General features: G+C 64.9%; 43 protein-coding genes and 2 pseudogenes (1 of these 45 running past the window's edge). 12 read left to right on the forward strand and 33 right to left on the reverse strand.

Annotated features, from left to right (window positions below):
* Window positions 1–304: 304 nt before the first annotated feature.
* Window positions 305–784, reverse strand: a pseudogene (locus tag HDG39_RS28770) (VOC family protein).
* Between the two features lie 251 nt (window positions 785–1,035).
* Window positions 1,036–1,410, reverse strand: coding sequence for a DUF1428 domain-containing protein (locus HDG39_RS28775; RefSeq protein ID WP_184010821.1), 375 nt, complete (start codon window positions 1,408–1,410; stop codon window positions 1,036–1,038).
* Between the two features lie 441 nt (window positions 1,411–1,851).
* Between HDG39_RS28775 and HDG39_RS28780 the strand changes: the two genes are divergently transcribed.
* Window positions 1,852–2,793: a cation diffusion facilitator family transporter gene (locus HDG39_RS28780; protein WP_184010823.1), complete on the forward strand. Its 942-nt coding sequence runs from the start codon at window positions 1,852–1,854 to the stop codon at window positions 2,791–2,793.
* Window positions 2,794–3,041: 248 nt separating this feature from the next.
* Window positions 3,042–3,320: a hypothetical protein gene (locus HDG39_RS28785; protein ID WP_239499198.1), complete on the forward strand. Its 279-nt coding sequence runs from the start codon at window positions 3,042–3,044 to the stop codon at window positions 3,318–3,320.
* A 6-nt stretch (window positions 3,321–3,326) separates the two neighbouring features.
* Here the strand turns inward: HDG39_RS28785 and HDG39_RS28790 are convergent, their stop codons facing one another.
* From HDG39_RS28790 to HDG39_RS28805, 4 genes and pseudogenes are all read right to left on the reverse strand, one after another.
* Window positions 3,327–4,220, reverse strand: coding sequence for a class I SAM-dependent methyltransferase (locus tag HDG39_RS28790; protein WP_221305898.1), 894 nt, complete (start codon window positions 4,218–4,220; stop codon window positions 3,327–3,329).
* Window positions 4,221–4,356: 136 nt separating this feature from the next.
* The gene (locus tag HDG39_RS28795) at window positions 4,357–4,599 is read right to left on the reverse strand and encodes a hypothetical protein (protein ID WP_184010825.1); all 243 of its coding nucleotides are present in this window, start codon (window positions 4,597–4,599) and stop codon (window positions 4,357–4,359) included.
* Between the two features lie 18 nt (window positions 4,600–4,617).
* Entirely contained in the window at window positions 4,618–5,289 is a 672-nt protein-coding gene (locus HDG39_RS28800; RefSeq protein WP_184010827.1) for a SagB/ThcOx family dehydrogenase, read from the reverse strand.
* 79 nt (window positions 5,290–5,368) lie between these two features.
* A pseudogene (locus HDG39_RS28805) lies at window positions 5,369–5,674 on the reverse strand (molybdopterin-dependent oxidoreductase); the annotation flags it as partial.
* Between the two features lie 181 nt (window positions 5,675–5,855).
* On the opposite strand from HDG39_RS28805, the gene HDG39_RS28810 reads away from it, so the two are divergent.
* The 4 genes from HDG39_RS28810 to HDG39_RS28825 all read left to right on the forward strand — a co-directional run bounded on the left by HDG39_RS28810 (window position 5,856) and on the right by HDG39_RS28825 (window position 12,408).
* Window positions 5,856–6,689 (forward strand): class II glutamine amidotransferase, encoded by an 834-nt coding sequence (locus tag HDG39_RS28810; protein ID WP_018422973.1) that lies wholly within the window; start codon window positions 5,856–5,858, stop codon window positions 6,687–6,689.
* A 308-nt stretch (window positions 6,690–6,997) separates the two neighbouring features.
* On the forward strand, window positions 6,998–8,290 hold the full coding sequence (locus tag HDG39_RS28815) for an NRAMP family divalent metal transporter (protein WP_184010831.1): 1,293 nt from the start codon (window positions 6,998–7,000) through the stop codon (window positions 8,288–8,290).
* 212 nt (window positions 8,291–8,502) lie between these two features.
* Complete coding sequence (locus HDG39_RS28820; RefSeq protein ID WP_184010833.1) at window positions 8,503–9,864, forward strand: metallophosphoesterase family protein; 1,362 nt, start codon at window positions 8,503–8,505, stop codon at window positions 9,862–9,864.
* 189 nt (window positions 9,865–10,053) lie between these two features.
* Window positions 10,054–12,408 carry a sensor domain-containing protein gene (locus HDG39_RS28825; RefSeq protein WP_409259216.1) on the forward strand — a complete coding sequence of 785 codons (2,355 nt, stop codon included), beginning with the start codon at window positions 10,054–10,056 and terminating at the stop codon, window positions 12,406–12,408.
* An 89-nt stretch (window positions 12,409–12,497) separates the two neighbouring features.
* Here HDG39_RS28825 and HDG39_RS28830 read toward each other — a convergent pair whose 3' ends face one another.
* The 22 genes from HDG39_RS28830 to tssA all read right to left on the reverse strand — a co-directional run bounded on the left by HDG39_RS28830 (window position 12,498) and on the right by tssA (window position 40,411).
* Entirely contained in the window at window positions 12,498–13,973 is a 1,476-nt protein-coding gene (locus tag HDG39_RS28830; RefSeq protein ID WP_184010837.1) for a serine/threonine-protein kinase, read from the reverse strand.
* A 40-nt stretch (window positions 13,974–14,013) separates the two neighbouring features.
* Entirely contained in the window at window positions 14,014–14,892 is an 879-nt protein-coding gene (locus HDG39_RS28835; RefSeq protein ID WP_184010839.1) for a c-type heme family protein, read from the reverse strand.
* Window positions 14,893–14,947: 55 nt separating this feature from the next.
* Window positions 14,948–15,970, reverse strand: coding sequence for a FecR family protein (locus tag HDG39_RS28840; RefSeq protein ID WP_184010841.1), 1,023 nt, complete (start codon window positions 15,968–15,970; stop codon window positions 14,948–14,950).
* A gap of 105 nt (window positions 15,971–16,075) precedes the next feature.
* Entirely contained in the window at window positions 16,076–16,627 is a 552-nt protein-coding gene (locus tag HDG39_RS28845; RefSeq protein ID WP_184010843.1) for a DNA/RNA non-specific endonuclease, read from the reverse strand.
* Window positions 16,628–16,680: 53 nt separating this feature from the next.
* Entirely contained in the window at window positions 16,681–17,607 is a 927-nt protein-coding gene (locus tag HDG39_RS28850; RefSeq protein WP_184010845.1) for a hypothetical protein, read from the reverse strand.
* 21 nt (window positions 17,608–17,628) lie between these two features.
* Complete coding sequence (locus HDG39_RS28855) at window positions 17,629–18,234, reverse strand: OmpA family protein (RefSeq protein WP_184010847.1); 606 nt, start codon at window positions 18,232–18,234, stop codon at window positions 17,629–17,631.
* Between the two features lie 160 nt (window positions 18,235–18,394).
* Window positions 18,395–19,111, reverse strand: a complete 717-nt coding sequence (gene tagF, locus HDG39_RS28860) for a type VI secretion system-associated protein TagF (protein WP_184010849.1) — start codon at window positions 19,109–19,111, stop codon at window positions 18,395–18,397.
* On the reverse strand, window positions 19,108–22,653 hold the full coding sequence (tssM, locus tag HDG39_RS28865) for a type VI secretion system membrane subunit TssM (protein ID WP_184010851.1): 3,546 nt from the start codon (window positions 22,651–22,653) through the stop codon (window positions 19,108–19,110). Before tssM ends, tagF begins: the two co-directional genes overlap by 4 nt.
* Window positions 22,654–22,699: 46 nt before the next feature.
* Window positions 22,700–23,989: a DotU family type VI secretion system protein gene (locus HDG39_RS28870; RefSeq protein ID WP_184010853.1), complete on the reverse strand. Its 1,290-nt coding sequence runs from the start codon at window positions 23,987–23,989 to the stop codon at window positions 22,700–22,702.
* Window positions 23,990–24,012: 23 nt separating this feature from the next.
* Window positions 24,013–25,347 (reverse strand): type VI secretion system baseplate subunit TssK, encoded by a 1,335-nt coding sequence (tssK, locus tag HDG39_RS28875; protein WP_184010855.1) that lies wholly within the window; start codon window positions 25,345–25,347, stop codon window positions 24,013–24,015.
* A gap of 20 nt (window positions 25,348–25,367) precedes the next feature.
* Window positions 25,368–27,101 carry a type VI secretion system-associated FHA domain protein TagH gene (gene tagH, locus HDG39_RS28880; protein WP_184010857.1) on the reverse strand — a complete coding sequence of 578 codons (1,734 nt, stop codon included), beginning with the start codon at window positions 27,099–27,101 and terminating at the stop codon, window positions 25,368–25,370.
* Window positions 27,102–27,132: 31 nt separating this feature from the next.
* A complete protein-coding gene (locus HDG39_RS28885) occupies window positions 27,133–29,124 on the reverse strand; it encodes a type VI secretion system Vgr family protein (RefSeq protein ID WP_184010859.1) in 1,992 nt (663 codons plus the stop codon).
* Between the two features lies 1 nt (window position 29,125).
* A complete protein-coding gene (locus HDG39_RS28890; protein WP_018422989.1) occupies window positions 29,126–29,515 on the reverse strand; it encodes a DUF4280 domain-containing protein in 390 nt (129 codons plus the stop codon).
* Between the two features lie 23 nt (window positions 29,516–29,538).
* Window positions 29,539–32,325, reverse strand: a complete 2,787-nt coding sequence (tssH, locus tag HDG39_RS28895; protein ID WP_184010861.1) for a type VI secretion system ATPase TssH — start codon at window positions 32,323–32,325, stop codon at window positions 29,539–29,541.
* A gap of 4 nt (window positions 32,326–32,329) precedes the next feature.
* Window positions 32,330–33,409, reverse strand: a complete 1,080-nt coding sequence (gene tssG, locus HDG39_RS28900; RefSeq protein WP_184010863.1) for a type VI secretion system baseplate subunit TssG — start codon at window positions 33,407–33,409, stop codon at window positions 32,330–32,332.
* Window positions 33,394–35,289: a type VI secretion system baseplate subunit TssF gene (tssF, locus tag HDG39_RS28905; protein WP_184010865.1), complete on the reverse strand. Its 1,896-nt coding sequence runs from the start codon at window positions 35,287–35,289 to the stop codon at window positions 33,394–33,396. Before tssF ends, tssG (HDG39_RS28900) begins: the two co-directional genes overlap by 16 nt.
* Before the next feature lie 4 nt (window positions 35,290–35,293).
* On the reverse strand, window positions 35,294–35,806 hold the full coding sequence (tssE, locus tag HDG39_RS28910; RefSeq protein WP_018422993.1) for a type VI secretion system baseplate subunit TssE: 513 nt from the start codon (window positions 35,804–35,806) through the stop codon (window positions 35,294–35,296).
* Window positions 35,799–36,635, reverse strand: coding sequence for a type VI secretion system accessory protein TagJ (locus HDG39_RS28915; RefSeq protein WP_184010867.1), 837 nt, complete (start codon window positions 36,633–36,635; stop codon window positions 35,799–35,801). Before HDG39_RS28915 ends, tssE begins: the two co-directional genes overlap by 8 nt.
* Before the next feature lie 95 nt (window positions 36,636–36,730).
* Window positions 36,731–37,219 (reverse strand): Hcp family type VI secretion system effector, encoded by a 489-nt coding sequence (locus HDG39_RS28920; protein ID WP_184010869.1) that lies wholly within the window; start codon window positions 37,217–37,219, stop codon window positions 36,731–36,733.
* Between the two features lie 45 nt (window positions 37,220–37,264).
* A complete protein-coding gene (gene tssC / locus HDG39_RS28925; protein WP_184010871.1) occupies window positions 37,265–38,761 on the reverse strand; it encodes a type VI secretion system contractile sheath large subunit in 1,497 nt (498 codons plus the stop codon).
* Window positions 38,762–38,786: 25 nt separating this feature from the next.
* Window positions 38,787–39,293 (reverse strand): type VI secretion system contractile sheath small subunit, encoded by a 507-nt coding sequence (gene tssB / locus HDG39_RS28930; protein ID WP_018422997.1) that lies wholly within the window; start codon window positions 39,291–39,293, stop codon window positions 38,787–38,789.
* Between the two features lie 86 nt (window positions 39,294–39,379).
* Window positions 39,380–40,411 carry a type VI secretion system protein TssA gene (gene tssA, locus HDG39_RS28935; RefSeq protein ID WP_184010873.1) on the reverse strand — a complete coding sequence of 344 codons (1,032 nt, stop codon included), beginning with the start codon at window positions 40,409–40,411 and terminating at the stop codon, window positions 39,380–39,382.
* Between the two features lie 782 nt (window positions 40,412–41,193).
* Between tssA and HDG39_RS28940 the strand changes: the two genes are divergently transcribed.
* From HDG39_RS28940 to HDG39_RS28950, 3 genes are read left to right on the forward strand one after another with little or no spacing between them, the layout of a single operon-like run.
* Window positions 41,194–41,970, forward strand: coding sequence for a hypothetical protein (locus HDG39_RS28940; RefSeq protein ID WP_184010875.1), 777 nt, complete (start codon window positions 41,194–41,196; stop codon window positions 41,968–41,970).
* Between the two features lie 34 nt (window positions 41,971–42,004).
* Window positions 42,005–42,802: a PP2C family protein-serine/threonine phosphatase gene (locus tag HDG39_RS28945; RefSeq protein ID WP_184010877.1), complete on the forward strand. Its 798-nt coding sequence runs from the start codon at window positions 42,005–42,007 to the stop codon at window positions 42,800–42,802.
* Window positions 42,803–42,836: 34 nt separating this feature from the next.
* Window positions 42,837–43,637, forward strand: coding sequence for a glycosyltransferase family 2 protein (locus HDG39_RS28950; RefSeq protein ID WP_221305900.1), 801 nt, complete (start codon window positions 42,837–42,839; stop codon window positions 43,635–43,637).
* Here the strand turns inward: HDG39_RS28950 and HDG39_RS28955 are convergent.
* The 3 genes from HDG39_RS28955 to HDG39_RS28965 all read right to left on the reverse strand — a co-directional run bounded on the left by HDG39_RS28955 (window position 43,634) and on the right by HDG39_RS28965 (window position 52,185).
* The gene (locus HDG39_RS28955; RefSeq protein ID WP_184010879.1) at window positions 43,634–48,193 is read right to left on the reverse strand and encodes a beta strand repeat-containing protein; all 4,560 of its coding nucleotides are present in this window, start codon (window positions 48,191–48,193) and stop codon (window positions 43,634–43,636) included. The two genes, HDG39_RS28950 and HDG39_RS28955, sit on opposite strands and share 4 nt — an antisense overlap.
* Before the next feature lie 81 nt (window positions 48,194–48,274).
* Window positions 48,275–49,948: a ShlB/FhaC/HecB family hemolysin secretion/activation protein gene (locus tag HDG39_RS28960; protein ID WP_184010881.1), complete on the reverse strand. Its 1,674-nt coding sequence runs from the start codon at window positions 49,946–49,948 to the stop codon at window positions 48,275–48,277.
* A gap of 20 nt (window positions 49,949–49,968) precedes the next feature.
* Complete coding sequence (locus HDG39_RS28965) at window positions 49,969–52,185, reverse strand: CHAT domain-containing protein (RefSeq protein ID WP_311667626.1); 2,217 nt, start codon at window positions 52,183–52,185, stop codon at window positions 49,969–49,971.
* 277 nt (window positions 52,186–52,462) lie between these two features.
* Between HDG39_RS28965 and HDG39_RS28970 the strand changes: the two genes are divergently transcribed.
* The 3 genes from HDG39_RS28970 to HDG39_RS28980 all read left to right on the forward strand — a co-directional run bounded on the left by HDG39_RS28970 (window position 52,463) and on the right by HDG39_RS28980 (window position 56,833).
* Complete coding sequence (locus tag HDG39_RS28970; protein ID WP_184010883.1) at window positions 52,463–54,460, forward strand: serine/threonine-protein kinase; 1,998 nt, start codon at window positions 52,463–52,465, stop codon at window positions 54,458–54,460.
* A gap of 37 nt (window positions 54,461–54,497) precedes the next feature.
* A complete protein-coding gene (gene mltA / locus HDG39_RS28975; RefSeq protein WP_184010885.1) occupies window positions 54,498–56,153 on the forward strand; it encodes a murein transglycosylase A in 1,656 nt (551 codons plus the stop codon).
* A gap of 86 nt (window positions 56,154–56,239) precedes the next feature.
* On the forward strand, window positions 56,240–56,833 hold the full coding sequence (locus HDG39_RS28980; RefSeq protein ID WP_184010887.1) for a ParB-like protein: 594 nt from the start codon (window positions 56,240–56,242) through the stop codon (window positions 56,831–56,833).
* A 13-nt stretch (window positions 56,834–56,846) separates the two neighbouring features.
* Here the strand turns inward: HDG39_RS28980 and tssJ are convergent, their stop codons facing one another.
* Window positions 56,847–57,368 (reverse strand): type VI secretion system lipoprotein TssJ, encoded by a 522-nt coding sequence (gene tssJ / locus HDG39_RS28985; protein ID WP_260328332.1) that lies wholly within the window; start codon window positions 57,366–57,368, stop codon window positions 56,847–56,849.
* A 23-nt stretch (window positions 57,369–57,391) separates the two neighbouring features.
* Window positions 57,392–57,671: the end of a type VI secretion system baseplate subunit TssG gene (gene tssG / locus HDG39_RS28990; protein ID WP_184010891.1), read on the reverse strand. The gene runs 872 nt beyond the window's last position; the window shows 280 of its 1,152 coding nt (coding positions 873–1,152); its start codon lies beyond the right edge, outside the window; its stop codon occupies window positions 57,392–57,394.

Raw genomic sequence — 57,671 nt, forward strand, 5'->3', positions numbered from 1 at the left:
CTCGGCTACTGCATTCCGTCAGTGCAATCGGATTCGGCTGCTCGGGCAGTCGAGGGTATTGTTTGCTCACTTGACACCGGGCCCGCTAATGGGTGTCGACGATCGAGGCGCTGGTGTCCAACGTCCGTAGTTGGCCGGCTAGCGTCCGACGATCGAGCGCGACGATCGCATCCAGGTGCGCGCCTCATGCAAAAGGCATAACTCGACCCGTAGCGGACATTGCTGGGCGTCCATCCTGGCCGACGACAACGATCCAGGATCGACCTGCAACAGCGGCTCTCGGCCTGCGGCGATCAATGAAAAGTCAGCCGCGGCGAGCCGCTTCAATCGCAGCGATGTCGATCTTTCTCATCTGCATCATTGCGTCGAAGGCGCGCGTGGCCGCCACGCGGTCAGGATCGGCAATGGCGGCGGTAAGGGCGCGTGGTGTGATCTGCCACGACAGGCCCCACTTGTCCTTGCACCAGCCGCATGCGCTTTCTTGCCCGCCGTTCTTGACGATCGCATTCCACAAACGGTCAGTTTCGGCTTGGTCGTCGGTCGCAACCTGGAACGAGAAGGCCTCGTTGTGCTTAAACGCCGGACCGCCGTTCAATCCGAGGCAAGGGACACCAATCACGGTGAACTCGACCGTCAAAATATCGCCCTGTTTGCCGTCGGGATAGTCCCCAGGCGCGCGAAGGATCGTGCCCACTGCGCTGTCCGGGAACGTCTCGGCATAAAACCGCGCGGCCTCCTCGGCCGTACCGTCGTACTAAAGACAGATCGTGTTCTTGCTCACCATCCTCGTTCTCCAATAAATAGCGACCACGCTCGTACATGATCAAGGGCACGTACCGCGCGAATGAGTTCTCCTGTTGTCGAGGATTTTCTACGGGTGCAACGCTATCTACTGCAGCTGTTCGATCATCTCGATCCCTGAACGACAGCTTTCATTGGCAGCGAAGGACGAGGTCCGACACTTATGGAAAGCTTTCCATAAGTGTCGAAAAGGGATTCAAGGACCCCTTGCGTGCTGATCCTCCGTGGCCCCGATTATTGGCCGGCCGAGAGCCCGATGATAGTCTCGAAGCCGCCCCAGAACATGCGCTTGCCGTCGAAGGGCATCTTCGAGGGGTCCATCGACTCCTTGAGTTGCGGATCCTCCATGACCGCCTTACTGATGCGATCGCGCTCCTCTTTATTCCGATACACGACCCACGCCAATGCGATCACCTCGTCATCCTTGAGCTGCACGGCCTGTGGAAACGAGGTGATCTTACCGGGCTGAGCGTCGTCGCTGATCGAGTCGGAGTAGTAAAGAGCACCGTGGCGCAGGTGGGCATTGCCCCATTCTGCGGACATGCGCTTGTAGATGTCGAGGTTGGCACGGGGAACGGGAATGACGATGGCGTCGATGTAGTGCGACATGGGACCTCCGCTGGGGTAAATGCAAAGAATTAGACCAATCGCGCTCGGCGTCGTTCTGGTTTGCCCCACGGCGTCGGGTCACCGGCCCACTGTGCCGCAGAGCGGGTTCGGTATGCATATGGCCGGTTTTGGCCGATTGGGTGAGGTCGCCAACGGCCGCTTAGTGGCACTCCAGTTTGCGAAATTTGGATTTGGCCGACTGACCGGTTTGGAGAAAGTTGTCTGACCGGAGTGGGTCGAGATGGAATGGACACCGCCCTCCCTCCGGGGAGGAGGGCGTGAGTTCGCTGATGCAGGACGCTGCCGTCGGGTTTCTCGATGCCCGCCACGGTCAGCAATTCGCCACATCCGGCTGCGGTCGCGATTTGAGGTCTGCTTCTTGCTGCTCATTCTGCAAGGTCGGGAATCGCCCGGTTTCGAGGCGAACAGGGAGATAGGGTCATGAGGGCCGGGTCAGGGCGGCAAACATCATCTGCGCCACGCGCGGTCTACTACGCCCTGACTTCGAATGTCGCTGTAGCCGCATGCAAATTCGCCGTCGCGTTCTATACCAACTCGGGGTCCGCACTCGCCGAAGCCGTCCACTCCAGTGCGGACTGCCTGAACCAGCTTGCCCTGCTCGTCGGCCATCGCGCGGCGCGCGCCCAGCCCGACGAGCAACATCCACTCGGGTTCGGTCGCGAGACCTATGTCTATGCAATGCTGGTGGCGATGCAGCTTTTCATCTTCGGCGGTGTTGCGTCGATCGTGATAGGCGGTTTTCGAGCAATCCATCACTCTCAGCTTGAGAGCCCTCTGCTCGCGATTGGCGTATTGTGCGTGTCCGGCGTGATCGAGGCAGTCGCTCTCAGAGCCTCCATTCGCACGATCGAGCCCCGGCATCGCGCCAGGGGGTTGTTGAGCTGGTTCAGGGAAAGCGGTCGGCCTTCCGTGATGCTCGCGGTCAGCGAGGATGCCGCCGCGGTAACGGGAGTGCTCGTCTCCCTGATCGCAATCGGCGCTACCGTTCTCACCGGCAATCCGCTTTACGATGCGCTCGGCAGCGTCGGCGTCGGCATTGTGCTGATGGCCACGGCCCTGTTCTCGATGCGCGAGATCAAATCGCTCCTCGTCGGTGAATCGGCGCACCAGCGCGTACGCAATGAAATGCGCGCGTGGCTGAGCGAGCGCAACGAAGTTCGCCGCATCGTCAGTCTGATCGCATTGAAATGGTCGGAGGACCTGGTGATTGCGATTCAGGCTGAACTCGAACCACACGACAGTGCAAGCGATATGGTGCGCACGATCGACCGAATCGAGAACGACCTGAAGGCGCGTTTTCCAGCCGCACGATGGATATTCTTCGAGCCCGAACTGCGAGAACATGGCCGCGCCCCGCTCTAGCAATGATGCGAAGCGCCGGGCGACACGTGGCGCGCCGCTTGCTTCGTTCACAGACGCAGGCGAGATTCGGGGTGGTTTTCCCCAAATGGGGGCCGCGATGGACGATCGAGCTTCGGAGTCGTGTGATCTGCAAGATCGCGAACAGGCAATGAGACTGAGCTGGGAAGAGTCGGCATCCCGCTTGCGGCACCGAGCGGGATACGGCCGAGGTGACAATGAATAGCGTGCAGTGCGAGTACGACGATTGCATGGTGCTGATCCGCGCACTGCGCAACTGGATTGACCGCTACTGCCCCGCCGACTGCGCGCGGGTCAAGGCCGAGATCAGGCAGCTCATCGACATGGTGGAACGGGCCGGACCGCGCGACGCGATGTTTCACGGTCGTCTCGATGCGGCCCGCTCGCTGATCGTGCTCGGGCGACTGTCGGACGCGCTGGACTGTGTCGATACGCTACTGCGGGTCGTGCAACAAACTGAGCGCAGCCCAACGCGTCGGCCGATTACCGCTCGCGGCTGGCGCCCGTAGAACACGCTAAGGCTTGACGAATCTCAGCGTCATGCGATCCGATTCACCGATTGCGGCGTAGCGCGAGCGGTCGACGTCACCGCCCGCGTAGCCCGGCGGCAGCGACCATACGCCATGCGGATAATCCTTCGTGTCTCGCGCGTTCGCGTTGATTTCGCTGCGTTGCGCGAGCACGAAACCGGCCGCCTGTGCCCGGTCAATCACGAAAGCTTCAGTCACATATCCGGTATCGATCATCTGCTGTACCGTCGAGCCGGGCCGGGCGCGATGTTCTTCCACGCCAAGCTCGCCCCCGTGCTTCAGCGCGTCATGGAACGCACGCAGATTGGCATCGAGCTGCCCATCCTTGATCCAGTTGTGAATGTTGCGAAAAGTGAGCACGCGATCGAATCGCTCGTGTGCATCGAAGCCGAAAAACTGGCCCGCGTGCAATGTGCCGACCACGACGTTTCCGTAGATTGCGGGGGCGCCCGCGAGCTTACGCAAATATTCTGCATCGATTGACCGGTCTTCCGCGGCCAGGTCCGCAGACGTGCTCAGATATTGCGCTTCGTACAGGTGACCCGCGTCGTGCAGATAGGGCGCCAGAATGTCCGTGTACCACCCGCCGCCCGGCGCGATCTCCAGCACGGTTTGCGTCGGACTCAGATCGAAGAAGCGCAACGTCTGCGCCGGATGACGATAGACGTCGCGCGCCCGGGCGGTCTGACTGCGTTGTGGATTGGCGACCGCCTGGTCGAGCGCCTTCGCATCGGAAGCTTGCGAAGGCGTGACATGACCGGTCGGCTGTGAGGAGGAAACGCATCCGGCCATGATCGTCGCGATCACCGTCATCGCGAAACGGACGGCACGACGCTTCGAATATTCCGCCAGGGTCGAGCGCACGAGAATCGGCTTCATAGGCACCACGCGAAGTTGACATGGCACACACGATACCCGCTCCTTCGAAGTTCGTGTTTGCCGCACTGCTGGCCGGTGCATCGATGTTCGCGCAGGCCGTCGCGCGGGGAAGGACCGCAGTCCTCCAGCCCGCGTGTCAGACGACCGTGACGAGCGACGCTCTGAACGCATCGCGTACGGCCCGGAAATTCCTTATTTCATGCTCGGCCGCGTCGGCCTGCTCGTTCAATATCTCGTTCGGGTCATCGCCGCGATTGCGCAGGTTCTCCAGAAACTGGAAAACGGGACCCTCGGCCAGTCGCGCCCGCTGCTCGTATTTCTCGTCTTGCCCCAGATATCGCTGGATCGCCTCATGGAGGCCGACGTCGATCGAACTCATACCGCCTCACGCAATGACTTAGACCGGAAAACCTACCGGGATCAGATAGACGACGGTCTGGCCGTGAGGCAGGCCGAGCTTGCGCGCCGCCGGCGCTCCGTCGACGGCGCCCACGGTCACCGCGACGAGCCCAAGCGTAACGACCTGGAGCAGCATGTTCTGGGTCGCGTGCGCGACCTCGAGATCGGCATACAGATTCGCTCTCCCGCCATACCTCGCGGTCAGCCGACTGGGGTCGGCGGCCACCACGAGCAAGGCCGGGGCCGCCTCGACGGACGCCTGGTTGACCGCCAGTGCTCTCAGCTCGGGGCGCAGGTCGTGGGTCGCCCGCGTCTCGACCCGGTGGCCATCAGGCAGATAGTGCATCACCTCTGTGGGGGCGACCACGTAAAGTTCGAGCGCGTACAAAGCGCCAGCCGCCGGAGCCGCGCGCTTGCCGTCCGAGCTGGTGATGCCCTGCCCAGCCCACAGCAGTTGGCCAATGGCCTCGACCGGCAGCGGTTTTGGCGCGAATCTGCGCACGGACCTGCGCTTCTCGATGGCTTCTTCCAGGGACATCGTGCCTTTGAGGTTGGGTTTGGGCAGATCGATCTGACCGGTGAATTTCGCCTGGCTTGCCTGCGCCAGGCCGGTAGAACCCTCGGCGAGCGCGCCTGCGGCCAGCGCAACCAACAGTTCACGGCGTTTCATCGGCACCTCCATCAGCAAAAAAGCAGGCGGGCAGGCAGAGCCTGCAGCAATCTCAGTGCTGCACGTTTGCGGCCTCGTCGAGCGCGAGCGCCGCGTCGGTACCTTGCCTGGGGTGCAGCCAGATGTCGCCGAATTTGGCGCCTTCCGCGTAGTCGGGAAAGATGGAGACGATCTTTGCGCCCTTGTAGCGCACCTCCGTCATGAAATGCGCATCCGGCGTGCGGGTCTGCGGCACGTTCGACCCCCACATCATGATGAACGTGGAGTTGTACCAGTCCGCATAGATCTTCCATGAGCAGGATCCCGTGCAATTCACACCATGACCATCCGAGAACTGGGGACGGGGGGCCGTGAAGTAACGTAACCTGTCCAGAAAGTGGCTCATGCGCGTTCTGCCTCTATCAGATCAGGCCGGTGCAAGCTCAAAGCGATGCCCGGCACGGAAGCACCTAAACGCCAACTGGCATAGTGACAGGTACGGTGTCCGCCTCAATCGGACTTTGGTCTTACAATCGCCGCCCGCGGGTGGTGTAGGGTTGTCACGCGCAACCGACAGGAGAGCAATCATGTGCCGCTGGCTCGCTTATACCGGCAATCCGCTTCAGCTCGAAACCGTGCTGTTCAACGCCCGGCATTCGCTGATCGATCAGAGCATGCATTCCCGGCTCGGCGCCACCACCACCAATGGCGACGGTTTCGGGATCGGCTGGTATGGACATCCCACTGACATTCCGTTTCGCTACCGCTGCATCCAGCCCGCGTGGAGCGACCGCAATCTACGCGAGGCCGCGCGGGCAATCCACTCGCCGCTGTTCGTCGCGCACGTGCGCGCGGCGACCGACACGCCGTCGCAGGAAACCAACTGTCATCCGTTCCGTCACGGCCGCTGGCTGTTCGCGCACAACGGCCTGGTGCGCAACTATCCGGCGGTGCGCCGCGACCTGATGGTGAAGATCGACCCCGATCTGTTCCCGTCCATCGAAGGCTCGACCGATTCCGAGGTGCTGTTTTTTCTCGCGCTGACCTTCGGGCTGGAGCTCGCGCCCGTCACCGCGCTCGAACGGATGGTCGGCTTCGTCGAAGCCACCGGCCGCCGGCATGGCGTGGATGAACCGCTGAACATGACCGTGTGCGCGACCGACGGCGAGCAGATCATCGCGGTCCGCTATTCGAGCGAAGGACAGTCGCGCTCGCTGTTTCACAGCACGTCGTTCCGTCATCTGCGCGAGTTGTATCCCGACGACGAGCGCATCAAGACCGCCGGCGAGAATGCGTTCCTCGTGTTGTCCGAGCCACTCGCGGACTTGCCGGGCTTTTGGGAGGAAATTCCCGAGAGCACGGCGGTGGTCGCGCGCGGCGGCGAGATTGGGCAGTATGCGTTCAAGCCGCGCCTGGACTGAGCAGCGCCAAGCCAATCGTGCTCGAAGACTTGCCTTACGCGATCGACGAGATCCAGTTGCGGACGAAGCCTCTTGCGCACCATGAGTGACGGTGTCCGCCGGCACGGCCCAAAGTTCGTTACTCCGTTCAGAAACCCGCATTTCCACGCACTTTCAGCGGAGGCGCCTTGCGCATCTTCGCCGGTGCGCTCGTCGAGCGCATCCAAGATGTGCAGCCGATTCCTATGCCCGCCTCCCGAAGCCGCGCGACGCTGGCACGAACGCCCGGGCCCGCGACTTGCTAAACGTTGCCGCGAGGTGACACATATATGAACGACGAAAAATTGATCGAGCCGGAATCCGCCGTACGCGATTCGGTGGAGCGATCCTGGATCAGACGCCTGGGCCCTGGCCTGATCACGGGCGCCGCGGACGACGATCCGTCAGGAATTGGCACCTATTCGCAGGCCGGCGCGCAGTTCGGATTCAACCTTCTTTGGGTGATCCTGATCACGTATCCATTGATGACCGCAATACAGCTGGTGAGCGCGCAGATTGGCCGGGTAACCGGCAAGGGCCTCGCATCCAACATACGCGCGCATTATCCGGCGTGGCTGCTGTACGGCGGGGTCGCCCTGCTCGTCATGGCAAACGTGATCAACATCGCCGCCGATCTGTCGGCGATGGGCGCCGCGGCCGGATTGCTGCTGCCTGGTCCGCAGCACCTTTATGTCGTCGGCCTCGGGACGCTCTGCGTCGTTCTGCAGATTTTTGTCCCCTACGACAGTTATGCGCGCATTCTGAAGTGGACCGCCCTCTCGCTTCTCGCGTACGTCGCGGTCGCATTCATCGTTCCGATCCCTTGGGGTGAAGTCGCGCGCGCCGTTGTGTTGCCGCGCATCTCGCTGACGTCGGACTATCTGACCATGGTCGTCGCGGTGCTGGGCACGACGATCAGTCCGTACCTGTTCTTCTGGCAGGCGTCGCAGGAAGTCGAAGAAATGCGCTCGGCGCCGGAACAGGCGCCGTTGCGCCGCGTACCGCACCAGGCGCCCGCGCAGTTGCGAAGGATCCGTTTCGATACGTGGGTTGGCATGGGGGTGTCCAACTTCATTGCATTCTTCATCATGTTGACGGCGGCGGCTACGCTGCATCTGCATCACATCGACGTGAAAACCTCGGCCGATGCCGCGCGGGCGCTCGAGCCGTTTGCCGGGCGCTTCGCTTACGTCCTGTTTGCGCTCGGCATCATCGGAACCGGCCTGCTCGCGCTGCCGGTCCTCGCCGGCTCGGCCGCCTACGCCGCCGCGGGCAGCTTTCGCTGGCGCAGCAGTCTCGCGTTGCATCTGACACTCGCGCGTGAATTCTATGCGGTGATCGCACTGGCCATCCTGGGCGGTGTGGCCATCACCTTCATGCATTTCGACCCGATCCGCGCGCTGTATTGGAGCGCGGTGATCAATGGCGTTACCGCGGTGCCGATCATGGTCATCATGATGCTGATGGCGCGAAGCCGGCGGGTCATGGGACAGTTCGCCGTCACGGGCGTGCTGGCCTGGGGAGGGTGGCTCGCAACGCTCGCGATGGCGCTGGCGGCTGTGGGCGTGTTCGTGCCGTCGTAACAGACGCGTGCCACCGTGAACCCGGCTTTCGCACGGAACAGCGGTGCGCCGCAATTCGGGCCGCACGGGTTGCGCAACGGCAAGCGAATCTGAACTTCCCCGTTTCAGGTTCGTCTGAACGGTGCATCCGGCCGGCGACGGCGCCGTCACATGCTGACGGTTTGCCGACAACAGCGTGGCCGCTCCCGTTCGACGATCAAGGAGGATTGCAAATGCCGAAAAAGCGTTCAGACGAATCGTCAGCCGCACGCGGCAACCGCAGCGACAGGATTCTCGCCGCGCCCGTTTTCTCGCAGCCACAACCCACGCCGGACCCGCAGACTTTCGTGGTCAGGCACGCATCCGATGCCGCAGCCTACAAGGTCATCGACGAACTGAACCGCGAGCACAAGCTGAAGGCGCTGCCGTTTCCGCCACCGCGCGGCGGCACCGAGCCCCGGCTGACGTTTGCGGAGGTGGTGGACAACAACCAGAAGCTCCTCGATACGATCAGCGCGAACGGACAGATCGTCTTTCACGCCACCGGCGATTGCGGCAGTACGAAAGGTCCGATCACCCAGAATGAAGTTTCGGACAAGATGGTCAGCGACTTCGACGAAGCCGATCCCGCCGAGGTGCCGCAATTCAACTTCCTGCTGGGCGACATCGTCTACAGCTTTGGCGAAGCGCAGTACTACTACGATCAGTTCTACGAGCCGTACCGCAACTATCATGCGCCGATTCTCGCCGCTGCCGGCAATCACGACGGAATGGTTTCGCCGTTGCAGCATGAGAAGAGCCTGCAGGCCTTTCTGAGGAACTTCTGCTCAGACTGCTTCCAGGTCTCTCCCGATGCGGGCAATCTTTCCCGGACGGCGCAAATTCAGCCAGGCGTTTTCTTCACGTTCGAGGCGCCGTTCGTGCGCATCATTGCGTTGTACAGCAATACGCTCGAGGACCCAGGCGTGATCGCGGACCGTCACATCGGCAACAGCCAGCTGAAGTTTCTGAAAGCGGCGTTATTGCGGGTGAAGAAAGAGAACTATCGAGGCGCCCTGCTTTTCGCGCATCACCATCCGCCCTATGTGGCGCGCGGCCGTCATGGCTGGAGTGTCGAGATGCAAAAGCAGATCGATACAGTTTGCAATGAGGTCGGTATCTGGCCGCATGCCGACCTCGCGGGACACGCGCACAACTATCAGCGCTTTACGCGAACCCGCTCCGATGACACCCACATCCCTTACATCGTTTGCGGGAACGGCGGTCACGCCGTGCAGCGACTCACCACCAACGGACAGCCGCCCCTTCGCGCGCCGCAACTGATCCAGGCTGCGTCGAAAGACACGGATGCCGTGGTCCTTGAAAGCTACGACGACCGCAACTTCGGCTATTTGCGGCTCGTCGCCAACGCGAGGCAACTGCGTATCGAATACCATCCCGCCGTTGACGGACCCAACACGAAAACCCCCGACGATCAGGTGACCATCGATCTGGCCACCCGGCAGGTCGCTCACTACGTGGCTCGCGACTCGGGAGTACCCGCTCTTGCGGAGCGCATTCGTCAGTTCGCGCAGGTCAAGCCCCATCAGGGCTGATGGGTGCGCAACCGCCCCGAACTCATGCGAACCACGGTTCCCGCTCGTTTCCCCGCATTAAAGTTTTGTGAATTGCTACCGTAATAATAAAAGTGAGGCGGCTCGCAGCGTTCGAGCCGTCGCTCAACCCGGTAGTCGGAGAACAGCGTGAGATTCAAAGCGGCTGCGCGTCCTAAAAAAAGCAACCCGATCGAGACCCCGGTCGATAGCGTTGCACACGCCAATGGCCGGTCAGCTCGCAACCAGCAGTTTCTTTCCTATTTCCTGTCGCGGTATGGTCAACGCAGGACCATACCGCTGACGAGTTTCTGCATTGCCGTCGTTGCCGGCGTTGGCATCGGCGCTCTTGTGCATCAAGCAGTCAGCGAAGCGGCGGCTACGCTGCGTATCTCATTGTCGATGGTATCGGGCGTCGCCGGACTCGCGATCGTTCGTCGCAAACTCGGCCTGGATTACGCGCGGCAAAGCGCGGCCACCGCACTGGCGAGCGGGCTTCTGCACGCGAATCGCGACTGCCTGAAGGTGCTCGCTACCGACGGAAAAATGCTGCGGGTGTCAGAGCATGGCGCGATGTTGATGGAAGCGGAGTCACCGGAGCAACTGTCCGGCGCGGACTGGCTCGCTTTCTGGACCGGCGAGGACCGCATGGCCGCCGAGAAGGCTTTGGCGGGCGCCGTTTCCGGCAAGAGCACATCGTTCACTGGAAGCTGCGCGACGACGAGGGGGCGTACCAGATGGTGGAACTCCACGCTCACGCCAGTGACGGGCGACGACGGTGCGGTGAGCGCGCTGCTTTGTGCTTCAGAGGACGTCACCCAGCAATCCGAGCTGTTGAAGACACTGCGCGAACGCGATGAATTGATGCATGAGATGGAGTTGCATGTCCGGCTCGTGTTCTATTCGTATAGCTCGCATTTTGAACACTGTCATCATGTCAGCGCAGGTGTCGAAAGCGTGTTCGGCATTACGCCTCAAGAGCTTGGCAACAGGCCTTCCGCGTGGCTCGATCTCGTCGTGCCGGACGATCTGGAGCCATTGCTCGCCGAGATGAACCGCGTCGCGTCCGAGGTGGCGGAAGGTCGCGTCGAATACCGCATCCGCCGTCCGGATGGTTGCCTGCGCTGGATCAGAAGCACGGCCTATCCCGTGTGCGACGGCTCCGCGAACGTGGTGCGCATCATCGGTGTCAGCGAGGACATCACGCTGGAACAGGAACGCCTCGCGGCGCTCGACCATCTGGCCTACACCGATGGCCTGACAGGTTTGGCTAACCGGGGCGCGCTGATCCGCCAGATGAAGACGCTTTGCAGGCAGAACGTCGCCTTCGGTCTGATGTTCGTCGATCTCGACCGATTCAAGGTCCCGAACGATACGCTGGGCCATACGGCCGCTGACCGTCTGTTGCAGGACATCGCCAAAGTCATTCAGGGAGCGCTGCCGCCGGATGCCTGTGTAGCGCGCCTCGGCGGAGACGAGTTCGCGGTGATCGTCAGGGGCGAGAGCGACAAGGCCACGTTGGCGAGCCTGGCGCAGTCTCTGCTGAACCTGTTTTCAAGCGACGTTCGAAAAGACCACGCCGCGCCATTCGTCACGGCGTCGATCGGCATATCGATCTTTCCCGAGCACGGCCGCGATCACGAGGCGCTGCTGACGAGCGCGGATATCGCGATGTATGCGGCGAAAAAAGGCGGTCGCAACGGCTTCCGGTTCGCCGACGAAGCATCCAGCGATGTGCTCGGCGATTTCGAACTGGAGTGCAATCTGCCCACGGCGCTGGCGTCGAACCAATTCGTGCTGCATTTCCAGGGTATTCATGAGCCAGCCTCTCTGGCGGTGAAAGGCGTCGAAGCACTGGTTCGATGGAATCATCCAGCACGAGGCCTGGTGGGTCCGGGCAGATTCATTCCGATCCTCGAAGAAAGCGGGTTCATCATCGAAGTCGGGGCATGGGTCGTGGACGCGGCCCTCGCTCAACTGGCCGTCTGGCAGGCCGCCGGAAGGAAAGATCTGTCCATGTCGGTGAACGTGTCCGCGCGTCAACTCAGAGATGACTCGCTTGTCGCGATAGTCGATCAGGCGCTGCGAAAACATCGGGTGCCGCCGCACTGCTTCCAGATCGAACTGACCGAAAGCGCGTTGATGGAAAACCCCTCACTCGCGCAGACAACGCTGATGGCGCTCAAGCGCCTTGGCGTGCGCATCGCCATCGACGACTTTGGAACGGCGTACTCGAGCCTGCGTTATCTGGCCGATTTTTCGCCGGACATCGTCAAGATCGACCGCTCGTTTACGGCCCGGCTGGGCCGCGACGCGGCGGCCGCCTCGATCGTTCGAGGCATCATTCAGATGTCGCACGAACTCGGCATCAAAGTGACGGCCGAAGGTGTCGAAACGAATCAACAGTTGCATGCGCTGCGCGAAGCAGGCTGCGACTACGTGCAAGGGTTCTTTTTGACGAAGCCGATGAATGCGGAGAATCTGGTTCAGTGCGAAGGCTTCGTGCCTTTGTCCGCAGCGGGAGCAACCAGCTACTGCTCCAACTGACGAACAGCTCCCCGACGACCGCGCGCAATCCGCGATTGGCGGCCTCGACCTACATACGATGACGGAGGCCTCTCCGTCGGCGCTATGGGCTAACTGGATGACTCGACATCGCGCCGGAATCGACCGCGTTGCGCGGGGTCGGTGATGCAGTCCTCGACCCGCTGGACGAATTCGTCGAAATTCGCTGCGTGCCGCGCCTCGCGACTGGCGATCATCTTCGCGATCGGGCCCAGATAGACGGCCAGTTTTACGGCGACGGCATCGATGCTGGCCTGATCGATCGCACTGTCTGCTGACGTGCCCGCGGCGCTCGCGGGCGATACAGCCGATACCTTTGCGGCAGACGTCGCGACGCGTGAGCCCGGCGATGACGAGGTCACCATCGACATATCGGGCAAGCCAGCCGTCAGCCGCGCGAAGGCCTGCTCGAATTCGAGCCGCGCCGTGTCCGGCAACGCCGCCGCCAGCTGCGCGCCGAGCGTCGGCAGGTCGTTCGCCTGGGTGGCCGCGCGTCGCACCAGAAGGCTCGCGAGCGGGCCCATCTGGGTCGCGAGTTGGCGTTCGATGCGCGCGAGCATCTCAGGCGGCCAACTCGGCGCAGGCGGCCAACTCGGCGGCGCCGAAGGCACGGGCATAGGTGCGGGGCCGACGCCCGTCGCATGCGCTGGCAAGGAAGCGGACGCGGACCAATACGCGGAAGGCGTCACGATAGTCCGGTCATCGTCGGCCGCCGCCAGTGAGACAGCCAATGACCTCAAGCTCGCGAGCCATTGCGCGGCCGAACCGAAGCGGTCGTCCGGCCGCCTCGCGAGTGCTTTCGCGACCATCGCGTCGAGCGCCGGCGGCAACGCGGAGACGATTTCCGATGGCCGGGCCGGCGCATCTTTGATGATCTTCTGCCTGATCGTGGCCGGCGAGCCGACGAACGGCTGGCGGCCGGTCAGCATGCGGTACAGCACGACGCCGGCCGAGAACAGGTCCGCGCGGGCATCGACCGATTCGCCCTCGAACTGCTCGGGCGACATGTAGCTCGGCGTGCCGATCATCCACCCGGACGAGGTGGCGGATGAGCCGATGCGCGCGACGCCAAAATCGGCGACCTTCAGAAGCCCCGCCGCCGTGACGAGCAGATTCGCGGGCTTGATATCGCGGTGCACGACGCCGGCCTCATGCGCATACGCGAGCGCGGCGAGCAGTTGCGCGAGCCAGTGGAAAGCGTCCGACAGCGGCAACGCGTGGCCCGGCACCAGCAATGTATCGAGGCCATGCCCGGCGACGTACTCCATCACGATATAAGCCGTATCGCCGTCTTCGCCGAAATCGTGGACAGTGACGATGTTCGGATGCGCGAGCCGACCGGCCGCGCGTGCCTCGTTGCGAAAACGCAGCAGCATGTCGCCACTCGTGTCCTCGCCGGCGAGCAGTTCACGACGCACGGTTTTCAGCGCCACCGGTCTTTCGAGGTGCGGGTCGAAGGCGAGATAGACGACGCCCATGGCGCCCGTCCCCAGCACGCGGTCGATGCGGTACTTGCCAATGCGCGTAGGCGTTGCTTCGTTGCTCATTCGGGTTCCGGTCGAGGGGCGCCTGGCCGATCACGCCAGCTTACGCTCCCAGCATCCGCAGCGCTTCGACGAGACTCGTTTTCATGCGGTTGAACGAGACCGCGAGCGAGGCGATTTCGTCGCCGCCGCGCGTCGAAAACGATGCGGTGTCGAGCTTGCCGAGGCTGACTTCGTCGGCCGCGCGCGACAAAGCCTTGAGCCGCTTCGTCACGAGGAAATGCACCATCAGGTTCAGCGCGATCAGCACGCATCCGAACACCGCGGCGAACGACAGCATGAACGTGCGCCAGACGCTGTGCGCCTGTCCCAGCGGCAGCGACATCGGCACGGATACGACCTGCGCGCCGATCGTCTCATGCAGGGGCCAGTTGAAGCCGTTCGCCGGCCCGTATTTGTCGATCATCGTGCGCGGCGCCGCGCTGGGCGTGCTGTGGCATTCGAGGCACGCGGCCGAGTCGATGCGGGTGGGCCGCGCGATGTACAGGCTGGGGCCCGACGGCGTCGCGCGTTCGCCAATCAGTTCGGGCAATTCGGGGTGGTCATGCAGGCGCCGGATCACATCGGTCTCCCAGTCCGTGGCGCGGTCGCGCGGGTTGGTCGGATCGAGCATCGCGCTCTTGTACGAGAAGCCCGGAAACTTCTTCTGGATCGCGAGCAGGCTCTCGACGGCGGAATACGCGGGAATCGACTGCGGGACGAACGCGTATTTGATCTGCGTGGCAAGCAGCGGCGTCACCTGATCGGACGTGTAGTTCTGCGCTGCGGTAGCGGCTTCGATCATCAGGCTCGCGTCGCGCACGGTTGTCTGCACCGCGTTTTCCTGCAACACCCGGTCGGCCACGAAACCCGTCGCGGCGAATCCCGCGGCGAATACAACGAGGAAGGCGAGATTGAATTTCAGAGTCAACGACAGGTTCATGGACGCTCCACGCGAATGGTTGCAAGGGAGTCAACGCCTGGTGGTGCATGGTATGTCAATGCGCGTCGTCGGCGTCGTCCGGCGTGGGTTTGTCCCGGTACAACGATCCGGCGCCGGATTCCGGACGCGCCAGCGGCGGCGCTTGCGCGGGCCTTTTGTGTGGCTCGCTCGCCGGGCGTGGCGGCGGCGGATGCAAAATCGGCCGCCATTCCGGCAGAACGTCCAGATGGGTGTCGACCTGCGCGCGGAAGGCCGCTGTCTTCAGGCGCGGCACAAAGCGTTTGACGAAGGTGGCACGCTCGCTGACGCTGCTCGTGAGCCAGTCGGAGACGTCGGCGTAATCGACGGCGCGCAGTGGCGCGGCAAGTTCGTGCCTGCTCGCGAGCCGTCCCGCCACCCCGACCAGCGGGTCCCGAAAGCCCGGCGGCATCGCGCCGATGAACTCCGCGGATGGCCGCGCTTGCGCGCGCAGGGGCCCGTCGGCATGTCGCTCGAGGTACTGGCCCGCGTGCAGGATTTGCCTGGGCACCTGGGCAGGGGCGCGAACGACGACGATCTCGTCATCCCCAGACTCCGCGAAGATTGCGGCGCGCTCGCCGGTGGTCGTCGCGACGACCGACCACGGACCATTGCCTGAAGGTTTGATGTCGAGGCCGTGAAGCTCGATCGACAGCGGCGGTTGCGCGCCTGCGCTCACGTTGCAGCCAACCTTGAGCCAGCCGCTCAGCATCGTGATTCGCAGCGGTCCCACCACTGCGTTTTGCGGCGCCGACGGCGTTTTGAGCAGTATTTGCGTTTGCGGCCCGAGAGCGATCAGCGTCCCCGCACTGTCTTCGAGTTGCGCGGATTTGCCGGCGTCGGTTTCGATGATGTCGTCGTCGCGCAGCCTGGCGCCTTCGCCCGTCCGATACAGCGAGGCGCCGCGAATCACCGACACCGGACTCTCGGCGAACGAGACGACGACGTCCGCGTGGGCGAGCGGCACCGCCGACGCAAACAGCGCCAGCGCGCCGCCCGCGCGTGCGCGCAGGAAGGCTGACGCCAGCATGACGAGGAAACGGCGAGCGGATGGCATCATCGGGGTCCGTTACGTCGGTGTCTGCGGTACTGTTTATCGTAGATGGTCCGATTCGTCGAGGGGTTCACCGACGAAGGCCGACACACGGCGTATTTCCCGCTTGCCTCAATTCCCAAACGTCGCCAGCTTGAACGTGCACGCAGTCGCCCCCGGCATCAGAAGCCCCTGCTCCACGCCAACGGGCACCTGACTATTGCCCGGCCCGTACAGCCAGTAGGTGAAGTAAAGCGCTCCCGCATGGCTGACCGCCAGTCGTTCCAACGCCTGGAACGGCCCCGAATTGATCTTGCCCAGCTGAGGCACGAGGTTGATATCGGTCGAGCCGCCGAGCGTGTGCGGAATGGCGTGCCCCCGGTGATAGGTCCCGCCGTTGGCGAGCGGATGTCCGCGCATCCGTGTCGCGATTTCCTTGCGCGGCACCGTACTCTTTCCCTGACTGATTCCCCACGCTGCAATGAGGCGCTCGGTCGTCATATCGAACAGATATGAAAACTGGCCCACGCAAGTTTCGAGCAATTCGCACGATGCCACGCGCCGAACATAATCGTCAGCCCACAGGGCGACCAGCAGCGGGGCCACCTCGTCGCTAAACGCAGCGGTCGCATGCGCGTGCGACAGGCGCGGCAAAATGCGGTTGAGTTCTGCGTAATCCGTCATGCGTCACCTCGACAGCGTGTGTCGCGCGGTTCGCGCGACTCGCTTCGTCCTTGCTATCCGCCCGCTCTCGCGACCGCCTCCTGCAAGCGCCGCCGCACCTTGCCGACATCGACGCCGCCAGGTCCCGGCGTGTCGATGATCGGCATATAACGCGCGGGCGTATGCAGCAAATAGGCCTGCATCTCATCGATCACGATCCGGTCGCTCGGGTCGTAGCCGAGATTCTCCAGTTGCCGGGTCAACTCCGCGCGCTCCTCGAAGCTCAATACCTGCCACCAGAACGCGCGGCACGCATGTGCGTATGCGCCGTCCGAAAAGTACTGCCAATGGCCCAATTCGTGACTGAGGATCGCGGCCCTGACGGTGGCGTCGATCGTCTCGCCGCCTCGCGCGCGACCCAGCCCGGGAATGGTGATCAGAAAATCGTGTGCGTTCGCCGCTTTCCAGATTCCCTGCTCCTGGCGAATCAAACGCCATCGCAAGAGAATCGTCTGCAACATCTGCTCGCCCTGGTTCAGCACCACGCCCTGCTCGCGCGCGAGTTCGAAAAAATGCGTCAACTCCTCCGTGCTGAAGTTGTTGCCCGCCGTCAGCCCGGCGGGGTCGGTGCCAAAGCGCCGCGCGTGAGCCGCGATGGCCGCCGCCGACACCACGCGGTCGCGCGGCATATCGCGGCGTTCGAGCAATGCCACCACGCGCGTGAACATCGCGCCCTGTTGCTCCAGGCTGGCCGCCTGCATCACATGGAGGCCGGGTTGGTCCGTCACGGTGAACAGTTGCAGGCGCGCGTCGGGGGCCAACGCGGCGGCGAGCCGGGCAAGCGGCAAGCGCACCGCTCCGGTGTCGTCGTCGACGGCCGCGGGTCTGTCGGCGGCGTTGTTCGAGTCCTGCGGACCCGCGGCGAGCGCGATCGTGGCGACGCACGCGAACAGCAGCGCCGCGCCCGTCGCCACGTCGCAATACACGCGATAACGTGTCATCGGCGGCAACCTCGAAAGCGCCTAATCCGTGACCGTGACGATCGTCACCCGACGGTTCTCGGGCGCCGTCGGATTGCGCTTGTTCAACGGATCGGAGGAACCTTTGCCGAGCGACGATAGCCGCTCCGCCGCGATGCCGTCTTTCCGCGTCAGATATTCGACCACCGCGGCCGCACGGTCTTCGGAGAGCTTCATGTTGGCATCGGGCGACCCGCGAGGATCGGCATGCCCTTCGACGCGAAACCGGTACGCCGCGAGTTTCTCCGACTGCAATGCACCGGCGACCTTGTCGAGCGCGGCCTTCGCGCTGTCGGTGAGCGTGGCCGAATTGGTGGCGAACGTGATCAGGATTTGCGCGGCGGGTTTTCTAGCGGGCGCGGGGCGCGGCGCGGCGGACGGCGGCTTGTTCGACAGCACGAAGCCGCGCGTCACGACGTTCTCGCCCGACTCGCTCGACTGGTCGGGCTCGAGCGCGCGCGTCACCGACTGCTCGTTGATGTCCTGCTCGTTCAGGACCGGTTCGGCGGCGCGCGAGGCCGTGCACAGCAATGCGAGCAAGCACAGCGTGGCGGACAGAACGCCGCCCGCAATGCGTCGTGCGGAAGACGGAGGGGTCAGGCGAGACATACGGCGATCTCCGCAGAATGGAGTTGCGGTGAGGCCGCCAGCGCCCCTTTACGGACCGTCGGCGAACACCGGCGGGAACCGGCGTATGACAGCCTCATCCTTTAAAGACGAATGATGGGAAGTCAATTTGAAACGCTTACCCTTGCCCGCGGCGGCGACGTCAGTGATGCCGTTGCTGTGCGCCCGGGTTCACAATTACGTCGATCACCGAATCCCACTCTTGCGTGCCGACGTCGAGCAGACTCGCAAACTGCAAGCCGGTCGTCGTGCCCACGGAAACCCTCGCCGAAGCCGGCACGGCGGGTGATCCGTCGCTCCACCAGACCGCGTGTCCCATTGCGACGGTCTGTTCGAGCAAGGCGGCGAATCCGCCGTCGGCTGCATCAGGGATGGCGAGCCGCCACGGCGTCGATGCGCGATCCCCGTTGAACAGGCTCTCGGCTCGCAACGCCGCGTCGAAAGCATCGAGGGCGAATTCCTGCGTCAGTGTCGACAATGCGAGCGCCACCAGGCGGTCATACCATCCTTGCGCATCGGCCAGTCGCCGTGCGAGTTCGGCGCCGTCGATCGCCTCGGCGATCGTGAACGGAAAATAGCGCCCCACACGGTCCACGCCCGGCGTCAGAACGCCCGCCCACGCGCTCGGGCCATACAGACCCGCGCCCAGCGCGAAACACCACACCGGGGCATTCAGATACAGTTCCAGCCACTGCGCGCCAAAGCGCTGCCGCGAGAGCAACATGCCTTCCTGCAAGCGCTCGTCCCAACGCGTGGCGAACTCGACTGGCAAGCGCCGTCCCACGAAGTCGCCATGCGTGCGCACCTTGCCGAAGAAGCCGGGCCCGGATGTCCGCTCCTGCGCAAGCTCGCCGCTCATAGCCGATCCGGACAGCGAAACTGTTCGAGCATGGCACGGCGAAACGGATTCACGATGCTGCTGGCTGCCAGTTCGAACTCCGCGCGCCGGCCATCCGAGTCGAAGCTCAGGCGAAAGCGGTCGGGTTGCGCGGTGGGTTGCAGACGCGCATCGTCCATCAGATGCAGCAGTGCCCAAGGTCCGTCGGCGCGCGCCGCCGGTGCGCTGCCCGCCGGCGTGAACTCGACGTGCGCCTGGCCGGTGCCCTTGCCGCTCGGCCACTGGAACACCATCGATTGCGGCGCGTCGGGTTTGACGACCATTTGCTGCCCATCGATGTCGAGCGTGAACTGGGTAATCGATGGATCGATGGTGAGCGGCTTCACCGTGAAGCGCACCGACACGTCTCGGCCGCCGGCCCGGAAGAACGCGTCGCGGATCTGCGCGGCGCGCTGGAACTGGCCGAGCACGTCGACCGGGATGCCGAGCGTATCGACGCCGCTGCGCCATTTCCACTGCGGTCCCGACATGTCGACCATCGTTGCCAGATTCTTCTGGAAGAAATCGTCGATCAGGCCGCCTGGGCTCAGCAGCCTGCCGAAATCGTCGGGCGCGACGTCGCGCGTCGAGCCGCGCACGAGCGGATAGCGACCGTCGAGCGCCTGCCGGCACAGCTGCGCCACGTTCGCCTGCCACAACGCATTCAGGCGCGCCCGCTCGCCGCCCACCATCAGCGACCCCGCCCCGCTCGCGACGCTGGTGGCCACTGTCGCGAGCGGCGGCGGCGACCCCTGGGCCACCAGCTTGAGCTTGTTCAACGCATCGCCGGGCGGCGGCGGCAAGCCCTGACGGCGCGCCGAGTCCGCGGCTTCCAGATAGGTCGCGGCGTCCTTCAGCGCGGCGAGTTGCGCGTCCAGCGGAGCCGGGCCCGGTGCGCCGGGTTTGCCGGCCAGTTCGTGCAGCGCCTGGAAATGCGCGTCGACCGGATTGAGTTCGGCCGGCGCGGGCGGTGCCGCGTCTTCCGGCTGGTTGCCGAGCGCGCTCTCGAGGCGCTTTTTCGCCGCATCGAGCTTGTTGGTCAACGCGGCAACGCCCTGCTCCGTCAGCGAACCGCCCGTTTTGGTGCTGCCCAGCGTGGTTTCCTGCGCCGCGGCCAGCATCAGCGAGCGCAGCGGCGAGTCGGGAGCCGCGAGCACATTCGCCACGCGTGCCCCCTGCTGCACGCCGTCGAACGGCACCACGTCGATATCGTTGAGCAACGCGTCCCACTGGCGGATGTACTCGTCGTAGTAAAGCCGGGTGATGCCCGCCTTCAGATCCTCGATACCGTTCAGCGTCAATACCGATTCCTGACGGCCGAGCACCCAATCGTCCTTCGCGATATCGATCACCGCCGCGTCGCGCAACTGGCCGAACTTCTGATAGCCGGCCCGCGTGTACGCGCCTGTAACACCGCGCGTCAACGGCGCGCCGCTCTTGCGCACGAGCACCAGCGCGGCATTGCGCCCGGCCGCGTCGGCGACGCTGAACTCCGGCAGTCTGCTCTGTTCGAGATCGCGTTTGACGCGGTTGAACAGACGCTGCGTCAGCGGCATTTTGGCGAGCGTCGCGCGCGCCTGCGCGATCAGATCCTTGTCGAGCGGCAGCGACGCATCGAAGCGCGCCGGCTGGAACAGCGCGGCGAGATGGCCGTCGAGATCGTTGCGTTGATCGTCGCTGGCATCGCGCAACGGCCCGCGGCGCCAATCGATATCGGCCCACAAGCGCACCGAGTCGGCGTCGAAGTGCAGCGAATCGCCCAGCATCAGATATGCGCGCAAGACTTCATACTGGAAGTCGGGATTGTTCGCGTCACCGCGGCGCAATTCTTCTTCCATGCGGCTCACGACCAGAGGCAACAGGGTCTGCCGCAACAGCCGCCGATAACTGGTCTGCGCTTCGAGGCCGAGCTTGTCGCCTTGATAAAGGCCGAGGCGCGACAGCCACGGCACGCTCCTGTCGCGGTCCGCGTAACCGCCGGGAAGGTCGCGCGCGGCATTGAGCAGCGGCAGCAGCGCAAGCGGGTTGTCGCCCGGCTGGGTGGTCTGCGCGAGCTTCTGCAACTCGGCAACGTGCTGTCGAACATCGGCGACGTAAGCGCGATTGCGTTGATAGCTGACGAAGAACAGAACCAGCGCCAGCACCGTGACGATGCCGATCGCCGCCAGCGCGGCGCGCTGAAACCAGGCGCGGCGCCGCTCCAGCTTCTGGTTCACGCCCGCGAGTCCGGCTTCCTCGAAGATCACGCCGCGCAGCAGCCGCGTGATGAAGTAAGCGCGCCCGCTCGCCGGGTCGGGCAACACGACCTGTTGCTGGAAGCCGAGCGCCGAGGCCACCGCACTCATCACGCGATCGATCGGCCGGCCTTCCTGGGTGCCGCTCGTGAAATACACGCCGCGCAGCAACGCGGACTCCTCGAAGCGCGAGGTACTGAAGGTTTCGTCGAGAAAGCTTTTCAGTGCGGCTTGCAGCCCCGCGAACTGCTGCGGAAATCCATAGACGAGCGCACGCCGGCGCACATCGGTCTCGCGCTGCATACGGTTCAGCACGCGGGCTTGCAGCTGCTTTTCCAGCGCGTCGAATTCGGCGGGAAATGCGGCCAGTGCGTCGTCCGGTGAGCCTCGCTCGGTGAACGGGAACGTCATGCCCCAGACCTGTTCGCGCTCGTCGCGGCCGAGGTCGTCGAAGAATTCCGCGAAACCCGCGAGCAGATCGCATTTGGTCACGATCACGTAGACCGGAAAACGCATGCCGAGCTTGCCGTACAGTTCCCTGAGACGCTCGCGCACGGCTTGCGCCTGCTGCGCGCGTTGCGTGTCGGACAGTTGCAGCAGGTCGCGCGTCGACAAGGCCACGATGACGCCATTCAGCGGCCGGCGCGGCCGATACTTGCGCAGCAGTTGCAGGAAGCCGGCCCACGCGGCCTGATCGGCTTCGGCGAAACTATCCTGGGTGGTGAAGCGGCCCGCGGTATCGAGCAGCACCGCATCGTCGGTGAACCACCAGTCGCAATTGCGCGTGCCGCCCACGCCGCCGATCGACTGCTTGCCGAGCCGCTCGGCGAGGGGAAACTTGAGCCCGGAGTTCAACAGCGCGGTGGTTTTGCCCGTGCCGGGCGCGCCGACGAACATGTACCACGGCAACTGGTACACGTACTGACTACCGAAGCGCCCCTTGACCCGCGCCTTGCGCAAGGTCGCCATGGCGGCTTCGAAACGCTGCTTCAACGCGGCGACGTCGGCCTCGGATTCTTTCTTGCCGGGCGCGGGTTCGGCCGGTCCCTCTGCGACCACGCGAGTGAACTTGATGTTGGCGAGACGCACCGCGATCCAGCGCACGCTCCAGTACACCGCCCACATCAGCAGCAACACGATGATCACGGCCCAGCGGCTGCTGTTGCTTTCGAGCGGCTCATGACCCGCGTACGCGACGAGCGGCCCCTCGACCCACACGATCAGCGACAGCGCGAGCACGCCGAGCAACGACAGCACGATGGCTCGTCTGAGCCAGCCAAAGATTTTCATATCCGGCTCCCCTGCGCCACCCGCGACGGACTCATCCCGAAGGCCTTCACGATGCCGCTCCCGGCGCCAGCACCGTGATATCGACACGGCGGTTGCGCGCGCGATTCGCGGCGGTGTCGTTCGGTGCGATCGGCTCGGCGTCGCCGCGCCCTTCGGCGCTGAAGCGGGCGGGGTTGCCGGCCCGCGACGCGAGCATGTCGCGCACCGCTTCGGCGCGCGCCTGCGACAGATGCCAGTTCGACGGGAAGCGCGCGGACAAGACTCGCTGGCTGTCTGTGTGACCCGCGACCACCACGTTGCCCGGCACTTCCTTCAACGCGTCGCCGATACGCTGGATGAGCGGGACGAAACCCGCGGCCAGATCGGCGCTGCCCGAGCCGAACAGGCCGTCGCCATTGATCGTGACGACAGTCCGGTCGGGCAACTCCGAGACACGCACGAGGCCTTGGGCAATTTCAGGCGCGAGGAACTGCGATAGCTTCGGCGCAGGTTTGGGCGCCGCCGCCAGCTTCGACGCAAGCACCGGAGCCGGCGCGACGCGGATGCCGTGCAGCGCTTCGAACACACGGTCGGACATGTCGTTGAGCCTGAAGCTCAACAGCAGATGGACGATCACCAGCACGAGGCAGGCGATTGCCGCCGCCACCCACAACGGCACGAGTTGCAGCAACGGCTTGCGTTCGACCTTGACCGGCAGCCAGTGCGGCGACAGATCGCGTTCGGCCGCGCCGCGCTGGCCGCGAATCATCTGTTCGAGGCGTTCGCGGATCGTGTCGAGCTGCGTGCGGCCACCGTCGATCAGACGGTAACGTCCTTCGAAACCGAGGCCGAGAATCACGTAGATCAATTCGAGCACGTCGATATTGGCCGCGGGGTTCTGCGCGAGACGCTGCAGGATCAGGAAAAAGCGCTCGCCACCCGAGGCCTCGTTGTGGAACGTCACCAGCAAACTGCGGCTGCCCCACAAGCCCGCCCCCCACGGCGTGCTGGCGATCGCTTCGTCGAGGAACGTGCACAGGCAATAGCGCGAGGCGCCGAGCTTCTCGTCGTCGATGCCGTTGGCGCGGCCTTGCGTCTCGAAGTTGCGCACCATTTGCATCAGCTGGTTGCGCAGGTCTTCCACATTCGGATGGGTCGGCAACTGCCGCAACGGCAGCGCCAGTTCGATCAGCGGGTTGGCCGCGCGCAACAGCGGATTCAGACCGCCGCCGGCGGGCAGCATCGGCGCGGGCGTTGCCGCGGCCGCCATGAACGCCGCCCGCGCGCCGCCCGGTGTCGGAATCAGAATCGTCGCGCCGGGATCGTCGGCGGGGCCACGCGGTTCGTCTGGACTCACGGTGAACTTCCTCAATCAATGCATCAGCGGCGAATTGCCCAGAACTCCATCGTCAGTCCGGGAAAGTCGCCGGCGACGTGCAACGCCATGCCCGCGGAATTCGCGAACTGCTTCCACAGTTCGTTGCCGCGATCGAGTTCGAAGTAGGTAAAGCCCGCATGGAACGGCAGTTGCCGGGGCGCCACGGGCAACGCGCGCAGGCCGACGCCCGGCAATTGCAGATTGACGAGATCGCGAATGCGTTCGATCGGGCCGATCTTCACCTGTGGCGCGAAGCCGGTCAGGATGTGCTCGGCCGGCATTTGCGCGCGCACCGCGAGCACGAAGGTGGCGCCGGCAAACAGCGTCTTGTCCGGCACGATCGCCACGCGCAAGCCGAACTTGCGCTCTTCGAGCGGGATCGCCACGGCGTGCGGGTCCATCACCATGCTCAGCGACGCGCGAATGTCGTCGATCACCGGTGCGAAGGTTTCGCGCAACCACTCATGGCGATACACCGGATACGCCGGCGGCCGCTTCGACGCCTGGCTGAAGGTCGCCAGCTCGCCGGCCAACTGCACCGCCACCTGGTACAGCGCCTCGGGATGCAGACCGGTCATCGTCGAGAGATGCGCAGCCAGCGGCTCGTGGCGATTGATCAACTGCAGCAACAGGAAATCGGCCACTTCCGCGACACCCGTCACGCCGGGCTGTGCAAGGCGTCCGGCCAGCGCTTCACCGCGTTGATGCAGAAGGCCCACGAGGTCGTCGACGAACGCCGCGAGACGGCGCGCCACCCGATAGTCGAGACACGGCGGGCTGTAGTCGTTTTCGAGCACGACGCGGTTGTCGGGCAGACGCTCGAGCACGCGCGCGACGCCGAGCGCGGTGTAGGCATTCGCCACTTCGGGGGCGAGCGCGAGACGCACGCGCAGTTTGCCGATCTGCAGCAACGCCGCGCCGGCATTCGGATCGTTGCTGTCGCTGACGTCGAATTCGGCGACACGGTGTCGCGCGAAATTCTCCTCGCTGGCTTCGTTGCCGGTTTCGGCGACGCCCGGCCTGCGCACCGGCAGCGCCAGTTGGACCAGCACGTTGCGCGTGCCTTCGGGAATCTCCAGCGGCTCGGGCAAGTCATCGTCGGTGGGCAGATCGAACGGTGTGCCGTCCGGCATCACGCCGGAGCACGACAGCAGCGCGAGCTTGCCGAGCTTGAGCAGCGACTCGTCGATCTCCAGCGCGGTAAAGCCCCAACTGTACGGACGCAGGCCGGCGGCGCGCGTCTCCAGTTGCCGCTGCAGATAGCGGTCGTGCTGCTGCAAATGCTGGGGCTGCAGAAACATCCCCTCCGACCAGATGACTTTGCTGTTCCAGGACATGTTGTCTCGTTCAAACGTTTCTAGGTGGGATCGGCGGGATGCTTCGGCTGCCGCTCGCGGGCCGCGCGCAGTTCGTCGATCTGGGCCTCGTATGCGTCATTGAACGCCTGACCGAAGAGCCTCTGGAAGTCGTCGTCGGCTTCGCGCGCGACGGCGCCCTGCAATTCGACGAACAGATCCCACAGTTTCGCCTTGCGGTTGGACAGCACTTTTTCGAGCGCGCCGGGGTCTTTCAGCTGCGCTTCGATCGAAGCGGGATCGAAGCGTCCGAGCACGTGCGCGAGCGCCGCGCGCATGCCGGCGAGCACCGCGAGCTCGTGCGCCTCGATATCGCCGAAGGCGCGCCTGAGCGCCTCGTCGGGCGGCAGATAACCGGCCGAGCGGCCAGTCAGCATCTGCGCCAGCGCGCTGTCGACGTCCGGGAAAAACTTGAGCGGATTGTTGTCGCGCGCGACGATCATCGTCGTGTCGAGACGGGCTTCGCGTTTGGTCATCGAGCGCGCGCGCAGCACGCCCATCGTGCCGCGCAGCGCGTCGCGCAGCATCGTGCCGATCAGACGCGCGAACTCCGCTTCGGGCAGGTTCGGCGCGCGCGATGGATCGAGGCCGAGGCCTTCGAGCAGCGCCTGCAGGGTGGCCGGGTTCTGGCTCGCGGAAGTGGCGGCGGCCGGGTGCCGAACCGGGGCCGGCTGGGCGGTCGGCGCTGGCGCGGCAGGCGCTGACGTGATCGGGCCCGCGGACGGGGCCGGCTGCTCAAGCTGCTGCGCAACGGGCTCCAAAGCGGGCTGCGCAGCGGACGACGGCCCCGGCGCCGCGGCAGGCACAGCGACCCGCGCGGTGGCGGCCTGCGGCGCGACCACCGGCACGACCACCGGCACCACGGGAGCCAAAGGGGTCGACGGCGCAAACTGCGTCGACGGCGTCGTCGGTATCCCGAACAGATCATCGAACGGTGTCGCCGCCGACCCTGCCGCGCCGGGATCGAGCAATCCCGGCGGCAAGCCGGTCGGGCCGCCCAAAGGCGCGGGCGCAGTGGGCCATCCCGGCAACTCGTGCGAAGGATGCGGCGCGGCCGGCGAGCCGCTGCCCGGCTGCCCGGGGGTTTCCCATTGCGCCAACGCATCCGCGAGCGGGTCGTAGTCCGCCGGAATGCCCCCCGTGGGTGTGGCAGGCCGGCCGGGATCGGGCCGGGACGCTTGCGGCGCCGAAAACGCCTGCAACTCCGGCGACACATGATCGCTCTCCGAGCCCGCAAAGCCCGGACCCGACGAGATCCGCTGCGGTTCGCCGAAGCCCGGCTGCCCGAGTGGATCGAGCGCGCCCATCTGCAACGCGTCGCCTTGCGAATCGGCCGGCAACGGTCCACTGAGCACCTGCGCGGCACTCAGCGGATCACGCCCGCCCGTCAGACCGCGCACGCCGGCCGCCTGCTCGCCGATCGACACCTCGAGCAGATACGGACCGATCAGCAGACGGTCGCCGTCCGCGAGCCGCGCCTCGCGCGTGCCGCCCAACGCGCGCTGATTCAGCACGCTCGGATTGCTGCCCAGATCGCACAGCAGATAATCGCCGCCGCGAAACTCGACGCGCGCGTGAACGCGCGAGATCGCGCGTTGTTGATCGGGCAGCACCAGCGTGCAGTCGTTGGCCCGGCCAATCGTGCCTCCGGCAGGGCCGAACGCAATCGCGATCGGCTCGGCCAGCGTCTCGTCGTTGAATCGCGCAACCCGCAGCGAAAGAATCGGATAGTTCACTTGGCTCCCCACGAGCGGTCAGGTGCATCACTCACGATTTGATTTTTTTGGTTCCGTCGTCGGCGTCTTTGGGCGCGCTCGGCGCGGTCGGTGACGAGCCGCTGCCGGAGCCCGCCGAGCCGCCCGAATTGAGCAGGATCGGTGTGCCCGACACCGCCACGCTGACCGGCCCGACCACCACGAAGGCGCCGCCCGCCTTCAGCGTAATGCTCGCACCCGCTTCGATCACGATGTTCATGCCCGCCTTGATGTGGATATTCATGCCGGCGTCGATCGCATAGTCCATGCCGACCTTTTCCTGCAACTTCTGCCCGACCTTCAGCGACGCGTTGCCATCGACCTGGTCGTTCCGGTCCCCCGTCACGGCGTCGTGGCGCGCGCCGGTGGTCGCCACGAACTCGTTGCCGGTCACTTTCAGATGCCGGTCGTTGCCGACGTTACTCAGCATGTCGTTCTTGACCCAGGTCTCGTGGTCCTTCTCGGCGTGGAAGAACAGTTGCTCGCTGCCCTTGTCGTCGTCGAAACGCATTTCGTTGAAACCGCTGCCGCCCTTGGTCGAATTGCTCTTCAGCGTCGAGAACATCTGATTGGCCGGCAGTTCGTACGGCGGCATCGTGTTCGCGTTGTAGACGCAACCGGTCACGAGCGGCCGGTTCGGATCGCCCTCGATGAACTCGACGACCACCTCCTGACCGATTCGCGGCAAGAAGAACGTGCCCCAGCGTTTGCCGGCCCAGCTCTGCGATACCCGCACCCAGCACCGCTTCATGCGCGCGTCGGCATTGGCCGGCGGAGCGAACTGCTCCCAATGAAACTGCACTTTGATGCGGCCATATTTATCGGTGAGGATTTCTTCGCCGTCCGGGCCGACCACCATGGCGGTCTGCGGGCCCGCCACGACCGGCTGGGGCGTCAGCCGCTCAGAGCGGAAGTGGTTTTCCTTGCGCAACGCGGTGAACGCGCAGTCGAAGAGCGGCAGCGAAGGATCGTGGCGCACCGTCGACACATAGACATCCGAATTGATCTCGTATGCGGCGCTGACCACCAGATACTCGTGGTTCTGCGCATCGCAGGCGTGATTTTCGAGCTTGAACTGACCGCCCGGCCAGATGCCGCGCGCGCTCGATCGGCCCGAAATGCTGTCGTTGCGCGCCTGACGGATCTCGATGCCGACCTTCGCATAGCGGTCGCCATCGCTGGACTGCGCGTGGCCGCTCAGATGTTCCTGCATCGCGTACACCGGCGGATCGTACACTTTCGGCCGCGTCGCGCGCGACAGCAGGCCTTGCTGATTGCTCAACGTGGGCTTTTCGAAATCGTAGTCGTTGACTTCGTACTTGCCGGTCTGCAATTCCGCGCCCGAACTCCACGCATACACGCATTCCTTCTCGTTCGAAGGCTCGTACCACGCATCGTATGAAATCGACGCATAGTGTTCGGTCGGTCCGTGAACGTCGCTCGAATCGGTCAACACCAGCGTGTGCTTGCCCCCTTTGTGCTCGAAGTAGTAGTACATGCCCTCGTGCTCCATCAGGCGGCTCACGAAGGCGAAATCGGTCTCCCGGTATTGCGCGCAGTGCTGCAGCGGCGGATAGGTCGCCTGGCATTTATTGCTGACGTCGATGTTGTAGTCCTGCAGCACGCCGGTCACGATGTCGAGCACGCTCTTTTCATGGAAAAAGCGGCTGTGCGACGCGCGCGTGAGCAGCCACAGCCGCGGACGCACCACCGCTTCATAGCGCGCCATGCGGTTGCGGGTGTTGTCGCCCGGTGCGACGATCCGGAACGCCGTGACGATCCCGTTGAATTGCCGCTCGCCGTCCTCCGGCAACGACAGCGCAATCGAGATGTCATGCCCGAGCAGATCGCCGGCCTGCAGATCGTTGCGCTTGCCAAGCAGATCGAGCCGCCATTCGCTCAGGCGTCCCAACTCCTCGGTGCCGCTCAGATGCAGAAACAGCAGATCCTCGCCGGCAGGCGCGCAACTGACGGTGACGTGTCGGTTCGGGTTTTGCGTGGTCATGTCACGGAATCATCGTCTTGACTGTCGCCGGATTGACGATCGTGACCACGCCACCCCAGTTGCACATGCAGGTCGACACGTTGTCGAGCGACGGCTGGTTGCCGAGCAGCACGGTCGGCGCGCCCGGCGTCCACGGCGTCATGGTGGCCGGAATGCACGGCATCGGCGTCAGCACGCCCAACGCCGCCGCCGTCGCGGCGGCGACGGTCGGATTGGCGGGCGAGCTGCACACGCCGAACGGCATGATGTTGACGAGCGGAATGTGATCCATGATGTTGGCCGCGGGCGGTCCTTCGCCCATCACCCGGTTGACCGGCAAGACCACGAGCGTCGACGGAGCCGCGCCGAACGAACATTGCAGCGTCGCGCCCATGCTGACTTGTTGCGGCATAAGAAGGCATCCTCCGCTTTCGATCAATCGAACGTATAGAGAAATTCGCCGTCGCGCGCGCCGATCTGCACTTTCGTGACCGGACTGCCGTTCATCATGCGCGTCAGAAACTCGGTGCTGATGCGCGGCAACAGCGTGTTGGTCAGGATCGCGTCGATCATGCGTCCGCCGCTTTCGAGTTCGGTGCAGCGGCTGCCGATCAGCTTCACGACGTCGTCGTCGTAGCTGAACGGAATCTTGTGCGACACGCGGACGCGTTTCTCGATCCGGCCGAGCTGCAGCCGGATGATCGCGCCGAGCATCTCGTCGGACAGCGGAAAGTACGGAATGACCACGACGCGCCCCAGCAAGGCCGGCGGAAACACCTTCAGCAACGGCTCGCGCAGCGCTTTCGCAATACCCTCCGGCTCCGGCATCAGCTCCGGGTCCTTGCACAGGCTCGTGATCAGATCCGTGCCGACATTGGTGGTCAACAGGATCAGCGTGTTCTTGAAGTCGATCACGCGGCCCTCGCCGTCTTCCATCCAGCCCTTGTCGAACACCTGGAAGAACAGCTCGTGGACGTCGGGATGCGCCTTCTCGACCTCGTCGAGCAGCACCACGCTGTATGGACGGCGGCGCACCGCCTCGGTCAGCACGCCGCCTTCGCCGTAGCCGACGTAGCCGGGCGGCGCGCCCTTCAGCGACGACACCGTATGCGCTTCCTGATACTCGCTCATGTTGATCGTGATGACGTTCTGCTCGCCGCCATACAGCACCTCGGCGAGCGCCAGCGCGGTCTCGGTCTTGCCGACTCCGGAGGTGCCGGCGAGCATGAACACGCCGATCGGCTTGTTCGGATTGTCGAGACCCGCGCGCGAAGTCTGAATGCGCCGCGCGATCATCTCCGTCGCATGAGCCTGGCCGATGATGCGCCGGTTCAGGTTCTCCGCGAGCTTCAGGACGTTTTCGATTTCGTTGCGGACCATCCGGCCCACCGGTATGCCGGTCCAGTCCTGCACGACGGAGGCGACCGCCTGCTGGTCGACGGTCGGCAGGATCAGCGGATCTTCGCCTTGATGCTGCGCGAGCTGCGCCTGCAACTCGCGCAGTTCGGCGAGCCGCGCTTCGCGCGTCGCGGTGTCGCTGGCGAGGTTGTCAGTCGCGCCGGTGGCCGCTGTTTCGTCTACCGTTTCGTTCGCAGCTTCGTTCGCTTCGTTCGCTTCGTTCGTGCGGCTGACTTGCGCCGCGCCTTCCACCTTGCCGGTCTCGCCGCGCAGTTGCGCGCGCAGCGCGAGAATCCGCGTCACCAGTTGTTTTTCCGCCTGCCAGCGGGTGTCGAGCGTGGCGAGACGCGCCTGTTCGGCGGCGAGCTTTTCCGCCGCGGCGGCTTCACGCTCCCGCGTGTCGACGCCCACCGCGCTTTCTCGGCCGATGATCGCCAGCTCGGTTTCGAGCGCGACGATCCGCTTGCGCGAATCGTCGACCGATGCCGGTGTCGCATGCTGGCTGACCGCCACGCGCGCGCAGGCGGTGTCGAGCAGGCTGACCGCCTTGTCGGGCAACTGCCGCGCCGGAATGTAGCGATGCGACAGACGTACCGCGGCTTCGAGCGCTTCGTCGAGCACCTGCACCTTGTGGTGCTGCTCCATCGTCGAGGTGACGCCCCGCATCATCAGGATCGCGCGGGTCTCGTCCGGCTCGCTGACCTGCACGACCTGAAAGCGCCGCGTCAGTGCGGGGTCCTTCTCGATGTGCTTCTTGTATTCGGCCCACGTGGTCGCGGCCACCGTGCGCAGCGTGCCGCGCGCGAGCGCCGGCTTCAGCAGATTCGCCGCGTCGCCGGTGCCGGCCGCCCCGCCCGCGCCGACCAGCGTGTGCGCTTCGTCGATGAACAGGATGATCGGCTTTTCCGACGCCTGCACTTCCTCGATCACCTGCCGCAAGCGGTTCTCGAACTCGCCCTTCATGCTCGCGCCCGCCTGCAACAGACCGACGTCGAGCGTGCGCAACTGCACGTCGTGCAGCGACGGCGGCACGTCGCCCGCCGCGATGCGCTGCGCGAAGCCTTCGACCACCGCGGTTTTGCCGACGCCCGCTTCGCCCGTCAGGATCGGATTGTTCTGGCGGCGGCGCATCAGGATGTCGATCACCTGGCGAATTTCCTCGTCGCGCCCGACGATCGGGTCGAGCTTGCCGTTGCGCGCCTGTTCGGTCAGATCGGTGGTGAAGCGCCGCAGCGCTTCCTGCTTGCCCAGCGCGGCGGCCGGCACCGGGCCGCCCGTGGTGTCCGCGTCGCCGCCTTCGCGCTGCGCGCCGCCCGCCCGAAAACCATCGCTCGCGCTCAGCGCCGCTTCCGGCGACTCGCGCAGCAGGCCGTGAAATTCGTCGACGAGCGAATCGAGCTTGATGCGCTCGAACTGACGCGAGATGCCGTAGAGCCCGTTGCGCAGCGACGGCGTCTTCAGGAGGCCGACCACCAGATGGCCGGTGCGCACCTGCGACTCGCCGAACATCAGCGAGCCGAACACCCAGCCACGTTCGACCGCCTCCTCGACTTGCGACGAGATGTCGGTCACCGAAGCCGAACCGCGCGGCAGACGGTCGAGCGCTTCGGTCAGATCGCGCGCCAACGCGGAAGGCTCGAGCCCGTAGTGTTTGATGATGCGGTGCAGGTCGGAGTCCTGCAGTTGCAGGATCTGGTGGAACCAGTGCGACAGCTCGATATAAGGATTGCCGCGCAACTTGCAAAACACGTTCGCGCTCTCGATTGCGCGGAATCCGAGCTTGTTCAGCTTGCCGAACAACGCTGCCCGTTTGATCTCGGCCATTTTTCTATTCCCTCGATGATGTCGATGGCGGCGCCGCCGCGGACGCCTCGCGGGCCGCCGCGGCAATCCGTGAACGGCCGTCCGGACCGGTCGGCCGCAACACCAGCTGACGCTGATCGCCGCGCGCCGGGTGGCCGAGCGTCCAGGTGGTGTAACCGAGCCGCGTGTGGCGCCCGAGCTTCAGGCGTGGCACCTCCTCCTGTTTCAGCACCAGCCGGAGATCCCAATCGAGCCCGTCGCGCGCGTAATTGCGCACCCAGTCGACGAGGCGCTTCAGACTCTCGCCGCCCGGCAGGAAGCGCTCGTAATCAGCGCGGCTCAACGGGCCGATGACGATGCGGAATTTATGCTGGCAATCCCAGACGCGCGCGCCGAGCAGCGTCGACACGCCGAGCGCGGCCGAACCGTCCGCTGCGCCCAGGCGCAACAACGAATTCGCGGGCAGCGTCATCCAATGGCCGACCCACTGCTCGATGTCGACCGGCAGGTCGAAAAAACGCGCCAGCACGAGTTTCAAACCGGCGGCCGGACGGGTCGGCCCGCCCAGCAATCCGGCGAAGTGCAGTTTGGCGCAATCGGGCACCGCGTCGCGATCGCGCAGCGTCGGCTCGCCCAGCCCGAACACGCTGCCGACATAAAAGGAAAAGCGATCGCGCCCCGGACGGTCGAGACTCACGGCCGGTTGCGCATTGGCCCAGGCGCGATAGAACAGCGACACCATCCGGTGGTGAAAGACATCGAGAAAGCGCGCGAAGGTCGGATCGTTCGCGTTGCGCGCGCGGTCGCGAGCGTACTCGGTCAGATGGGTGGGCAACGGACCATGCGGCCCGAGCAGGCCGAAGAACTTGACCGCGAGGCGCGCGGCGTGATGCTCGCCGGCCGGCGTGAAGTCACCGAGCGTCGTCGGATGGAAAACCAGTTCGGGCTCCTGCACGAAACGGATCGCATCGTCGCGCGGCTGCATCGACTCGCCGACGCGCGGCTTGTCCGCATACGCGTTCTCCAGCAGCCGCACGACCTGGAAGAAGTCGAAGCGGCGCGCATCGTCTTCGAGCCGGCGCAACAGTGTCAGAGCGTCCGGCATTGTCCGACCCTCGCTGGCCAGCGCATGATCTCGCCGCGCGACAGCGTCTTCACGACGGTCTCGGTGAACGAGTTGATCGATACGTATTGCGCGAAATATTGCGCGAGCACGGCACCGAGCAGAAACGCGCCGGCGCCTTCGAACGCGGCTTCGTCGAGCGTCAGCGTCACTTCGAGACCGCGGCCGAATACGATCGGCCCCGCGCCCGGCAAGCGTCGCGTCACCGGGCGCGAATCGATCGAGCGCACGCCCTCGATCAGCCGCTGACTCGCGATCTCGTCGGCGGGACAGTAGAGACTCAGCAGATCGCGCAGCGCGCGGGCGCCCTCCTGGGCATCGTTATCGAGCAGCGACGAGTAGTTCAACGACAGGTGACTCAACAGCCGCCACGCCACGGCCCCGTGCGCATACGACGGCAGCGGCCGGCTCGGGCCGCTCACGCAGCGCACGCTCTGCACCGGCGCTTCGACATCGAGCGTGAAATCGGCGGGGCCGACGCCGACCGGCATCGTCAGTGGCAGGTCGCGATTCGTGCACAGCACCTGCAAGCCGAGTTGCCGCAGGTCAGCGCGAAACGGCGCATTGCTCGCGTCCACCAGCGCGATGAACATCTCGCTGCCGAGGTAGCTCGTGCGCGGGCCGCGCTCATGCTGACGCGCCGACGGCAGCCGTTTTTCGCGGCGCACCTGGTAGTACGCGCCGGCGCGATACGTCGCGCCAAGATCGCGCGCGTGATAGAACGGCTCGAAGCGCTGCTCGCCGCCGGCGCCCGCGCTATAGCCGGTCGCACTCTCGATCTGATAGATCTCGAAGTCCATCGGCCGGGTGCGATCGGCCACCACGTGATATTCGAACTGTTCGTCCGACAGCGCGATGCGATCGGTACGCCGCGAAAAGAGATTGATCGCGGGCGTGCAATGCAACGCGAAATTATTGGCATCGAGCGATTGTTCGAGCAGCGGATCACCGCGTTTGAGCAACACGATGACTTCGATTTCGGTGTCCGCGCAACGCCGCAACGCCGCGTGCAAACCGTCGATGGCGAGAAACATGAAGCGCTGCGGAAACGCGAAATACTCCTGCAACAGCCGGTAGCCCTGGAACGACTGCCGGCTGACCGGCAGCAATGCTTCATCGTCGGCAAACCCGAGCGGCCGCAGCGCGCTCGCCGGCAACTGCACATGCCAGGACGCCGGACGTTTGGCCGGCATCACGACGACGCCGCTCACCGAACCGAGCAGACGCTCGTGGATACGCGTGGCCATCCCGTCCGCGCCGCGCAGATACAGCGTCAGCCGGTCGAGTTTCAGCTGGTTGATTCTCAGACCGGCGGTGGCGCGTAGGCGCAGCCTGAGGCCGGCCTTGATAGCGGCGCCCGCCGCCATGCTCGCCGGCAGCGCGCTGTCGATGCCACCGAGCGAGCCCGCGTGCGTAAAAAACCGCGCTTCCGTGATTTCGAGCGGCCAAAGCGTCAGTTCGTGCGCGCTGCGGTATTCGCAGCGCGTCGAGCCGTTCTTGTCGAGCACGCTGCGCAGCGTACTGCCGCGTGGAACCCGCACGCCGTCCGCGAGATTGGAGCCGGTCAGGTCCGGCTGGATCTGCACCACGGCCATCGACGGCGTGGGCGCGAGGTAATGCGGGTACACCAGCTCGGCGAGATGCTGGGTGAAGCGCGGAAACTCGTCGTCGATCTTCAGTTGCACGCGCGCCGCGAGGAAACTGAAGCCTTCGAGCAGACGCTCCACGTAGGGGTCCGCGCATTCGAGGTTTTCCAGTCCGAGGCGCCCGGCGATCTTCGGAAATTCGCGCGCGAACTCGCCGCCCATCTCCCGAAGATGCTGCAGTTCCTGGCTGTAGTATTTGATCAGGTCTGGATTCATGGCTTCAGCGCGGCCCGCCCTGGTCGATCACGCGGATTTCGCCGACTTCCAGGTCGAGTTCGGTCCTGAAGTAGAGCCGCTCCGGATACGGCTGCGCCCACAGATCGCCCTCCACCAGAAACGACACGGTGTTGTGGCGCCCGGTCGTCTCTTCGAGTTGCATCGAACTGACCCGCACGGTGTCGCGCAGAATGCGCGGCTCGAACGCCCAGATCGCATCGCGCACGAGCCGCTCGAGCCGCGACGGATCGATGCCTGAGGCGGTCTTGCCGGCAATGTCCGGCAGGCCGAAATTGATCACGGATGTCGCGACATACGGATAGCCGCTCAGATCCTGCACCGACGCGAGGCCATTCGCGTTCAGCAGCCAGCCGAGGTCGCGCTGCACACTTTCGCGCAGCGCGCGCATCGACAGAACGCGCCGCTCGCGCGCTTCCTGCTTCGCCTCCGGTTCGAGATCGGTCAGCCGGTCGAGCAGCGACGGTTGCAGGCGATCACGCGCGGTCAGTTCAGCCATGATCCGGCACGGCCGCGCCGTCCTGTTCGGCAGGCGCGTCGCCGCTCGTCAGTTCGATGGTGCGCACGTCGAAGAGCGCGTAGTCGTTCGCATCGGAGGCGAACATACGCTGTCCCACCGGCCGTGCGAGCACGGGATCGTCACCGATCCATTCGGTCAGGCGCGCGAGCCACAACGCTCGATTCGGCTCGGCGAGCGTGCCCGGATAGCGGGCGGGAATCAGACCGGCGGCCTGGCCGTCGTTGGCCCACGTGAAAACGGCCGGCATCCAGACGCGGTCGCGCAGGTCGGACGGCGGCTCGATTTCGATCCGTTTGATGCGCGAAAAAGGAATCCAGTAATAGCGGCCGTTCAGCACGGCTTCGAGTGTCGGGCCGAGCCGGTTGTCGGCGTCGGCGAGCCACCTGAACGGTTCGCCGTTCAGTGCGCCGGCGGTGGCGGGCGCCTCGTCGAGCGCCCGCGCGCGCGCGGCGGCCGCCGCGCCGCTATCGCCCGCGGTGTCGAGCCGCAATGCCTCGAGGAGCAACGCAAGCCAGCCGGTCGGCTCGCCGAAGATCAGCGGCGCGCGCTCGCCTTTGAAAACCGCTTCGCGCAGCGCCTCGCATTGCAACGCTTCACGATAGGTTTGCACCATCGGCAACGCGGCCGCGTCGAGTTCGCCGACGACGTTCAGTTGCGTCAATGCGCGATCCCAGGCGCCCGTCACCGCGAGCAACTGGAAGAGAAAGACGCGATTGGCGGCTTTCGACGGATCCTTGCGAACCTGCTTTTGCAATTCGCGCAGACATCCGTCGAGATCGCCTTCGCGCAAGCATTCTTCTGCGTTCATGCCGGTTCGCTCCGGTCTGGCTCGAGTCGTCCCACCCGCCGCCGCACTGCGACGGCAGGACCGCCGCAGTGCAGTCGCCCTTTGCGCTCAGCCGATCAGGTAGTCGCGTTGGCGGGGATGTTCCACTTCACTTCGACCACCCCGCCTTCCTTCTCGCCCTTCGCGTTTTGCGGCTGGTACTCGACATGGAATTTTTCGAAGTTGAGCGTGACGTTCTCGGTGAAGCGTTCTTCGCCGCCCGAGCCGCCGGTCGAATACGAGCTGATCAGCACGCCGTTCAACGTGATCTTGTAGTACTCGAGCGGATTGTCGCCACCTGCCTTGCGCACCGTCAGCAACGCCGTGTCGATGTGCGTGCCTTTGGTGCAGGCTGCCATGATCGGCGGACTCGCCTTGTCGCTGTATTTGGTAAATGACAGGTCCTGCACCGACACCTTGCCGGCGCCGCCGCCCGTGCCCATGTGCATCGTGCCGCTCTGGCTCAAGCCCCAGCTCCACGCGAGCACTTCGATTTCTTCCTTGTGGGTCTTGTCCTGCGACTCGCCCTTGATATCGCCCAGCTTCATGAACATGTCGATGGCCATCTTCTTCTCCGCTCAAAGCAATTCGTCACTCAATGGGGATTTCCGTCATGCCGCCTTGGCGGACGGAAGCTTCGAAACCAACCGTAGCGATACGGTCAGGCCTTCCAACTGGTAGTGCGGACGCAGGAAAAACTTCGACGTGTAATAACCGGGATTGCCTTCGACTTCCTCGACGACCACCTCGGCGGCCGCGAGCGGGCGTCGTGCCTTGGACTCTTCCGTCGAGTGCGCCGGATCGCCGTCGACGTACTGAAGGATCCAGTTCTGCAGCCAGCGCTGCATGTCGTCCCTCTCCTTGAAACTGCCGATCTTGTCGCGCACGATGCACTTCAGGTAGTGAGCGAAGCGGCTGCAGGCGAACAGATAGGGCAGACGCGCGGCCAGGTTCGCGTTCGCGGTGGCATCGGGGTCTTCGAACTCGGCGGGCTTGTGCAGCGACTGCGCACCGATGAAGGCGGCGAAATCGGAGTTCTTCTTGTGTACGAGCGGCATGAAGCCGTTCTTCGCGAGTTCGGCTTCGCGGCGATCGCTAATGGCGATTTCGGTCGGGCACTTCATGTCGATGCCGCCGTCGTCGGTGGGGAACGCGTGCACCGGCAGGTTCTCGACGGCGCCCCCCGACTCGATGCCGCGAATCCGCGAACACCAGCCGTACATCTTGAACGAGCGGTTGATATTGCTCGCCATCGCATAGGCGGCATTGGCCCATGCGTATTTGCCGCTGTCCGCGCCGGCCGTGTCTTCCTCGAAATCGAATTCCTCGACCGGATTGGTCTTGGCGCCATACGGCGCGCGCGCGAGAAAACGCGGCATCGCGAGACCGACGTAGCGCGCATCCTCGGATTCGCGCAGCGAACGCCACGCCGCATGCTCAGGCGTCTGAAAGATTTTCGTCAGGTCGCGCGGATTGGCCAGCTCCTGCCATGAATCCATCAGCATCACCGCGGGATCGGCGCCGGCGATGAACGGCGCATGCGCGGCGGCCGAGATCCTGGATATCTGCGTCAGCAGATCGACGTCGGGCCCGCCGTTGTCGAAGTAATAATCGGCCACCAACGCGCCATACGGCTCGCCGCCGAACTGGCCGTATTCCTCTTCGTAGAGCTTCTTGAAGATCGGGCTTTGATCCCACGCGGTGCCCTTGTACTTCTTGAGCGTCTTGTACAGATCGCCCTTCGATACGTTCATCACGCGGATCTTCAACGTCTCGTCCGTCTCGGTGTTGTTGACCAGGTAGTGCAAGCCGCGCCACGCGCTCTCGACTTTCTGGAACTCTTCCGAGTGGATGATCTGATTGATCTGGGCGGTCAGCTTCTCGTCGATCTGCGCGATCAGCGATTCGATCGTCGCGAGCACATCGCCCGAAATCACGGTCGTCTCGCGCAGCGCCTGTTCGGCGAGCGTGCGCACCGCCGTCTCGACGGCTTCCTTCGCCTTCTCGCTCTTCGGCTTGAATTCCTTTTGCAGCAGATTCGCGAAATCGCTCGTTTCAAGCGACGCCTCGCCGGGTTGCGCTTGCCCTTGGGTGCTAGGTTCAGCCATGGTCAGACTCCCCTGTAGATCACGCTCATTGCTGCGGCTTCGGTGCGGACGCCAACGACTGCAGCAACGCAGGATCGTTGAGCAGTTTCGCGATCAGCTCCTCGGCGCCGGTCTTGCCGTCCATATAGGTCAGCAGGTTTTGCAACTGGCCGCGCGCCTCCAGCAGCTTCGACAACGCGTCCACCTTGCGCGCGACCGCCGCGGGCGAAAAGTCGTCCATGCTCTCGAAGGTCATGTCGACCGCGAGGTTGCCCTGACCGGTCAGCACGTTCGGCACCTGCACGGCGACGCGCGGTTTCATCGACTTCAGACGCTCGTCAAAGTTGTCGACGTCGATCTCGAGAAACTTTCGATCCGCCACCGGCGCGAGCGGGTCCGCCGGCTGACCGGAGAGATCGGCCAGCACGCCCATGACGAAGGGCAGATTGACCTTTTTCTCCGACCCGTAGACTTCGACGTCATATTCGATCTGAACTCGCGGCGCTCGATTGCGCGCGATGAATTTCTGGCTGCTTTCCTTGGCCACGACCATTCCCCTGGTTGACGCCTCACGGCCGCGAGCAGCGCGGCGCATGACTGGCGTTGCTAGAAGCGAAAAAGCCTATCCCCCCTGACTGCTTACTCGTTTTCGATACCGCCGGCCTGCCTGGCCTGGCGCACGCCTTCGGGCGCGAGGTCCTGCAGAATTTCCATGAAGTTCCTGTCGACCAGCCGGCGCGCGCGCAGCAGCAGCAGCGGCACCGGGCTGGAGGGTTCGTGACGCTCGTAGTACGCGCAGATCTTGTCGATCATGCGAATCACGTCCTGACGGTCGGTGATGTCGCCGGACAGCGGCACGGGTGCCGGCGCCGCGCCGGCGCTTTCGCCCGGGGTCACGTCGCCGTTCGGCGATGCCTGCGGCGCTCCGTCCGGGACATCGAGACGCTCGCCGAGAAAGTCGGCTGCACGCCGCAGCAGCCTCGATAGCGGCGAGAGATCGATGGACCGCGCCGCGCCGACACGCTCGGTCAATACCGTCTCGATGCGCATCGCGCTATGCGTGGCCGCGAGCAAGGCCGTGTGTGCTTCGGCGGCGTCTTCGTGGGCGTCGGCGATCACCGCGTCGATCGAACTCAGCGACGCCGCCTCGATGCCCTTGGGCAGCGGCACTTCGCCGGTCGCATATTCGATGTCGCGCAAACTGACGCCACCGTGCGCGCGCGACGACGCGAGCGGTGCGTCGCGCACGTCCACCAGCATGCCGGACGGTTCGACGAGGGCGGCGAGCGCGTTGACGCGGGCGGTCGGATCGTTGTCGTCGTCGGGATCGAGCTGTGGATAGACATGGTCCCAGCGCTGTTCGAGCAGGCCTTCGACGAGCGCGAGGCCCTCGGCGAAGCCGGCGAAACCTCGGCGATTGAGCAGCGCGCGCGCCAGGTGTACCGCGACGCGCAAGTCGCGGCCTTTTGCGAGCAGATCGAGCGATAGCGCTTCGGCCACTTTCCAGTCAGGCGGCGTGGCGGCGACCATGGTCTCGCCGAACTGCACCTCCGGCTTGCCGTGGACGACCTGCTCGAGCGCAAGGAAGTCAGGGTCGTACTCGAGGTCGTCCCCGCATGGACTGGCAGCTGATATGTCGGCAAGCATTTCGCCCGCGAGAAGCGTGGCCATGTCTGGTATCGGTCTCGGATGAGTAGTCTCGACGCACCGTAAGTGACCGGTACGGGTTGCCCTTGCCCGCCGGGAATCAACGTTCCCGGAAATACGTGTTAACTCTGATTAGATTGCCTTCGCCAGCTATTGCGATGTTTTTAGCGAGCGTTGTCCTTTCTCGGCGGCAATCCGATATGAGAATAGCACGCAGCCCGGAAAATCAAAGCCGGATAGCAATAGAAACGGATTTTGTTTAATTAAGCGAAGTAGTATATGTAATACCATTCAACTCCATAAACACTTAAGACGTTTTAACATTTCGTTCCGGCACCATTACCAATCGCAAGCTCGGACAGTCGTCTTACGACCTCACCAGCGCGCCCTTTCAGGACGGTCGATTGGCGGGATATCCCGACGTCTAGGTAAACGAATCAGCTGCTCCGATTTTTTAAAAATTTTGACCTCACCGGATTGCCGGTAAGCGCTTACATTGCGTTTAGGGTTAGTCCTGATAGCGATAGAACCCGTCGTCAAGGCGGTGAATAACATATTAAGTTTTACCTTGTAATAAATAAAACGTGCCAATAGACTAAGTCTGTTTTCCAATCACGCGCCGGTTGCACGTCGGAATTGCCGGTATTGCAAGCGCTTGGCATACGCAATCTGCCGATATGGCGGCAAAGCGAGTGCCGGATTCATTGGGGACAGGAAGCCGGCGCACCACAAACGCGGCGAAATGGGTAGTGTCAGCAGCCGGGCTCCGCCCTGAAGAAGCGGGGCTCACCACCTCGGGGTGAAAAGTGGCAGATATCCAAAGCGCTGCAATTGCCGACCACGCTGGAGAAAGCGCACTGCCCGACCTGTGGCAACGCCGCACCTGCCTGAGCCACGACGAAATGGCGTCGATCTATACGATCGTGCGCCGCGCGCTGACCGGCTACCATCCGTCGGAATTGCAGGCGCTGGGCGAGGACAAGGAGGAACTGATCTCGCAGTTCCTCTATCTCAAGGTATTCCGCCTCGATACCGCGCCGACGGCATCGCCCACTTTCCCGCTGCACAGCGCGCCTTCGACCAGCCATGCCGTGTGCGCCTATTTCCGCCGCTATCTGATCGACTGTCTGCGCAGCGCGAGCCATCAGCGCAACGTGTCGCTCGACGAAGGCGACGTGATGCTCGAAATCGACCGGCAAACGGCTTTTCATCCCGATCCGATCGGCTCGGTCCTGTTGCAATACGGTCTGCACGAAGCCGAGGTACGCGACTCCGCGTCGCATTTCATCGCTTCGCTCGACGACGCCGACCGCATGCTGCTCGCCGGCAGTCTCGGCTGGCTGTCGAACGAGAAAGGCGGTCTGTCGCAGGTGGCCGCGCGTTACGGCATCGCGTCGTATCACTACCGGGCGCGCAAGCTTGGCGTCACGCTGAAAAAAGGCTCGATACCCGCCGACTTCGCCCGCACGCAAATCGGCCGATGGATCGAGCACAACCTCGGCATCGACATCTCGCCGGGCAATCGCATCGTCATCCTGCTGGTTCTGGGCATTCTGTCCGCGCAGTCGCACGCACAGGAATGAGCTCGACAGACCACGAGCATATGAGAGGTCAACGGTGCAACTTGCCACCGCGAGCCTGACCGACCGGGGCGACCGCCCGCGCAACGAAGATTCGTTCGGCGACTGGTCGAGCGAACGGCTCTACTATTGCGTCGTCGCCGACGGCGCCGGCGGACACGGCGGCGGCGACACCGCCTCGCGCCTCGTGGTCGCTTCGGTGCTGGCGGATTTGCGCTACCTGACCGTTGCCGAATTGCCGCCGACGGGCGACCGGCTGATCAGCGCGCTCACGCATGCCAATGAGAACATCGTCGAAGAACAGTTGCGCGGCGAAGGCAATGAAAAAGACATGCGCTCGACGGCCGTGGTGCTCGCCATCGACCGCGAATGCGCGACGGCCGCGTGGGCCCATTGCGGCGACACCCGCCTCTACTGTTTCCGCCACGGCGAGATCTGCGCGCGCACGCGCGACCACAGCATGGTTCAGCAGATGGTCGACGCGCGGCTGCTCGCCGAGGAGGAGATGCGTCATCATCCGCGCCGCAACGTGCTGTATGCGGCGCTGGGCACGCGCGACGCACTCTCCATTGCGGGCGTCGACGGTACCTTCGCGCTGCATGACGGCGACGCTTTCCTGATCTGCACGGACGGCCTGTGGGAGTACGCCGACGACGCCGGCATCGCCGACGCGCTGGCTCATGCGGCGACACCCGGCGCCTGGCTCGACGCGCTCGCGCAACAGGTGCGCGCGAGCGCCAGCACGAATCACGACAACTTCACGGCGTTCGCGGTGTGGGTCGGCGACGACGACGCGCAGGCGACGCAATTGATGCCCGGCCCGGCACAGGCGTAACGCAGCGGATCAGCATCGGAACGGGGCTCGCATCATGCCGATCTCGATCATCATTCCCTGTCTGCAGATGGCGGCAACGCTTGGCCGCGCACTGGAAAGCTGCCTGATCCAGCCGGAGGCGGCACAAATCATCGTCGTCGACGATGGCTCGACCGATGCTTCGATCGAAGTCGCGCAACATTACGGCCGCCTCGACGCGCGCGTGGAAGTACTGCGCATGTACGTGAATGGCGGCGTCGCCGCCGCGCGCAACTGGGCCGCGATGCACGCGACCGAGGATCTGCTCGGATTCATCGATGCCGACGACGAATATCTGCCCGGCGCGCTGGCCGCGGCGAGTGGCTATCTGCAGCGTTGTCCGGGCGAGGCATCGGTGCGGCTCGATGTCGACTACGCGGGCTTTCCGCGCGCGATCGTCGAGCATCCCGATTTCGAAAAATACGCGGCGATCCTCAGCAACACCGTGCCGAGCAGTCTCGTGATCCGGCGGGCGGTGTATCGCGCGCTGGGCGGGTTTCCGCTCGACGCGTTCTTTCGTCGCGTCGGCGGAGAAGACGGCGCGTTTTCGTGGGCATTGAGCAGGCTGTTCGGCAACCGGCGGCTGATCGACGCGAAGCGGGTGCGCCAGCATTACCACCCGGCCATCCACGCTGAACGATTCTTCCGGATTCACCTCGGCATGGAGCAGCCCGTCCATCAGGAGGTCGTCGAAGCATGGCGGCTCTCGCAACGGTTCGTCGCGAGCGCCGAGGCCGCCATCGCGCAACTGCGCGCGCTGCATTCGCCCGAAGGCGCCGCGCCACCCGTCCCGCCCGCTTCGCCCGGCTCCCGCTAGAAGTCACCGCAGCCGTGCTGGGCGTTCGTCAGCAGGCAGCTGTTCAGGTTCGGCTGCGAACGCACCCGCTTCCATTCGACCGCGAGGATGTCCTGATTCTCGCCAGGCGGCGTCGTGCTGAAGAGCGGCTGGTTCGAGCCGATGCAGATGTTGGTGCCCTGCAGATTGTTTTCGTAGACGAACGTCTGCTCCTGGCTGCTGAAAAACGTCTGCAGACCGCTTTGCGCGACCGGATTGGGGATCGGGCCCTGCGGGTTCGAGATCGTGCTCGGAAACGGAGTCACCGTCAGCGTGCCCGGCACTTCGTTGACGATATAGCCCACGCTGGACGTGAAGTTCGGGTCGATCGGATAGCCGCCCGCCGGTGAAGTCAGAGTGGCTGTGGTCGTTTCCGAGCCGCTCAACGTGCCCGCGGCGGTATCGCCGTTGATCAGGCCGCTCGTCGTGTAGGTGAACGCCGGGTTCGGTGCGCCGACGTAGCGCGTCGCGCCGTCCGCGGTGACCGTGACCGTCGGCCGTGCGACATAGACGAAATGATTTCCCGTGGTGGGCACCGTGCCGCCCCAACTACAGCCCGAGCCAAACAGGCAGCCGTAGAAATTGGGCTGCGCGGTGTTCGGCTGCACGCTGCCGCGTGTCTCGCCGTTCCAGGTGCTGGCCCAGACGCGCCATGCGTTGCCGGCGCCAAGTGTGCCGGAGTTCGCATCGACGAACACGCCGTTCTCCATCACCAGATCGATCGAGCCGCCCGCGTTCAGATTCGTATTCGGAGCCGTCGCGGACGGCGTGCTCGCGCCCAGCCCGATATTGCCGGTCGTAGCGGTCGCGACGAGGCTGCCGGTCAGCGTCGATCTCGTCACGCTCATCGGGCTCAACTGGCTCGCGGCGGAGTCGAACGTCTGGCTCGTCAGCGGGCCGATCACGAAGCCATGCGAGTTCGAGAAGTCGACGCTCCCCGCGTTGGACATCGCCAGCACGCCGACGTCGTTTTGCGGATCGGTCAGCGTGAAGGTACCGGGGCCGGCGAGAATCAGCCCGGCGGCCTGGATGCCGCCAGGGTCCGTGACGGGACCAGCCGACAGCAGCATCAAGGTCTGGCCCGGAGTCGAGATGCCGTAGGTCAGCGCGATCCCTTGACTGCCCGCGCCCGGGTTGGACAGCGTGAGATTGTTCGCGAAGCCCGGACGTGTCGGCACGCAAGTCGAGCCGCCCGATACGCACTGCCCGCCGACGGTGATGCGCCCGGTTTGCGTGCTGGACCCGAGCACGATGCTGGGAATCGACGCGAAGGTCGAGAAAGTCGGGGCGTCGATGCTGAGACCGCCGCCCGTGCCGAGCAGCGTGATCGGCGTCGCGTTCTGAGCGGTGATCGTGAAGCTCGACGGGTCCACCGACGCCGGCATGATCGACAGCACGCCGCCCGGCGACGACAGCGTCGCCTGCGTGATGGCGAGGCTGCTCGCCGTGCCGTCGTTGAATGCGCGCAACACGATCGAAGCGGGATTCGTCGTCGAGATCGTCACGTTGTCGGCGGTGGCATTGGCAACCGCGCTCGTCACGCCGCCGCCTGTGACGATGGAGGTCGGATTGATCAGCCCAAACTCGCTCTGCTCGGTCTCGGGCACCGCAAGGCCGATCGCGACGCCCGGATCGGACGTCGTGGTCGAACCGGCGATGCCGATCGTGGTGGCACGCGTCCCGGTCGCGCCGATAGCGCCATTGGCGATCAGCACGCCATAGTCGTTCTGCAGGTTCGGACTGCTGCCGGCCGGGCCGCTCACCGCGCCGCGGATATCGATCGCCCCGCCGTTGGTCGACGTGATCGTCGTGCCGTCGGTGATCAGCACACCCTGCACGAACGGACCGGTGCCGCTGCCGAACAGGCTCACCGTGCCCGTGCCGGTCGTCACCGATACGGCGGCTGTCTGGATGCAGTCCACGCATAGCGTGTTCTCGAACATCAGCCCGATCACCGAGTCGCCGTTGACCGCGGCTCCCACGCTTTGTCCGGTGAACTTGAGGTTGCCGCTCGTCGACTGGACCGACGACCCATGCATGTCGAGGCCGATGCTGACGTTCATGTTCGACGACACGCTTCCGGCGGCGGAAATGTCGCCGCTGCCGGTGCTCAACGTGGTGCCATAAAAATAGACGCCGTCCGCGAAGGAGCCGCCGGCGGCTGTACCGGTGACATTCCCCGTCACCCCGATCGCGCCGGACGTGTTGGAGATCGTGGTGTTCTGAATCTCGACGCCGAAGCCCCCTTGCGCGCTTTGCGTCACGCTACCGTTGACCGTGATCGCGCCGCCCGAACTGCTGAGCCCGGGCTGCAGCGCGGGACCCTCGCCCGCCGTGGCGCCGCCGGTCACGAACACGCCCATCGCGCTGCTGCCTGAGGAACTGCCGTTCACGCTCAATGCACCACTCGTCGTGCTGGCTGAAGTGCCGGATAGAAGCACGCCGATGCCCTGATCCTCGATATTCGAACTGCCGGCGCCGCTGATGGTGAGCGCGCCGCTGCCGGTTTGAATCGTATTGTCACCTTGCGCGATCACGCCGTCGTTGCCTCCGCCGCCGGCGGTAGCCGTGCCGGTGATGCGAAGCGCGCCGCTCGTCGTCGAGAGCGAGCTGGTGCCGTTGATCGCCACACCGTTGGCGTTCGGGCCCAGCGCGACACCCGTCAGCGAGAACACGCCGCCCTCCGTGGAAATGGTCGACGAGTCGATGAAAATGCCCGACGACGACGTGATCAGATAGCCAATCGCCACGCCATTGATCGGGAACGTGCCGGTGACCGTCAGATCGCCGCCCGCGGTGTCGACGTTCGAGTTCTGGATCAGGACCGGGCTCGCGCCACCGCTTCCCAACGTCACGCCGCCGCCGTTGGTCTTCACCGTGACGCCCTGGAACGAGACCAGACTGAGCGGACTCGTGCCGCCCACGTTCGCATCGAATACGAGGCTGAGCGGCCCCGCGCTCGACGTGATGGTGTTGTTGACCAGCACCGATCCCGTCGCGCTCAGCTTCAGCGTGGCGGGAAGCGTGCCGGTCGTGAGGTTGAGCGGCGCGTCGACGACGATGTCGCCCGCGCCGTTGTTCGGATCGGTCCCTGTCAGTACCGTCACCGACGTGCCGAGGCTCAGCGGACCGGTAAGCGCCGTGTTCAGGATGAACGTGCTGCCCGTGATCGGCCCGAACGTCATGGTGTTGGAATCGGCTGCGGTCTGCGTCGGGACCGGCGCCGCGGTGACATCCGGCACCTGCGTCACGATGTCGACCTGGAACGGATCGAGCAGCCACCTGCCGCCCTGACCCTTCGCCGCCGATGCGTCGACGCTCATGCCGGTCGTGTCGAGCGTGTGGCCGGACGTTTCGATCAAGCCGCCGTTACCGCCCTGCGGCCCGCCCTTCGCGGTCAACGTGCCGTAAATGCGGCTTGCCGTTTCGCTGTAAGCCACGACGTTGCCGCCATTGCCGTCGACGAGCGCATCCGCGTGGAGGCTGGCGGTCGGCGACATCCAGATCGCATTGGCATTGCGAACGGAGGGGTCCGCACCCGCCGGGCCGCCGCCGAAGTGGACGGTTCCGCCGCCCGCGGCGCCGCTCGCATCGACGTACGCTCCGGCCAGCAGCGCCACGTCGTAGCCGGTCACGTCGATCCTGCCGCCGGTTTGCCCCGCGCCGCCACTGGCGTCGAGCGTCCCGCTCACCTGTGTCACGCCGTTCGTGCCGCCGTCGAGCAGAATGCGGCCGTCGTGTTCGCTCAGGCTCTGCGCGCGCACGATGCCTTGCTGGTTGATGACGGTGCCCGCCAGCGCGTCGGCCGTCTGTGCGCTCATCACCACGGTGCCGCCGTCGGCGGCCAGCGTGCCGGTATTGCCGATCAGCGCGTGCGCCGCGCCCTGGTTGATCTTCAGGGTGGTCAAACCGTCGCCAGCAAAGTCGACGGTGATGTCGTTGCCCGCGCCCAGCGCGACGCGGCCCAGTTTTGCGCTGACCGTGCCGCTATTGCTGACCGTGCCGCCGAGCAACGCGATGGTGCCGCCCGCGGCCGCCGTCAGCGACCCCGCATTGCTGAGCGCCGCCGCGGACGCGCCGACGAAATGGAAGTTGCCGGCCAGGAAATCGGCATTGGAGATATTGAGTGTCGAGGCGATCATCGACCCCACGTTCACCGACGATCCCGGCGCAAAGATCACCCCCGCCGGATTGACGAGAAACACCTTGCCGTTGGCCTGCAGGCGTCCGGCGATCACGCTGCGGTCGTTGCCCGTCACGCGGTTGAGCAGCGCGGCGGAAGCCGACGGCTGCGAGATCCTGACCGCTTCGCCGCTACCGATCGAAAACGCGTTCCAGTTGACGATCGCATTGGACGAGCCCTGCGTGATGTGCATCTGTCCCGCGCCCGGCGAGTTGATGCTGACCGTGCCGGCCACCACCTGGGCGCCGGTCGGATTCGCGAGAACGAGCGGCATATACGACGCCGCGAACAACGCGGCGACCGCGCCGGCGATCGTGCTCACATGCCCCGGTCGCACATTGCATCGCTTGTTCATCGCACACCTCGGCACAGATTGCTGCTGCTTGTCGTTGCGTTTCGTCTCGTTTCGTTGCGTTTCGCTGCATTTCGCTGCCTGCTAGAACGTCTTGGTCAGTTGCACATAAAAGCGCGGCAGCCTGTCGTTGCCGGTCGTATCGGGCCCGGTCGTGCGCCATGCGACCGTGCCCTGTAGCGAAAAGCCGCCCGGCGCGGCCCAGAACGCGCCGAGACCCAGGCCACTGCGCGTGATCACGTTCGACCCTTGGCCCGGACGCGGCGTGGCGTTGTACCAACCGGTACCGAAGTCGAAGAACGTGAACACGGTCGCCCGCGCATCGATCGCGAAACGCCCTTCGAGGGTGGCGACGAACCCCTCGTCGACCAGTGCCTCGGACGGCGAATAAGCGCGCACCGCGTGCGGGCCGCCGAGCAGGAAGCGCGACGAACTGTCGAGCGTGGTTCCGGCCCACTGCCCGGACACGCCGGCGAATACGCTGAGCCGCTCGGTGATCGCGTTCAGGCGGTTGGCGAAGAAAGTGGCGCGCACTTCGGTGCCCTGCGTGTCGCGCCCGAGCGGCGAGGCATCGAGCGCCTCGGCTTGCGCGTTGCGGAAATGCAGACTGCCGATCAACAGTTCGACATCCGCGCTATTGAAGCCGCCGCCGAACAGCGCGTCGCGGCTTTCATAGCTCAGGCCGATACTGCCCTCCACCAGAGATCTGGGATTGTGCTGATCGACGATGCCGACGTTGTCGATCAGGTCGCGATACTCCAGATTGACGCGCCCCAACAGGCTCTGATTGCGTGTGCGCACAAGCGGATGCGTGAGCGTGAAGTCCACCACGGTCGCCTCGCCCTGCGCGTCGAGCGACGCGAATTCCTGGCCGAGCGCATAGTTGAGCCGCGACACCGCGACCCCGACGCGCGTACCTTGCGCATTGATCGGCGCTTCGTAGCCGACGCGCCCGTAAAGGGTGTCGCTGCGTTCGCTGGCGAGCAGCCGCAGGTCCAGGTTGTCGCCGATCATGAACGGCGAGTTCAGACGCGCGAGCGCGCCGAGCCGCCAGGTACCGCTGGACTCCGCCCCGAAGTTGTCGACATCGAGCGCAAAGGTCCAGCGTTTGGCCGGCGCGACGTTGACGCTCAGATCGACCGTGCCGGGCTCCTCGCCCGCTTCGATTGCCGAGGAGACCTGAATACCCGGCAGATCGGACAGCAGCAGCATGGTCCGTTCGAGTTCGTGCTGCTGCAGCGGCTTGCCCAACGGAATCTGCGCGACCCGCGCGCGCAACAGGTCTTCGCGGATCGGCGTGCCGGCCGCGATGTCGAGCCGCACATGGCCGACGCGCCCTTCGAGCACGCTCATTTCGACGTTGCCGGACGTGACGTCCTGCGGCGGGATCACCACCTGGGCGAGCAGATAGCCGTGATCGCGATAGACCCGCGTGATGCGCGCGGCAATCTCTTCGAGCCCGGCGAGACTGGTTTGCTTGCCGAGCTTGTCCTGAACGGGCGCAAGCAGCGCGTCGCTGGCGATCGTGTCGTTGCCCTTCAACGTGATGCTCTTCAGCAGGAAGGTCGGGCCGGGCGCCGTCACGGGCGCCGCCGGCGGCGGCACGGCGGGTAACGCCTGAGTGCCGCCCGGCGGCGCCGGCCGGGTCTCGCGCGGCGCCGTCTGGTTCAGGATGCTGCCCGCGTTCGGCAGCGTCTGGCCCCACGCGAGCGCACTACTGCAGGACACCGCCGCGGCGATCAGTCGGAGTCTGTTCATCGGTCTAGGGTCTGTTTGGTTCATCCCTGCTGCTGACGCGCGATGGTCAAACGCCAGCCACCCATCAGATCGAATGGCGCCCAGAAGAACGGATGCGCGAAGCGCGGCGTGTGCAGCACCGCCAGTTGCGCGGTGCGCATCGCGTCGATCGCGTCATGGCCTTGCGCGAGTTGCGCGTAGAAGGTGCGCATCGTCAGCGCGCTCGATTCGTCCGCGACCGGCCACATCGACACGATCAGGCTGGTGGCGCCAGCATAGAAGAATGCCCGCGTGAAGCCGAGAATTTCGTCGCCGCGCGCGATCCGGCCAAGCCCCGTCTCGCAGGCCGACAGCGTGACGAGCGAGACGTTGTTGAGCTTCAGGTTGTAGATGTCTTTCGCCAGCAGCGAGTCCGGGCCGTCGGCCGGCTGCGTCGCGGGCGCGAGCAGGATGCTCGAGTGCAACGGATCGATCGTGTCGGCCTGGGCGTGCGTCGCCACGTGCAACACGCGTCCGGCGGGCGCGTTGTCGCGAAAGCTCAGGCGCGTGGCGTCGCTATGCAGAAACACCTCGTTGCGCGCGAACAGCGGCGCGATGCCCTGCACTTCCGCCTCGGCCCCTGGCAGCGCATAGGCAGGTGTGATGGTCGGATTGCCGAACGCGACCAGATCGCTCGCGATCTTCTGCTGACGTTGCGCGAGTTGTACCGCGACGCTCGCCGATGGTTCGAGCGCGATCGCATGGCGTTCGATCAGAAAGCCGTCGGCATCGTGCAGCGCCTGAAACGGCAGATAGTGCAGCGCGCCGTGCGGCACGATGATGAGCCGCTCGTTGGCGCGCAAGCCGAGCGGCGCGATCAGCAACGCATCGAGCTTGTCGCCATAGGTCAGCGCGGCCGGTCGCCGGCGCACGATCGCATTGCGCAGGTCGGTCACGGCGGCATCCATGTCCGCGCGCGCAACCGGCAAGGTGTGGCCGGTCAGTCCATCGTTGCGCACCACCCAGACGATCAGCTCGTTGGGCAGGCTGTGAAATTCGACGATCGCCTCGTCGGGCCGGAGCGCGCCGCGCGTCGCGGCAAGACTCGGCACCTGCCCGTTCAATTGACGGTCGTCGACGCCGGCGTCGACGCGGTTGCGCACGACGTCGAGCAGCGCACGCGCCCGGCTGCGTTCGGACAGACTCCATGCGCTCCCGTAGTCGCCGGCTTCGACCGTCAGCGCGATGGCCTCTTCGAATACCGTTTGCGTGTCGCCGAACAGCGCCGTCTTGAACTCGTCGCTGCGAAACCGCGTGCGGATTTTCTCGGAGTCGTCGACGGCCAGCAGGTAGGCTTCGCGCGCATGCGGCTTGTCGCCGAGCGCGAGCTCGGCGCGGCCGATTCCTTCGTGGGCCCACAGGCGGTCGTAGTTGGCGTCGCTGGAATTGCCGCTTTGGCTCAACAGCGCTTCGAACGCGTGTTTCGCATCCTCGGGCTTGCCTTCGGCCAGCAGCAGATTGCCTTCGATGCGCCGGTAGGCGGGCGCGAGTTCCGCAGTGGCCGGTGCGCCGACAGCATCGAAGGTTTGGCGCGCGCCAGGCGTATCGCCCTCGGCGAGCTGCGCGTTGATGATCGACATCAGCACCAGCGGTTTGTAACGCGGCGAGGCGGTCGTGAGCGCGTCTTCGTAGGCGGCCAGCGCCTGCTGCGGCTTGCCCCGGCGCAACGCGACATCGCCGAGCACCTTGTTGGCCGGCGCAAAGACCTGCTCGGGCGCCTTCGGCGTCGAAGCGAGCGCATCGCGGGCGTAGCGTTCGGCATTGTCAAGGTCGCCGGCATAGCTGTAGGCGATCGCGAGATCGCGTTTGGACAGGGCCGCCAGGTCCGCATTGTTGGTCTGCCCTGCCACCACCAGAGCGCGCGCCGCGGCATCGACGCTGTCGCGGAAGTCGCCGCGCTCGGCGGCCGCGACGGACATGCTGCAATAGTCGTAGGCAGGGAGTTTGACGCGGTCTCGCGACAGCAGCAGACGTCCCTCGGCCGTCAAGGTGTTGATCGTTTCGGCGTCGCGTTCGCGTTCATCGGCCTGACGAAAGCCGAACGACTCGGGCGCAAGGGCCACGGCGCTCGCGGGCCGCGCCGCGGCGGCGGACGTGCCAGCGGCCAGCGTATTGCCCGCCGCGCCCAGCAGCATCGAGCCCATGACGAGCGCGCCCGTGACCCACGCGGCATCGATCCGGTGTGCCATCCCGCTCGATAAGCCTTGGCGCTCGTTCACTTTAACTTCCTGCAAGAAGGCAAAAGGAAGCGGCTGGGATGGAATGCGCGTACAACCCGCAAGCTGCACGCAGCGGTTGACTAACACCGTATAGACGAATCCGGCAGGCCGATTTTGAAACCGGCGGCCGCACGCGGACCACCGCTCAGGCACGCGCGCCCGCCTGATTTCAAAAAATGACCCGCTCGTTCGTCTTAAAGACGGACGCGCCTGCGCGTGAGGGTGGCGCTCGCGTGTGCCGGGCTCTGCCGTCGTACCCTCCAGGGAGCCACAGCCGATGAGCAGCCCCGACGACAAAACCGTGATCGTGCAACGGGCGTCCGGATCGGACGGCCAGCAGAACCCCGCCGAAGCGGCGCACGCCGATCGTACAGTCGTCACCCGCCCCGCCGCGCAGGGTTCGAACGCGCAACATGCGCTGCCCGCCGGCACACGGCTCGGCGAGTTCGAGATCGTCGATCTGATTGGCGAAGGCGGCTTCGGTATCGTCTATCTCGCCTATGACACCCAGCTAGGACGTCACGTCGCGCTGAAGGAATACATTCCCGCTGCGCTGGCCTCGCGCGTCGGCGCGGCCGAAGTGTCGGTCCGCTCGGAACGTCATGAAGACACCTTTCGCGCCGGCCTGAAAAGCTTCATCAACGAGGCTCGGCTGCTCGCCCGCTTCGATCATCATTCGCTCGTCAAGGTGTACCGGTTCTGGGAGGCCAATGGCACCGCGTACATGGTGATGCCGTACTACGAGGGCGTGACGCTGCGCGACGGCTTGCGCCGCATGAGTACCCCACCCGATGAAGCATGGCTGCGCGCCCTGCTCGCGCCGCTGCTCGAAGCGCTGGCGGTATTGCATGCGGCGCAGTGCTATCACCGCGATATCGCGCCGGACAACATCATGCTGCTCAAGGGCAGCGGCCGCCCCGTGCTGCTGGACTTCGGCGCGGCGCGGCGCGTGATCGGCGACATGACCCAGGCCTTGACGGTGATCCTGAAGCCCGGCTATGCGCCCGTCGAGCAATATGCCGAAGTGGCGGCTTTGAAACAGGGGCCGTGGACCGATGTGTACGCACTCGCCGCGGTCATCTATTTCGCGATTCAGGGCAAGACACCGCCGCCGTCGGTCGGCAGACTGATGAGCGACACGTATGTGCCGCTCGCCACGGCGGCGGCCGGCCGCTATAGCGAGCGGTTCCTGCGCGCGATCGACCATGCGCTCGCGGTTCGCCCCGAACAGCGCCCGCAAAGCGTTCAGGCGTTGGCGAACGAACTGGGCATTGCCGTCGATACGCGTGATGACGCCGATGCGGCGATCGAACCCACGACTCGCGCTTCCGTCGAGACAGCGGGTACCAATGCGCCGCGAACAACGACGGCCGCGACAGCCGAGGCGAAGCGCAATGAGCTAGGCACAGCGGCCGTTCCTGCGCCAGGCGGTAGTCAAAAGAATCGCACGGGCTTGATCGCAGCAGGTGCCGTTTGCGTCGTGGCGCTCGCGGCGGTCGGTACGTGGTTTGCCATGCGTTCGCCACCGGCCGCGAGCCCGGCTGTCACGGCAAGCACGGATGCGCGCGACACGGCTTCGCCGAGGCCGGCGGCCGACACGGCTGCGCCGACGCCTGGCAATGCCGCTCAAAGCCCGGCAGCCGTTGCTGCTGTTGCCCCTGCTGTCCCTGTTGCCCCGGTTGCTCCTGCCTCCCCCGCCACGGTTGCCGCGCCCGCCACACCACCCGCGCAGGCCGACAACCTCGCGCCCTTCACCCCCGCGAGCGAACTCGAGCGAATCGTGACGCTGGCCGATCCATCGATTCAGATCACCGCCACACCGCGCAGCACGTCCGCCACGATCGGCAAGGATTATCTGCAATTCAAACTCGACAGCAACCGCGCGGGCTACGTGTATGTGTTCATGGTCGATCCGGACGGTCAGTACCTGATGCTGTTTCCGAACGGACTCGATCGCAACAACCGGATCGCCGCCGGTCAGACGCTGTCGTTGCCGCGCGCCAGCTGGCCGATGCTGGCGGGCAACCCGCCCGGTCCCAACCACTTTCTGACGCTGGTATCGACGACGCCGCGCGATTTTTCCGACGGTGGATTGAAGTCCGCGGCGCCGTTCCAGTCATTCCCCGCTGATGCCCAGCAGCAAGCGGCCGCGCGTCGCGGCCCGCGCTATTCGCCGTTCGCGGGCAAGCCGCGTTGCCCGGCAGGCACGGCGGATTGCGCCGGCGCGTTCGGCGCCGCCACGTTCACCATCGATGCCGTCAAGCCGCCCGGCTAGCGCGCGCGACGTTCGCGATGGTCCGCAAGGAGGCCGCATGCAAAGGGCTCAGCTTCTCCTGCTTGCGCTGACAGCCACGCTCGCGGCTTGCGCGAGCAACACGCCCGCGACCAGCGTCATCCTGGGGGACACGAGCCACACGGCGATGTCGCCGGTCGAGCAGGCGGCGCCGACGGCGCAAGCATCGCCACCCGCGCGACCGCCGACGATGCCTGGGCCCACGCCGGCTCCCGTAACGACACACGCGACGGTCTCGGGCACGTCCACCGGCTCGAATAACCCGCGTCCCAAGGCTGCGTTGAGCGGCGGCTTCGCCACGCGCCACGCTTACTACGAGCCGATCGCTTTCGCCGACCTGCCCGGGTGGGACACGGACGACGTCACCGCGTCATGGGAGGCGTTTCGCCGCAGTTGCACCGTGCTCGGCGCGCGCAGCGGCTGGTCGGAACCGTGCAATGCCGCGCGAGCGGTGGACGTTGGCGACGTCGCGGCGATCCGGCGTTTCTTCGAAACGAACTTCAACGCGTATCAGATCCGCAATCCCGACCGCTCGCTCGACGGTACGATGACCGGCTACTACGAGCCGCTGCTCAATGGCAGCCAGCAGTACGGCGGCGCCTACCTCTATCCGGTCTATGGCACGCCGGCCGACATGCTCTACCTCGACGCGCGGCGCCTGCCGGACCGCGCGCGAGGTGACGTGAGCGCGGCTCGCATCGATGGACATAACGTGATCCCGCTCAGCGATACGATGAGTGGCGACCTCAAAGGCGTCTACGCGCTGGACCTGCGCGATAGCGTGCCGGATATCCGCGACAAGAAGATTCGACTGCGGCTCGATGGCGGGCGCATCGTGCCGTACTACACCCGCGCCGAGATCGAGCGCGGCGCACTGAAGGCGCCGATCCTCGCCTATGTCGACGACCCCGTGATGTTGTACTCGATGCAGCTGCAAGGCGCGGGCAAGGTCCGCATGAGCGACGGCTCGATACGCCGCTTCGCCTATGCGGAACAGAACGGCCGGCCGTTCCTGCCGCCGCTCGCGCACAGCGGCAACGCGACGGCCGGCGCGCGCAAGCTCGTCGTGCGCGGCATGGAGATGGAGGTCGACATCAGCGACGACGGCGCGCCCGCTGCGAGCAACGAAGGCAACGCGGCGCCCGCCGACGGTGACGACGACGAACCCACGTCGCCGTTGCTGCGCGGTTTCACCCTGGCGACGACCACGCCGAAACCTCATCCCGTGTATGCGGTTTCGGATCCGAGCTATGTGTTTTTTCGTGTGATCCCCGATTCACCGAACGGTCCGCTGGGCGCGTTGGGCGTGCCGCTGTCGGCGGGCCGCTCGGTGGCCGTCGATCCGCGCACCACGCCGCTCGGCGCGCCGGTATTCGTGTCCACGCGTGACGACCCTCAGGCACCCGGAGGGATCAACCGCCTGATGCTCGCGCAGGATTCGGGCGGTGCGATTCAGGGCGCCGTCAGAGCCGACTACTTCTACGGCTTCGGTCAAACCGCGCAGACCCAGGCGAGCCACACCAAAGAGCGGCTGCGCATGTGGGTGCTGCTGCCCAAGGGATTGCGCATCGCCGCGCAGCAGACGTCGTTGAAAACGCGCGGCGGCGGACCTGCCGCGTCTGATGCGGATTGTCTGGTCAGCGATCCGGTGCTGTGTATGGACGATGCGCCGTAGACGTCTGGCGGAAAGTGGGCGACGGCTCGCCCGGAGGCATGAAATTTGCGGGAGCCGCGTCATCGCATTCAGACAAGGAGACCGACATGGACACGCGACAAATCGAAGAGCTCCGTCCCACACAAATGACCCACGGCGCGCGGGAAGTCCGCGAAAAAGCCCGCCAATACCGGTCCCTGGGCAGCCATGACCTGGAGATGGCGATCGCCGAAAAGCCGATACCGGTCGTCTGCGGCCCCAACGGCTTACCGTTCGCGATCGATCATCACCATGTGGCGGCGGCGCTGTGGCAGGTGGGCGTGCGCGCGGTTCCGGTCGTGCTGGTGCGGGATCTCTCGTCGTACACGTGGGCGTCGTTCTGGCTCAGCATGGAGAACCAACGATGGACCTTTCCGTATGACGCGCAAGGTGTGCGCCGGCCGTTTGCCGAATTGGCGGAGCACGTGTGGGAAATGAAGGACGATGAATACAGAAGCCTCGCGGCAGCGGTCCGCGATGCCGGCGGCTATGAAAAAACCAGTGTCCCGCTGGAAGAATTTCGCTGGGCCGACTTCTTTCGCGCGACGTTGCCGCGGCCCGATAGCGACGAGAAGTTCACAGCTTTGCTCAAGGAAGCCTTGAAGCTGGCCAGGAGCGACTCTGCATTGGGGCTACCGGGCTATCTCGGTCGCACGGATTGAGTCGGCGGCCCATTTAATCGTGGGCCGCACTGCCCGCCGGCACTAGAAACTGATCCATCAACGAGATCTTCAACGGCTTGTCCGCATCGAGCTTCTTCTTCTCGATCACATACTTCCAACCATCCCCGCTACCCGGATTGCGATAGAACGCGATGACCACCACATAGTTCGTGTCGGCCCGCATCGGCTGCGACAGGCTTGCCGACGCACCGGGATTCAGCACCGATGCCATGCTCGCCTGCAAGTCCTGCGCGAGCACCGTGCGGTCGTTCTTCAGCAGATCCTCGTACGACGCTCCATCGAACGTCTTGCGGTCCTTCAGCTGATACACGCGCACCGCGACCGATGTCGCACGACCAGCATCGTCGGGGTTCAGCGCTTCGCGCGCGGACAGATCGATGTCGAGCACCTTGATCTGCTTGAAAAACACCGCGTGATAAGCGCTCGACGACGCGTCCGATACGGATTGCCAGGCGCCGCATGCCGATAGCAGCGCGACGGACGCAACGGTGGAAACGGTAAAACGAAGGTTCATCAATGGTCCTTTCGGCGCGTCGTTCATGACGCGGCATGAGTCAGGTACGGATTGGCCACGGGCTTCGGAAGCGCCCGATAGACCCCGAGTGCGACGTCGATCAGACGTTCGTTCACGGCAGGCAGCACGGTCGTCCAGCCGAGGCGCGGCGCGGGTCCGGCCGATCCGGCAGCGGCCGGACCGGGCGAGTTGATCGCCGGCTGCGGCGCGAGGCGCGACGACATTTCCATTCGGAGATGCACGTCGGCCTTCAGCCCGACATACAACTGCACGAACGCCATCAACTCGCGATGCAGCCACGCA

It is taken from the genome of Paraburkholderia lebeckiae, from assembly GCF_014201005.1.
In the GTDB taxonomy this organism is placed as follows: domain Bacteria; phylum Pseudomonadota; class Gammaproteobacteria; order Burkholderiales; family Burkholderiaceae; genus Paraburkholderia; species Paraburkholderia tuberum.

Excerpts from the sequence above, each read along its gene's own strand:
- HDG39_RS28960 (WP_184010881.1), bottom strand. The coding sequence starts at position 49,948 with ATGAACAGACTCCGACTGATCGCCGCGGCGGTGTCCTGCAGTAGTGCG.
- HDG39_RS28885 (WP_184010859.1), bottom strand. The coding sequence starts at position 29,124 with ATGACCACGCAAAACCCGAACCGACACGTCACCGTCAGTTGCGCGCCT.
- HDG39_RS28810 (WP_018422973.1), top strand. The coding sequence starts at position 5,856 with ATGTGCCGCTGGCTCGCTTATACCGGCAATCCGCTTCAGCTCGAAACC.
- HDG39_RS28775 (WP_184010821.1), bottom strand. The coding sequence starts at position 1,410 with ATGTCGCACTACATCGACGCCATCGTCATTCCCGTTCCCCGTGCCAAC.
- HDG39_RS28890 (WP_018422989.1), bottom strand. The coding sequence starts at position 29,515 with ATGCCGCAACAAGTCAGCATGGGCGCGACGCTGCAATGTTCGTTCGGC.
- HDG39_RS28855 (WP_184010847.1), bottom strand. The coding sequence starts at position 18,234 with ATGTCTCGCCTGACCCCTCCGTCTTCCGCACGACGCATTGCGGGCGGC.
- HDG39_RS28920 (WP_184010869.1), bottom strand. The coding sequence starts at position 37,219 with ATGGCCATCGACATGTTCATGAAGCTGGGCGATATCAAGGGCGAGTCG.
- HDG39_RS28820 (WP_184010833.1), top strand. The coding sequence starts at position 8,503 with ATGCCGAAAAAGCGTTCAGACGAATCGTCAGCCGCACGCGGCAACCGC.
- HDG39_RS28780 (WP_184010823.1), top strand. The coding sequence starts at position 1,852 with ATGAGGGCCGGGTCAGGGCGGCAAACATCATCTGCGCCACGCGCGGTC.
- tssJ (WP_260328332.1), bottom strand. The coding sequence starts at position 57,368 with ATGAACCTTCGTTTTACCGTTTCCACCGTTGCGTCCGTCGCGCTGCTA.
- HDG39_RS28815 (WP_184010831.1), top strand. The coding sequence starts at position 6,998 with ATGAACGACGAAAAATTGATCGAGCCGGAATCCGCCGTACGCGATTCG.
- tssH (WP_184010861.1), bottom strand. The coding sequence starts at position 32,325 with ATGGCCGAGATCAAACGGGCAGCGTTGTTCGGCAAGCTGAACAAGCTC.
- HDG39_RS28800 (WP_184010827.1), bottom strand. The coding sequence starts at position 5,289 with ATGAAACGCCGTGAACTGTTGGTTGCGCTGGCCGCAGGCGCGCTCGCC.
- tssG (WP_184010863.1), bottom strand. The coding sequence starts at position 33,409 with ATGCCGGACGCTCTGACACTGTTGCGCCGGCTCGAAGACGATGCGCGC.
- tssA (WP_184010873.1), bottom strand. The coding sequence starts at position 40,411 with ATGGCCACGCTTCTCGCGGGCGAAATGCTTGCCGACATATCAGCTGCC.
- mltA (WP_184010885.1), top strand. The coding sequence starts at position 54,498 with ATGCAAAGGGCTCAGCTTCTCCTGCTTGCGCTGACAGCCACGCTCGCG.
- HDG39_RS28830 (WP_184010837.1), bottom strand. The coding sequence starts at position 13,973 with ATGAGCAACGAAGCAACGCCTACGCGCATTGGCAAGTACCGCATCGAC.
- HDG39_RS28845 (WP_184010843.1), bottom strand. The coding sequence starts at position 16,627 with ATGACGGATTACGCAGAACTCAACCGCATTTTGCCGCGCCTGTCGCAC.
- HDG39_RS28915 (WP_184010867.1), bottom strand. The coding sequence starts at position 36,635 with ATGAACGCAGAAGAATGCTTGCGCGAAGGCGATCTCGACGGATGTCTG.
- HDG39_RS28835 (WP_184010839.1), bottom strand. The coding sequence starts at position 14,892 with ATGAACCTGTCGTTGACTCTGAAATTCAATCTCGCCTTCCTCGTTGTA.
- tssC (WP_184010871.1), bottom strand. The coding sequence starts at position 38,761 with ATGGCTGAACCTAGCACCCAAGGGCAAGCGCAACCCGGCGAGGCGTCG.
- HDG39_RS28950 (WP_221305900.1), top strand. The coding sequence starts at position 42,837 with ATGCCGATCTCGATCATCATTCCCTGTCTGCAGATGGCGGCAACGCTT.
- HDG39_RS28955 (WP_184010879.1), bottom strand. The coding sequence starts at position 48,193 with ATGAACAAGCGATGCAATGTGCGACCGGGGCATGTGAGCACGATCGCC.
- HDG39_RS28795 (WP_184010825.1), bottom strand. The coding sequence starts at position 4,599 with ATGAGTTCGATCGACGTCGGCCTCCATGAGGCGATCCAGCGATATCTG.
- HDG39_RS28790 (WP_221305898.1), bottom strand. The coding sequence starts at position 4,220 with ATGAAGCCGATTCTCGTGCGCTCGACCCTGGCGGAATATTCGAAGCGT.
- HDG39_RS28840 (WP_184010841.1), bottom strand. The coding sequence starts at position 15,970 with ATGATGCCATCCGCTCGCCGTTTCCTCGTCATGCTGGCGTCAGCCTTC.
- tssF (WP_184010865.1), bottom strand. The coding sequence starts at position 35,289 with ATGAATCCAGACCTGATCAAATACTACAGCCAGGAACTGCAGCATCTT.
- tssB (WP_018422997.1), bottom strand. The coding sequence starts at position 39,293 with ATGGTCGTGGCCAAGGAAAGCAGCCAGAAATTCATCGCGCGCAATCGA.
- HDG39_RS28850 (WP_184010845.1), bottom strand. The coding sequence starts at position 17,607 with ATGACACGTTATCGCGTGTATTGCGACGTGGCGACGGGCGCGGCGCTG.
- tssK (WP_184010855.1), bottom strand. The coding sequence starts at position 25,347 with ATGTCCTGGAACAGCAAAGTCATCTGGTCGGAGGGGATGTTTCTGCAG.
- HDG39_RS28970 (WP_184010883.1), top strand. The coding sequence starts at position 52,463 with ATGAGCAGCCCCGACGACAAAACCGTGATCGTGCAACGGGCGTCCGGA.
- tagF (WP_184010849.1), bottom strand. The coding sequence starts at position 19,111 with ATGAGCGGCGAGCTTGCGCAGGAGCGGACATCCGGGCCCGGCTTCTTC.
- HDG39_RS28980 (WP_184010887.1), top strand. The coding sequence starts at position 56,240 with ATGGACACGCGACAAATCGAAGAGCTCCGTCCCACACAAATGACCCAC.
- HDG39_RS28785 (WP_239499198.1), top strand. The coding sequence starts at position 3,042 with ATGGTGCTGATCCGCGCACTGCGCAACTGGATTGACCGCTACTGCCCC.
- tssE (WP_018422993.1), bottom strand. The coding sequence starts at position 35,806 with ATGGCTGAACTGACCGCGCGTGATCGCCTGCAACCGTCGCTGCTCGAC.
- tssM (WP_184010851.1), bottom strand. The coding sequence starts at position 22,653 with ATGAAAATCTTTGGCTGGCTCAGACGAGCCATCGTGCTGTCGTTGCTC.